At 61.1% G+C, this 56,489-nt stretch carries 56 protein-coding genes (2 of these 56 cut by a window edge); 15 read left to right on the top strand and 41 right to left on the bottom strand.

The annotated features are described in order from the left end of the window. The 5 genes from R6254_RS15820 to R6254_RS15800 form a co-directional block, all read left to right on the top strand. Positions 1 to 715, top strand: partial view of a branched-chain amino acid ABC transporter permease gene (locus R6254_RS15820; RefSeq protein ID WP_318408209.1) — the 3' portion only. It extends 362 nt beyond the left edge of the window; 715 of the gene's 1,077 nt are visible here — the last part of the coding sequence; its start codon lies beyond the left edge, outside the window; the stop codon is at positions 713 to 715. Then, positions 712 to 1,542 (top strand): ABC transporter ATP-binding protein, encoded by an 831-nt coding sequence (locus tag R6254_RS15815; RefSeq protein ID WP_318408208.1) that lies wholly within the window; start codon positions 712 to 714, stop codon positions 1,540 to 1,542. Before R6254_RS15820 ends, R6254_RS15815 begins: the two co-directional genes overlap by 4 nt. Then, positions 1,539 to 2,336, top strand: coding sequence for an ABC transporter ATP-binding protein (locus R6254_RS15810; protein WP_318408207.1), 798 nt, complete (start codon positions 1,539 to 1,541; stop codon positions 2,334 to 2,336). Before R6254_RS15815 ends, R6254_RS15810 begins: the two co-directional genes overlap by 4 nt. Before the next feature lie 4 nt (positions 2,337 to 2,340). After that, on the top strand, positions 2,341 to 4,197 hold the full coding sequence (locus tag R6254_RS15805) for an AMP-dependent synthetase/ligase (protein ID WP_318408206.1): 1,857 nt from the start codon (positions 2,341 to 2,343) through the stop codon (positions 4,195 to 4,197). A gap of 128 nt (positions 4,198 to 4,325) precedes the next feature. After that, entirely contained in the window at positions 4,326 to 5,483 is a 1,158-nt protein-coding gene (locus tag R6254_RS15800) for an ABC transporter substrate-binding protein (protein ID WP_318408204.1), read from the top strand. Positions 5,484 to 5,529: 46 nt separating this feature from the next. Here R6254_RS15800 and R6254_RS15795 read toward each other — a convergent pair whose 3' ends face one another. The 9 genes from R6254_RS15795 to R6254_RS15755 all read right to left on the bottom strand — a co-directional run bounded on the left by R6254_RS15795 (position 5,530) and on the right by R6254_RS15755 (position 14,986). After that, a complete protein-coding gene (locus R6254_RS15795) occupies positions 5,530 to 6,024 on the bottom strand; it encodes a thioesterase family protein (protein WP_318408202.1) in 495 nt (164 codons plus the stop codon). After that, entirely contained in the window at positions 6,021 to 7,181 is a 1,161-nt protein-coding gene (locus tag R6254_RS15790) for an acyl-CoA dehydrogenase family protein (RefSeq protein ID WP_318408200.1), read from the bottom strand. Before R6254_RS15790 ends, R6254_RS15795 begins: the two co-directional genes overlap by 4 nt. A gap of 2 nt (positions 7,182 to 7,183) precedes the next feature. Further along, on the bottom strand, positions 7,184 to 9,148 hold the full coding sequence (locus tag R6254_RS15785) for an acetyl/propionyl/methylcrotonyl-CoA carboxylase subunit alpha (protein ID WP_412103181.1): 1,965 nt from the start codon (positions 9,146 to 9,148) through the stop codon (positions 7,184 to 7,186). Further along, the gene (locus R6254_RS15780) at positions 9,136 to 9,924 is read right to left on the bottom strand and encodes an enoyl-CoA hydratase-related protein (protein WP_318408197.1); all 789 of its coding nucleotides are present in this window, start codon (positions 9,922 to 9,924) and stop codon (positions 9,136 to 9,138) included. Before R6254_RS15780 ends, R6254_RS15785 begins: the two co-directional genes overlap by 13 nt. Before the next feature lie 12 nt (positions 9,925 to 9,936). Next, positions 9,937 to 11,124 carry an acyl-CoA dehydrogenase family protein gene (locus tag R6254_RS15775; RefSeq protein ID WP_318408195.1) on the bottom strand — a complete coding sequence of 396 codons (1,188 nt, stop codon included), beginning with the start codon at positions 11,122 to 11,124 and terminating at the stop codon, positions 9,937 to 9,939. A gap of 109 nt (positions 11,125 to 11,233) precedes the next feature. Continuing rightward, the gene (locus R6254_RS15770) at positions 11,234 to 12,856 is read right to left on the bottom strand and encodes an acyl-CoA carboxylase subunit beta (protein ID WP_318408193.1); all 1,623 of its coding nucleotides are present in this window, start codon (positions 12,854 to 12,856) and stop codon (positions 11,234 to 11,236) included. Beyond that, entirely contained in the window at positions 12,853 to 13,737 is an 885-nt protein-coding gene (locus R6254_RS15765) for an SDR family oxidoreductase (protein ID WP_318408191.1), read from the bottom strand. The genes R6254_RS15770 and R6254_RS15765 overlap by 4 nt, the downstream gene beginning before the upstream one ends. Beyond that, a complete protein-coding gene (locus R6254_RS15760) occupies positions 13,734 to 14,459 on the bottom strand; it encodes a TetR/AcrR family transcriptional regulator (RefSeq protein ID WP_318408190.1) in 726 nt (241 codons plus the stop codon). The genes R6254_RS15765 and R6254_RS15760 overlap by 4 nt, the downstream gene beginning before the upstream one ends. 140 nt (positions 14,460 to 14,599) lie before the next feature. After that, complete coding sequence (locus R6254_RS15755) at positions 14,600 to 14,986, bottom strand: DUF4345 domain-containing protein (RefSeq protein WP_318408188.1); 387 nt, start codon at positions 14,984 to 14,986, stop codon at positions 14,600 to 14,602. A gap of 286 nt (positions 14,987 to 15,272) precedes the next feature. On the opposite strand from R6254_RS15755, the gene R6254_RS15750 reads away from it, so the two are divergent. The 3 genes from R6254_RS15750 to R6254_RS15740 all read left to right on the top strand — a co-directional run bounded on the left by R6254_RS15750 (position 15,273) and on the right by R6254_RS15740 (position 16,824). After that, a complete protein-coding gene (locus tag R6254_RS15750) occupies positions 15,273 to 15,674 on the top strand; it encodes an RcnB family protein (RefSeq protein WP_318408186.1) in 402 nt (133 codons plus the stop codon). A gap of 359 nt (positions 15,675 to 16,033) precedes the next feature. Further along, positions 16,034 to 16,531: a substrate-binding domain-containing protein gene (locus tag R6254_RS15745; RefSeq protein WP_318408185.1), complete on the top strand. Its 498-nt coding sequence runs from the start codon at positions 16,034 to 16,036 to the stop codon at positions 16,529 to 16,531. Between the two features lie 50 nt (positions 16,532 to 16,581). Then, complete coding sequence (locus R6254_RS15740) at positions 16,582 to 16,824, top strand: substrate-binding domain-containing protein (protein WP_318408184.1); 243 nt, start codon at positions 16,582 to 16,584, stop codon at positions 16,822 to 16,824. Positions 16,825 to 16,832: 8 nt separating this feature from the next. Here the strand turns inward: R6254_RS15740 and R6254_RS15735 are convergent, their stop codons facing one another. From R6254_RS15735 to R6254_RS15640, 20 genes are all read right to left on the bottom strand, one after another. Then, on the bottom strand, positions 16,833 to 18,116 hold the full coding sequence (locus R6254_RS15735; protein WP_318408183.1) for an RNA polymerase sigma factor: 1,284 nt from the start codon (positions 18,114 to 18,116) through the stop codon (positions 16,833 to 16,835). 134 nt (positions 18,117 to 18,250) lie between these two features. Continuing rightward, positions 18,251 to 18,643 (bottom strand): VOC family protein, encoded by a 393-nt coding sequence (locus R6254_RS15730; RefSeq protein ID WP_318408182.1) that lies wholly within the window; start codon positions 18,641 to 18,643, stop codon positions 18,251 to 18,253. A gap of 32 nt (positions 18,644 to 18,675) precedes the next feature. Continuing rightward, entirely contained in the window at positions 18,676 to 19,215 is a 540-nt protein-coding gene (locus R6254_RS15725) for an SRPBCC family protein (protein ID WP_318408180.1), read from the bottom strand. Positions 19,216 to 19,225: 10 nt separating this feature from the next. Continuing rightward, positions 19,226 to 19,651, bottom strand: coding sequence for a YciI family protein (locus R6254_RS15720; RefSeq protein ID WP_318408178.1), 426 nt, complete (start codon positions 19,649 to 19,651; stop codon positions 19,226 to 19,228). 116 nt (positions 19,652 to 19,767) lie between these two features. Beyond that, on the bottom strand, positions 19,768 to 20,139 hold the full coding sequence (locus R6254_RS15715) for a YciI family protein (RefSeq protein WP_318408177.1): 372 nt from the start codon (positions 20,137 to 20,139) through the stop codon (positions 19,768 to 19,770). Positions 20,140 to 20,149: 10 nt separating this feature from the next. Beyond that, complete coding sequence (locus R6254_RS15710) at positions 20,150 to 20,989, bottom strand: SDR family oxidoreductase (protein ID WP_318408176.1); 840 nt, start codon at positions 20,987 to 20,989, stop codon at positions 20,150 to 20,152. Between the two features lie 73 nt (positions 20,990 to 21,062). Then, positions 21,063 to 21,839 (bottom strand): enoyl-CoA hydratase, encoded by a 777-nt coding sequence (locus R6254_RS15705; RefSeq protein WP_318408175.1) that lies wholly within the window; start codon positions 21,837 to 21,839, stop codon positions 21,063 to 21,065. Between the two features lie 58 nt (positions 21,840 to 21,897). Continuing rightward, positions 21,898 to 22,491: a 2-hydroxychromene-2-carboxylate isomerase gene (locus tag R6254_RS15700; protein ID WP_318408173.1), complete on the bottom strand. Its 594-nt coding sequence runs from the start codon at positions 22,489 to 22,491 to the stop codon at positions 21,898 to 21,900. Positions 22,492 to 22,515: 24 nt separating this feature from the next. Beyond that, positions 22,516 to 23,238, bottom strand: coding sequence for an SDR family oxidoreductase (locus R6254_RS15695; RefSeq protein ID WP_318408172.1), 723 nt, complete (start codon positions 23,236 to 23,238; stop codon positions 22,516 to 22,518). Positions 23,239 to 23,382: 144 nt separating this feature from the next. Beyond that, positions 23,383 to 24,216: an acyl-CoA thioesterase gene (locus R6254_RS15690; protein WP_318408170.1), complete on the bottom strand. Its 834-nt coding sequence runs from the start codon at positions 24,214 to 24,216 to the stop codon at positions 23,383 to 23,385. 27 nt (positions 24,217 to 24,243) lie between these two features. Next, entirely contained in the window at positions 24,244 to 25,131 is an 888-nt protein-coding gene (locus tag R6254_RS15685) for an alpha/beta hydrolase family protein (RefSeq protein WP_318408168.1), read from the bottom strand. A 179-nt stretch (positions 25,132 to 25,310) separates the two neighbouring features. Next, entirely contained in the window at positions 25,311 to 26,510 is a 1,200-nt protein-coding gene (locus R6254_RS15680; RefSeq protein ID WP_318408166.1) for an acetyl-CoA C-acyltransferase, read from the bottom strand. 20 nt (positions 26,511 to 26,530) lie between these two features. Then, positions 26,531 to 27,040 (bottom strand): DUF4442 domain-containing protein, encoded by a 510-nt coding sequence (locus tag R6254_RS15675; RefSeq protein ID WP_318408164.1) that lies wholly within the window; start codon positions 27,038 to 27,040, stop codon positions 26,531 to 26,533. A gap of 150 nt (positions 27,041 to 27,190) precedes the next feature. Next, positions 27,191 to 29,623 (bottom strand): 3-hydroxyacyl-CoA dehydrogenase/enoyl-CoA hydratase family protein, encoded by a 2,433-nt coding sequence (locus R6254_RS15670; protein ID WP_318408162.1) that lies wholly within the window; start codon positions 29,621 to 29,623, stop codon positions 27,191 to 27,193. A 167-nt stretch (positions 29,624 to 29,790) separates the two neighbouring features. Beyond that, positions 29,791 to 30,225: a DUF2147 domain-containing protein gene (locus R6254_RS15665; protein ID WP_318408161.1), complete on the bottom strand. Its 435-nt coding sequence runs from the start codon at positions 30,223 to 30,225 to the stop codon at positions 29,791 to 29,793. Positions 30,226 to 30,270: 45 nt separating this feature from the next. Further along, a complete protein-coding gene (locus tag R6254_RS15660) occupies positions 30,271 to 32,067 on the bottom strand; it encodes an acyl-CoA dehydrogenase C-terminal domain-containing protein (protein ID WP_318408160.1) in 1,797 nt (598 codons plus the stop codon). Positions 32,068 to 32,091: 24 nt separating this feature from the next. Next, entirely contained in the window at positions 32,092 to 32,862 is a 771-nt protein-coding gene (locus R6254_RS15655; RefSeq protein ID WP_318408159.1) for a TetR/AcrR family transcriptional regulator, read from the bottom strand. 138 nt (positions 32,863 to 33,000) lie between these two features. Further along, a complete protein-coding gene (locus tag R6254_RS15650; protein ID WP_318408157.1) occupies positions 33,001 to 33,849 on the bottom strand; it encodes a fumarylacetoacetate hydrolase family protein in 849 nt (282 codons plus the stop codon). Between the two features lie 41 nt (positions 33,850 to 33,890). Further along, entirely contained in the window at positions 33,891 to 34,637 is a 747-nt protein-coding gene (locus R6254_RS15645) for an SDR family NAD(P)-dependent oxidoreductase (protein WP_318408155.1), read from the bottom strand. Further along, complete coding sequence (locus R6254_RS15640; protein ID WP_318408154.1) at positions 34,634 to 35,377, bottom strand: SDR family oxidoreductase; 744 nt, start codon at positions 35,375 to 35,377, stop codon at positions 34,634 to 34,636. Before R6254_RS15640 ends, R6254_RS15645 begins: the two co-directional genes overlap by 4 nt. A gap of 167 nt (positions 35,378 to 35,544) precedes the next feature. On the opposite strand from R6254_RS15640, the gene R6254_RS15635 reads away from it, so the two are divergent. The 7 genes from R6254_RS15635 (at position 35,545) to R6254_RS15605 (ending at position 43,642) form a co-directional block, all read left to right on the top strand. Continuing rightward, positions 35,545 to 36,285 (top strand): FadR/GntR family transcriptional regulator, encoded by a 741-nt coding sequence (locus R6254_RS15635; protein ID WP_318408153.1) that lies wholly within the window; start codon positions 35,545 to 35,547, stop codon positions 36,283 to 36,285. A gap of 95 nt (positions 36,286 to 36,380) precedes the next feature. Then, positions 36,381 to 37,385 (top strand): sialic acid TRAP transporter substrate-binding protein SiaP, encoded by a 1,005-nt coding sequence (locus R6254_RS15630; RefSeq protein ID WP_318408152.1) that lies wholly within the window; start codon positions 36,381 to 36,383, stop codon positions 37,383 to 37,385. 82 nt (positions 37,386 to 37,467) lie between these two features. Next, positions 37,468 to 38,022: a TRAP transporter small permease gene (locus tag R6254_RS15625; RefSeq protein ID WP_318408150.1), complete on the top strand. Its 555-nt coding sequence runs from the start codon at positions 37,468 to 37,470 to the stop codon at positions 38,020 to 38,022. A gap of 14 nt (positions 38,023 to 38,036) precedes the next feature. Further along, entirely contained in the window at positions 38,037 to 39,431 is a 1,395-nt protein-coding gene (locus tag R6254_RS15620) for a TRAP transporter large permease (protein ID WP_318408149.1), read from the top strand. Positions 39,432 to 39,443: 12 nt separating this feature from the next. Next, entirely contained in the window at positions 39,444 to 40,970 is a 1,527-nt protein-coding gene (locus R6254_RS15615) for a UxaA family hydrolase (protein ID WP_318408148.1), read from the top strand. A gap of 17 nt (positions 40,971 to 40,987) precedes the next feature. Further along, positions 40,988 to 42,145 (top strand): Ldh family oxidoreductase, encoded by a 1,158-nt coding sequence (locus R6254_RS15610; protein ID WP_318408147.1) that lies wholly within the window; start codon positions 40,988 to 40,990, stop codon positions 42,143 to 42,145. Between the two features lie 78 nt (positions 42,146 to 42,223). Beyond that, on the top strand, positions 42,224 to 43,642 hold the full coding sequence (locus R6254_RS15605; RefSeq protein ID WP_318408145.1) for a mannitol dehydrogenase family protein: 1,419 nt from the start codon (positions 42,224 to 42,226) through the stop codon (positions 43,640 to 43,642). 71 nt (positions 43,643 to 43,713) lie between these two features. On the opposite strand, the gene slmA is transcribed toward R6254_RS15605, so the two are convergent. The 12 genes from slmA to R6254_RS15545 all read right to left on the bottom strand — a co-directional run. Further along, positions 43,714 to 44,349 carry a nucleoid occlusion factor SlmA gene (gene slmA / locus R6254_RS15600; protein ID WP_318408143.1) on the bottom strand — a complete coding sequence of 212 codons (636 nt, stop codon included), beginning with the start codon at positions 44,347 to 44,349 and terminating at the stop codon, positions 43,714 to 43,716. A gap of 121 nt (positions 44,350 to 44,470) precedes the next feature. Next, the gene (locus tag R6254_RS15595) at positions 44,471 to 45,865 is read right to left on the bottom strand and encodes a sensor histidine kinase (RefSeq protein WP_318408261.1); all 1,395 of its coding nucleotides are present in this window, start codon (positions 45,863 to 45,865) and stop codon (positions 44,471 to 44,473) included. Positions 45,866 to 45,955: 90 nt separating this feature from the next. Next, positions 45,956 to 46,636, bottom strand: coding sequence for a response regulator transcription factor (locus R6254_RS15590; RefSeq protein ID WP_318408141.1), 681 nt, complete (start codon positions 46,634 to 46,636; stop codon positions 45,956 to 45,958). Between the two features lie 161 nt (positions 46,637 to 46,797). Then, positions 46,798 to 47,715, bottom strand: coding sequence for an acetylglutamate kinase (gene argB / locus R6254_RS15585; RefSeq protein ID WP_318408140.1), 918 nt, complete (start codon positions 47,713 to 47,715; stop codon positions 46,798 to 46,800). Between the two features lie 515 nt (positions 47,716 to 48,230). Then, complete coding sequence (locus R6254_RS15580; protein ID WP_318408139.1) at positions 48,231 to 49,418, bottom strand: UDP-glucose 4-epimerase family protein; 1,188 nt, start codon at positions 49,416 to 49,418, stop codon at positions 48,231 to 48,233. A 476-nt stretch (positions 49,419 to 49,894) separates the two neighbouring features. Next, positions 49,895 to 51,019 carry a glycosyltransferase gene (locus R6254_RS15575; protein ID WP_318408137.1) on the bottom strand — a complete coding sequence of 375 codons (1,125 nt, stop codon included), beginning with the start codon at positions 51,017 to 51,019 and terminating at the stop codon, positions 49,895 to 49,897. A 61-nt stretch (positions 51,020 to 51,080) separates the two neighbouring features. Beyond that, positions 51,081 to 51,893, bottom strand: coding sequence for an NAD-dependent epimerase/dehydratase family protein (locus tag R6254_RS15570; protein ID WP_318408135.1), 813 nt, complete (start codon positions 51,891 to 51,893; stop codon positions 51,081 to 51,083). After that, entirely contained in the window at positions 51,890 to 52,795 is a 906-nt protein-coding gene (locus R6254_RS15565; RefSeq protein ID WP_318408133.1) for a glycosyltransferase family A protein, read from the bottom strand. The genes R6254_RS15570 and R6254_RS15565 overlap by 4 nt, the downstream gene beginning before the upstream one ends. Beyond that, positions 52,792 to 53,676, bottom strand: a complete 885-nt coding sequence (locus R6254_RS15560; protein WP_318408131.1) for an alpha-1,2-fucosyltransferase — start codon at positions 53,674 to 53,676, stop codon at positions 52,792 to 52,794. The genes R6254_RS15565 and R6254_RS15560 overlap by 4 nt, the downstream gene beginning before the upstream one ends. 27 nt (positions 53,677 to 53,703) lie before the next feature. Next, positions 53,704 to 55,008: a glycosyltransferase family 4 protein gene (locus R6254_RS15555; RefSeq protein ID WP_318408130.1), complete on the bottom strand. Its 1,305-nt coding sequence runs from the start codon at positions 55,006 to 55,008 to the stop codon at positions 53,704 to 53,706. 12 nt (positions 55,009 to 55,020) lie between these two features. Continuing rightward, positions 55,021 to 55,956 (bottom strand): NAD-dependent epimerase/dehydratase family protein, encoded by a 936-nt coding sequence (locus R6254_RS15550; RefSeq protein ID WP_318408128.1) that lies wholly within the window; start codon positions 55,954 to 55,956, stop codon positions 55,021 to 55,023. 117 nt (positions 55,957 to 56,073) lie between these two features. Next, positions 56,074 to 56,489, bottom strand: the 3' portion of a protein-coding gene (locus R6254_RS15545) for a glycosyltransferase family 2 protein (protein WP_318408126.1). The gene runs 403 nt beyond the window's last position; only the last 416 of its 819 coding nucleotides appear in the window; the start codon falls outside the window, past its right edge — the gene reads right to left on this strand; its stop codon occupies positions 56,074 to 56,076.

Raw genomic sequence — 56,489 nt, 5'->3', positions numbered from 1 at the left:
AGGCATTTACCTGGGCATCGCCACCCTGTCCTTCGGTTTCATCGTTGAAGAAGTGTTTGCCCGCTGGGAAAAGGTCACGGGTGGCAATGCCGGCATCCACGTCAAGGCGCCCGACATGTTTGGCTGGAAAGTCGACAGCGGCGAAACCTTTTACTTTCTCTGCCTGCTGATTGCGATTGGCGCCACCCTGGCAATCTTGAACCTGCTGCGTTCACCGACCGGCCGCGCCTTTGTGGCCATCCGCGATTCAGAAATCTCCGCACAAAGCATGGGCATCCACCTGGCGCGTTACAAAACCTTGTCCTTCGCCCTGTCGGCCGCGCTGGCCGGCATTGCCGGTGCCTTGTATGCCCACAAGCTGCAGTTCATCTCGCCGGACCAGTTCAACATCCTGCAATCCATCGACCTGCTGCTGATGATTGTGGTCGGCGGCGTGGGTTCGGTGCACGGCGCCTTCCTCGGCGCCATCTTCCTGATCTCCATGCCGCAAGCGATTGCACTGGTCAAAGACTACCTGCCCGCCACCATAGGCCAGGCGCCCGGCCTGCAAGGCGTGGTCTACGGCATGGTGCTGATTGCCTTTGTCTTGTTTGAACCGCTGGGCCTGTATGGCCGCTGGCTGAAGATCCGCACCTATTTGCAGACCTTTCCGTTTTACCGCAAAGGCATGTTCAAGCGTCAAAAATCCTTCCAGAAGTCGGACCGCCTGAAATGACTGAAATTCTTCTTTCCGCAAAAAACCTCAGCGTGCGTTTCGGCGGTGTGCTGGCCGTCAACAATGTTAGCTTCGACGTCAAGCAGGGCGAGGTGTTCACCTTGATAGGCCCCAACGGCGCCGGCAAAACCACGGTCTTCAACCTGATCAGCCGCATCTACACGCCCACCACCGGCGAGATCGCGTACCTGGGCGCCAAGCTGTCCGAGCAGCCGCCGCACAAAATTGCCGCCCTGGGCATTGCCCGCACCTTCCAGAACATCGAGCTGTTCGAACACGCCACGGTGCTGCACAACCTGCTGATAGGCCGGCACACCCACAAACAAACCGGGCTGTGGAGCGAAATCTTCTTCACCCGCAAAACCCGCGAAGCCGAGCTGCAGGCCAGAGAAAAAGCCGAACAAATCATCGACTTCCTGGACCTGCAGCACCACCGCGACTCCCTGGTGGCCGGCCTGCCCTATGGCGTGCGCAAGGTGGTGGAGCTGGCGCGGGCGCTGTGCACCGAACCCAAGCTGCTGCTGCTGGACGAACCCTCGTCCGGGCTCAACGTCGAGGAAACCGATGACATGGCTTTCTGGATTCAGGACATCAAGAACGAACTGGGCATCACCGTGCTGATGGTGGAGCATGACATGAGCCTGGTCTCCAAGGTCTCCGACCGGGTGCTGGCCATGAACCAGGGCGAGGTCCTGGCCATGGGCACACCGCGTGAAGTCCAGAATGACCCGGGGGTGATCGAGGCCTACCTGGGCTCGATTGACGATGTGTCCTCGCTGAGAAGGCCGCACAAAATCATCGATATGCATGCGGAGGCCCAGTCATGAGCAACACGCCGCCCCCGGTGAGCGACCAGCCTGTGCTCAAGCTGCTCAATGTCGAAAGTGCTTATGGCCCGATCAAGGCCATACGCGGGGTCAGCCTGCAGGTGCGCCGCGGTGAAATTGCCACGGTGCTGGGCTCCAACGGCGCCGGCAAAACCACCATCCTCAAAACCATCTCCGGCATCATCGACCCGCGCAAGGGCTCCATCCAGTTCAAGGGCGGCGACATCACGGCGCAAGACCCGGCCTACATCGTCCAGCAAGGCCTGAGCCATGTGCCTGAAGGCCGGGAAGTCTTTCCGCTGCTGAGTGTGCGCGACAACCTGCTGATGGGGGCGTACACACGCAAGGACCGTGACGGCGTGGCCCAGGACATGGAGGCGGTGTTTGGCTACTTTCCCATCCTGCGGGAACGCGCCTTGCAGGATGCCGGCCTGCTGTCCGGTGGCCAGCAGCAGATGTTGTCGATCTCGCGGGCCTTGATGGCTTCGCCGGACCTGATCCTGCTGGATGAACCCAGCCTGGGCCTGAGCCCCAAGCTGACCAAGGAGATCTTCGAGATCGTGGTGCGTATCAACCGGGACCGTGGCACCACCATCTTGCTGGTGGAGCAAAACGCCAACATGGCCCTGAACGCCTCCGACTACGGCTATGTGCTGGAGAACGGCCGCATCGTGATGGAAGACACCTGTGCCCGGCTGCGCGAGAAGGAGGACATCAAGGAGTTCTACCTGGGCATGAAGGAAGACGGTGTGCGCAGTGAGCGCCGCTGGAAGAAAAAGAAAAACTGGAGATAAATCCATGTCCAATCTCTGGAACCTCTCGCACATCCAGCCGAATCACGAACTCGTGATGCCCGGCGACACCATTCCCGCCATGTTCTGGAATGCCGTGGCGCAGCGCCAGGACAAGGTCTGGATGCGGCAGAAAAAATTGGGCCTCTGGCACAGCTGGAGCTGGAACCAGACCGGCGAGGCCGTGCGCGAAATTGCCGGCGGCCTGTTGAGCCTGGGGTTCGCCCAAGGCGAATGTGCGTCCATCCTGTCGAACACCGTGATCGAATGGGTGCTGGCCGACCTGGCTGTGCTCAGCTGCGGCGGCGTGGCCAACGGCATTTACCCGACCGATGCGGCCTCCCAAGTGCATTACCTCTGCGAAGACTCTCGCACCACCCTCCTGTTTGTTGAAGACGATGAACAACTGGACAAGGCATTGGAAGTGCGCAGCCAGTTGCCCAATCTGCGCAAAGTGATCGTGTTCGATATGGAAGGTCTGCGCAAGCTGGACGAGCCCGACGTTATCAGCCTGGATGATTTGCGCGCCCTGGGCCGCAACTACCTGGCACAACACCCCGGGGCCGTGGAAGCCCGCGTGCAGGCCTGCCAGCCCAAAGATCTGGCCATTCTGATCTACACCTCGGGCACCACCGGCAAACCCAAAGGCGCCATGCACAGCCACCAAGGCCTGGTCTTCACGGCGCGCGGCTACAACACCCTGGTGGCGCAAGACGAAAACGATGAACGTATGTGTTTCCTGCCGCTGTGCCACGTGGCGGAACGCATGGGCGGCGAATATTTTGCGATGTACACCGGCGCCAAACTCAACTTTGTGGAAAACCCGGAAACCATCCCGGAAAACGTGCGCGAGATTGCCCCCACGGTGTTCACGGCCGTGCCCCGGGTCTGGGAAAAATTTTATTCGGGGGTGATGATTTCCCTCAAGGAAGCCAGCCGGCTGCAACAAGCCGCCTACGCCTGGGGCATAGGTGTGGGCACCCAGATCGCCAGCCAGGTCATGGCCGGCGAACCGGTCAGTGGCTGGCTCAAGCTGAAGTTCACGCTGGCACGCTGGATCGCGCTGGACAACGCGCGCAAACTGATAGGCATACACCGTGCGCGTTTCTGTGTCACGGGCGCCGCCCCAATCTCGCCTGAACTGGTCAAGTGGTATATGGCGCTGGGTGTGCCCATGCTGGAGGTCTGGGGCATGACGGAAACCTGTGGTGCGGCCACCGGTGTTCCGGCCAGCCGCATCAAGCCCGGCTCCATCGGCCCGGCCGCCGGCTACAACGAGGTCCGGCTGGACCCGGTCACCGGTGAAATCCAGGTGCGCGGCATCAATGTGTTCATGGGTTACCTGAACCAGCCTGAAAAAACCGCAGAAACCATTGATGCCGATGGCTGGCTGCACACCGGCGATGTGGGACTGGTGGACGCCGATGGTTATTACAAAATAACCGACCGGATGAAAGACATCATCATCACGGCCGGCGGCAAAAATGTGACGCCCAGCGAGCTGGAAAACGAGCTGAAGTTTTCCCCCTACATCACCGATGCCGTGGTGATCGGCGACAAACGTCCCTACCTGACCGCCATCGTCATGATCGACCAGGAAAACGTCGAGAAATTTGCGCAAGACCATGACGTGCCGTTCAGCAACTACCTCAGCCTCACACGTTCGACGGAGGTGCAGGAGTTGATCCAGGCAGAGCTGGACCGGGTCAACAAGAAATTTGCGCGGGTCGAGCAGCTCAAGAAGTTTTTCCTGCTCGAAACACAGCTGAGCGCGGAAGACGAAGAACTCACCCCCACGATGAAGCTCAAACGCAAACTGGTTGAAAAAAAATATGCCGGCCAGATCGAGGCGATGTACCGCTGAAGCGATGCTTAAGTAGTTTCCCTTGGGTAGTTACGCCAGCTTGACTTTCGGCGGCTGAAGTCAAGAATGGTCTGTGTTTTTCCGCTTGTGTCAGACGTGTCATGGCCCCTTCATCACAGGAGACTTCAATGAAATTCAAATCCACCCTGGTACTGGCCGTGCTGGCCCTCAGTGCCAGCTACTCCATGGCTCAACAAGGCGTGAGCAAGACGGAAATCACCCTGGGTTCCATCCAGGACTTGTCCGGACCTCTCGCGGGTTTTGGCAAACAGGCGCGGCTGGGCATGATGTTGCGGGTCGACGAGATCAATGAGCAAGGCGGCATCAATGGCCGCAAGCTCAAACTCATAGTGGAAGACTCGGGTTACGACCCCAAAAAAGCCGTTCTGGCCGCACAAAAGCTGGTTAACCAGGACAAGATTTTCATGATGGTGGGCCACATCGGAACAGCGCAAAACCTGGCCGCCATGCCTGTGCAGTTTGAAAAAAACGTCATCAACTTTTTCCCGATCACGGCCGCGCGCGAGATGTATGAGCCTTTTCACAAGCTCAAATATTCCTTTGCCGCCACCTACTTTGACCAGATGCGTAATGCCGTGCCGAAACTGGTCAAGGACAAAGGCGCCAAGAAGATCTGCACCATTTACCAGGACGATGAGTTCGGGCTGGAAGTGCTGCGTGGCGCCGAGGCCGGCCTGAAAACCATAGGCATGGATTTCACCGAAAAAACCTCGTACAAACGCGGGGCCACCGATTTTTCCTCCCAGGTGGCCAAGATGAAAGCCGCCGGTTGCGACCTGGTCGTGCTGGGCACCATCATTCGTGAAACCATAGGTGCCATCGGTGAATCACGCAAGACTGGTTTCAACCCGACCTTCATCGGCTCCAGCGCAGCGTATACCGACCTGATCCACAAGCTGGGCGGCAAGGCCATGGATGGGCTGTATGCCACCATGACGGTGCAAAACCCCTACCTTGACGAAGCCTCACAACCGATCCGTTTCTGGGCCAATAAATACAAGACCAAGTTCAACGACGACCCGACGGTCTTCTCTGTTTATGGCTACCTCATCATCGACACCTTTGCCAAAGCGGCGCAAAAGGCCGGCCCCAACCTGACGACGGACAGCTTCATCAAGGTCATGGACACGATGACCATTCCACCGGACATGTTTGGCAGCGCACCCGCCAGCTTCTCGCCCACCAAGCGGCTGGGCAGCGATGCCGCGCGTCTGTCGCAAATCACCGATGGCAAATGGAAAGTGGTGTCCGCTTACATCGAATAAGCCACCGGCCTACCCTCAGAAAAAAGCCACCCGAGGGTGGCTTTTTTCATGACACGATGTAAGCCCCCGCCCCGGTGGACAAGAGCTTGCCGTCAGCCCCCAGAAACTCCATGCGGGTGGATGCCACGCGCGAACCCAGGCGCATGACTTCGGCACGTAATTCAAAATACTCGCTGATGCCGGGGCGCAGGTAATCAATGCGTAAATCGATGGTGCCGAGTTTGCCGAAACGTTGCAGGCGCTGCTCAGGCGATTCGTCCATGTGGCGCGCGCCAATGGCCGCCATCACGGCCAGGCCGCCCATGGCGTCCAGCCCGGCGCTGATCACACCGCCGTGAATACGGTTGTGCGCATAGTGGCCCACCAAGGTCTGCTTCATATCGATGCGACCAACCACACGCTCCGGCGTGAGGCTGGTGATCTTCAGGCCCAAGACCTGGTTGAAAAGAATTTTCTCTTCAAACATTGTTTTGAGTCCGGCCACAAACGCCGGCTCGAATTCTTTGGCCGCGCTGGCGCTGGAGGGAAGTGTTTTGCTCATAAATTTAATTGTCGTGCCGCCAGCTCTTTCATGATTTCTTCGGCGCCGCCGCCAATCATCATGACCTTGACCTCGCGGTAAATACGCTCACTTTTGGTGCCACGCATAAAACCCATGCCGCCCAGGATTTGCACCGCCTGATCGGCGCAAAACTGCATGGTCTGGGTGGCGTGGTTTTTCAGCATGCAGACATGGGCCACCCAGTCGGGGCCCTGGTCACCGGCATCGGCCCGGTCGGCCACCGCGTCGACCCAGGCCTGGGTGGACGCGATACGCATCTGCATGTCCACCAGTTTGTGGCGGATCACCTGGCGCTCGACCAGCGCCTGCCCAAAGGTCTTGCGCTGGCGCGCCCAGTCCAGTGCCTCGTCGTAACAGGCCTGGGCAAAACCCAGGGCGGCGGCCGACATGGCCAGACGTTCGCCGTTGAAATTGCCCATGATGATCTTGAAGCCGCCGCCTTCTTCGCCCAGCAAATGGCTGACCGGCACCCGCACCCCGTCAAAACGCAGCTGCGCCGTGTCCGAACACCACCAGCCCATTTTTTGCAGCGGGCTGCGGGAAAGGCCCGGGCTCTCGCCGGGCACCAGAATCATGGAGATACCACCCGCACCTTTGCTGCCGGCCTCACCGGTACGCACGGCCACCGTGATGAAGTCGGCGCGCATGCCCGAGGTGATAAACACCTTTTCGCCGTTGATCACGTAGTCGCCGCCCTCGCGCCGTGCCGTCGTACGCAAGGCCGCCACATCGGAGCCGCCACCGGGCTCGGTGATCGCCAGGGCCGCAATTTTTTCGCCACGCAAGACCGGTGGGATCACGGCCTGCTGCAAGGCGGCCGAACCATAAGCCAGCACCGGTGGCAGGCCGATGTTGTGCGAAAACAGGCTGGCCAGCACACCGCCGCTGCCGCCGTAGCGACATAAGGCCAGGGTCATGGCATTACGCATGCGCCAGGGAGCCGGCGTGCCGCCCAGGACCTCGGGATAACCCAGCGCCAGCAAACCCAGTTCGGCCGCCCGGCCGTACAAGGCGCGGGGAAATTCGCCGGCATCGTCCCACTGGCTGACATGGGGCGCAATCTCGTGCTGTGCAAAACGTTTGACGGCCTCGGTGATGTCGGCCAGGGCGTCCAGATCAGCGGTGGGCGAAGGCATGCTCATGGCTCCAGGTTCAGCAACATCTGCCCGGGCGCTATTTGCTGCCCGAGTTCCACCGTGATACTGGCAATGACGGCATCACGTGTGGCACAAATCGCGTGTTCGAGTTTCATCGATTCAATCACCAGCAAGGTGTCGCCGCGTTTGACCGCCTCGCCCGCCACAGCCTGGATGGCAATCACCTTGCCGTTGAAGGGCGCTCTAAGTTCCATCGCCTGGCTGGCCGATGCCGTGCCGGCTGCAGCCGCCAGGCTGGCATCGCCCAGCCACAAGTCCACCAGACCCGACTGCACATGCCAGCGCCCATCGGCCACTTGAACCGCCTGCACCCTCCGGCTGCAACCATCGACGGTGACCCGCAACTCATGGTCGGCCACACGCTGGCAGCCCGCCTGCTGGGTCAACTCCCCCACGGTCACGGCCAGCAAGCCCTGCCCGGTTTCCGTGAGGCTCAAGGCCAAGACTTCTGCGTGGTGCAGCACCCGCAGTGGTTTTGCAAACGGCGGCGGCAAGCTATCCGCAGCACCAAGGCTGGTGGCGAAATGTTGGGCGATGGCCGCCGGCAACAACAGCTGTGCCTGCTGCTCTTTCAGGGCCTGCCGAATCGCCTCACCGTGTTCAGCCAGAAACGGAATCAGCGCCTGGCCCGCACGGAATACGGGATGTGCCAGGCAGGCGGCCAGAAACGCACGGTTGGTCGGCAAGCCCAGGATCTGTGTGCCGGCCAGCGCGGCGATCAAGGCCTTTATGGCCTGCGCCCGGTTGCTGCCATGAACAATCAATTTTCCCAACATCGAGTCGTAAAAAGGCGTGACCTCCAGCCCAGCCTGCAAGGCGTGGTCAAAACGGGCCTCCGAAGGCGCCTGAAAATGCAAGACCCGACCGGTGTGCGGAGAAAAATTCTCATCCTCGGCGCACAGCCGCACCTCGATGGCGTGGCCGCGCAAGACCACTTCATCCTGACGCAGCGGCAAAACCTGGCCCTGCGCCACCCGCAACTGCCACTCCACCAGGTCCAGCCCGGTGAGCGCTTCGGTGACCGGATGCTCCACCTGCAGCCGCGTGTTCATCTCCATCAGGAAAAATTCGCCTGCATCTACCACCTCATCCAGCAAAAACTCCACCGTGCCCGCCCCCACATACCCCGCAGCCTGCGCCAACGCCACGGCACAGGCCCCCATACGTTCGCGCAACTCAGGACTCACGGCCGGGCTGGGCGACTCTTCAATCAGTTTCTGGTGGCGGCGCTGCACCGAACAATCACGCTCGCCCAGGTGAATGCAGTGGCCGTGGGCATCGGCAAACACCTGCACCTCGACATGGCGCGGCGCCAGCAGCGCACGCTCCAGCAGCAGCTCGCCATTGCCGAAGGACGACAACGCTTCGGAGCGGGCGCTCTGCAAAGCGGCCGGCAACTGACTGGCGGCCAACACCAGGCGCATGCCACGCCCGCCGCCGCCCGCCGTGGCCTTGACCATCAGCGGGTAACCCAGTTTGTGGGCTTGCGCCATCAAGCCTTCGTCGGACTGATCTGCCCCCTGGTAACCGGGCAGGCAAGGGACCTTGTTTTTCAAGGCCAGCTGTTTGGCGCTGGCCTTGTTGCCCAACGCACGGATCGCAGCCAGCGGCGGCCCGACCCAGGTCAGCCCGGCATCGAGCACGGCCTGTGCAAAGTCGGCGTTTTCGCTCAGAAAGCCGTAGCCCGGATGCACGGCATCCGCGCCACTGGCTTGGGCCGCGGCCAGCAGCTTGTCGATGCGCAAATACGAGTCCGCCGACAGGTTTCCGCCCAGCGCAACCGCCATGCTGGCTTCCCGGACATGCAAGCTCTGCGCATCAGCGTCGGAATACACCGCCACGGTTTCCATCCCCAGGCGGTGGGCGGTACGGATGATGCGGCGGCTGATCTCGCCACGGTTGGCGATCAACAGGCGGCGTATGGGTTTGCTTATCATGTCGCCCATCCGGGGGATCGCTTGCCGGCAAATGCCGCCAGGCCTTCAGCGGCCTCGCTGCTGCGCAAATTCGCTGCAAATTTCATAGCTGCTTGCGCAGTGAATTCGGCGGCTACAGCCTGATTCAGCATAAAAAGCAGGCTTTTGGTGTGGGCCACGGCGCCGGGCGCGGCCAGTCGCAGCGCACGGAGACGTTGCGCCACGGCCGCGTCCACATCCTCAGCAACCTCGTCCACCAGCCCCACCGCCAGGGCCTGGGTCGCCGAAAGTTTTTGTCCCGACAACATCATTTGCCGCGCCTCCCTGTCGCCCAGACGGCGATGGACAAAAGGCGCGATCTGCGCCGGCACCACGCCCAAGGTCACCTCCGGCGTGGCAAACACAGCCGAAGGTGCGGCCAGCACAAAGTCGCCGCAACACACCAGTCCCAGGCCGCCGCCCATGGCCGGCCCCTGCACCGCCACCAGCAGGATTTGCGGCAACGCGCACAGCGCGTGGAGCAAGCTGCCGAAGCCGGCATTCATGGCAATCAGGGGGTCGGTTTGGTCCGCCGGCAAAGGCTGGCCAATCGACTTGGCAAAACCGCCCAGGCTGCCACCGGCGCAAAAAGAGCCGCCGCTGCCTTGCAGCACTACAAAACGCAAACTCGTGTCGGCAGCCACACGTTCGCAGGCTTGCATCAAAGCATCGACGATTTCTTCCGACAGCGCGTTGCGCGTGGCCGGATCCTGGAGCGTCCAGTGTTCGGTCTCGCCGGCCCGGCTGATCTGCAGCTTGTGACTCATGGCCGTGCGCCCTCAGGCCGCGGGCTTCTTGCCACTTTTGGCAAGGCCCATGGTCTTGGCAATAATGCCCATCATCACTTCATCGGCGCCGCCGCCTATGGAGGCCAGGCGGCCGTCGCGGAACATGCGCGCCACCTTGTTCTCCCAGGTGTAACCCATGCCGCCCCAGAACTGCAGGCAGGTGTCGGGCACGATGCGGTTCAGGCGCCCGGCCTTGAGCTTGGCCATGGAGGCCAGCTCCAGCACGTCCTGGCCTTGCACGTACAGGTCGCCGGCGCGGTAGGTCAGCGCGCGCAGGCTTTCCACCTCGGTCTTGAGTTCGGCCAGCTTGAACTGCACCCACTGCTGGTCGGCCAGCGTGGCACCAAACATCTTGCGCTCCTGCGCCCATTCGACGGTCCAGGCGATGCAGTTGGAAAGCGACTGCAGGGTGCTGGCCGCGCACCAGAGCCGCTCTTCCTGGAACTGCTGCATCTGGTAGATAAAACCCTGGCCCTCGGCGCCTATCAGGTTGCGTTGCGGCACACGCACCTCGTCGAAATAGATCAGGCCAGTGTCGGACGAATTCATGCCGATCTTTTTGATTTTTTTCGCAACCTCGATGCCCTGGGTGAGCTTGCCCTTGCGGCCGTCGCGCATGGGCACCATCACCAGGCTTTTGTTCTTGTGCTGCGGGCCGTCACCGGTGTTGACCAGCATGCACATCCAGTCGGCCTGCAGGCTGTTGGTGATCCACATCTTCTGGCCGGTGATCACATAGTCGTCGCCATCCTTGCGCGCATGGCTGGTGATGGCCGCCACGTCGCTGCCGGCACCGGGTTCACTCACGCCGATGCAGCCCACCATGTCACCGGCAATCGCCGGGGCAAGAAACTCACGTTTGAGTTCCTCGCTGCCAAAACGCGCCAGCGCCGGTGTACACATATCGGTCTGCACACCAATCGCCATCGGCACACCACCGCAGTCGATGTGGCCCAAGGCCTCGGCCATCGCCATGGCGTAGGAATAGTCGAGGCCTGCGCCGCCGTATTCCTCGGGTTTGGTCAGGCCCAGCAGACCCAGCTTGCCCAGCTTCTTGAACACCTCGTGCGCCGGAAAAATTTCGGCCGCCTCCCATTCATCCACATGCGGGTTGATCTCGGCGTCTATGAAACGTTTGAGGGTTTTCTGGATTTCGAGATGTTCATGGGTGTATTGCATTGTTGTCTCCTGGGTTTCTGTATCTGTCATGCCGGACTTGATCCGGCATCCACGCCTGGCGCACCAACATGGGTTGCGGGTCAGGCCCGCAATGACAGGGTTTTTTTTTCTACATTCGCGCTACGCCAAACTGCATGGGCCTGAGCTGCCGCGCGGCAGCATCTGCACACATCGCCAGGCATTGCGCCAGCACGGCCCGGGTATCACGCGGGTCAATGACACCGTCGTCCAGCAACAGGCCCGAGGTGTAAAACGCATCGGCCTGCGCCTCAAAGACGCTGACGATCTTGTCGAACTGCGCCTGCGACTGCGCCGCATCCACCGCCATGCCTTTGCGCAATATCGCCGCCTCGGTGACGATTTGCATGGTGCGGGCCGCCTGCTCGCCGCCCATCACCGCGGTTTTGGCGCTGGGCCAGCTGAACAAAAAATGCGGCGCATAAGCACGCCCACACATGCCGTAGTTGCCGGCGCCAAAGGAGGCGCCGCACTGGATGGTGATTTGCGGCACGGTGGCGTTGGTCACCGCCTGGATCATCTTGGAGCCGTGTTTGATCATGCCGCCCTGCTCGCTGTCCTTGCCCACCATGTAACCCGTGGTGTTTTGCAGGTAGACGATGGGCTGGCCGAGCTGGCAGCAGCGCTGGATGAAATGGGTGGCCTTGTTGGCGCCGGCCACGTCAATCGGCCCGTTGTTGCTGATGATGCCAATCGCCTGGCCGTTGATCGCGGCTTGCACACACAGGGTTGCCGCGCCGTACAAGGGCTTGAACTCCAGCAGGTCCGAATCGTCCACCAGACGGGCGATCACTTCGCGCATATCCACCGGCTGACGCAAGTCCTTGTCCATCAGGCCCAGCAGTTCGGCGGCCTCAAAACGTGGTGGCCGCACCGCCGTTGCTCTCGAATTAATAGCTGTTTGCGCCCACCCCATGCGGGCTACCACCTCTTTTGCCAACCCAATGGCATGGCGATCATCTTCGGCCAGGTGTTCCCCCAGGCCGGAGACCGTGGCATGCATCTCGGCACCGCCCAGTTCTTCTTCGGTGGCGACCTCGCCGGTGGCCGCCATCAACAAGGGCGGACCGGCCAGAAAGGCACGCGAACGGCCACGCACCAGAATCACCACATCGCTGAGTCCTGGCATGTAGGCGCCGCCGGCCGTGCCCGAGCCGTGTTGCACGGTCAGCACCGGAATACCCGCGCTTGAGAGCCGCGCCAGGTTGCGGAACAAAGCGCCGCCATGCACAAAACCTTCGACCCGGTAACGCATCAGGTTGGCGCCGGCACTTTCGACCAGGTGGATAAAAGGCAACTTGTTCTGCAAGGCGATCTCCTGCACGCGCAGGATTTTGTCCAGGCCCATGGGCTGGATGGCGCCGGCGTCTATGCCGGAATCGCTGGCCACCACCATGCAGCGCACACCTTCGACAAAACCAATGCCCGCCACAATGCCGCCACCGGGCACGGAATGCGCCGGGTCTTGGCTGTCCTGCATAAAACCAGCAAGCGAGCAGATCGGCAGATACGGCGTGCCGGGATCGAGCAACAAGGCCACCCGTTCACGCGGCAACAACTGGCCGCGCTTGTCGAACACCGGTTTGGACTTGGCCGAAGCCTGCGCCGCACGCGCCTCCAGCGCCCGCAAGGCCGCGATACGCGCCAGCATGGCCTCGCGCCGCTGCACTGCCACCGTGCCTTGTGCATTCCAGGCCGACTGAAAAACCGTCATGACTGAAACACCTTCGGCGTGCTGGCCAGATGAAAACCATCAAATGGTTTCACCGCATCACGCTGCGCAGCCTGGGCATCGGGCAAACGCATGGGCCAGCCCATGCGCACCTGCGGCCGTGCCCCGTCCACGCGCAAGGTGGTTCCGCTGATGAAGCTGGCTGCCGGGCTCAGCAAAAACACAATCGCCGCCGAGGTCTCGGCCTCGGTGCCGAAACGGCCCAGCGGCACGGTTTTGCGCATCTCGCGCAACATCTCGCCGGCCTCGGGCGGGTAGTGGTCCATGCCGCTGGAGGCGATATAGCCCGGCGCCACCGCATTGACCCGCACCCCGCTGTGCGCCCACTCGGCCGCCGCGGTTTCGGTCAGGCTCACCATGCCGGCCCGGGCCGCGCCGCTGTGGCCCATGCTGGGCATGGAGCCCCAGATATCGGCCACGATGTTGACGATGCTGCCGCCCTGCTGCGCCATGGACTGCAGATAACATTCACGCGCCATCAAAAAACCACCGGTCAGGTTGGTGTTGATGACCGCCTCCCAGCCTTTGGCGCTGATACTTTCCAGTGGCGCGATGTATTGACCACCGGCGTTGTTGACCAGGCCGTCGATACGGCCATGCGCCAGCACGATGGCCGCCACTGTGGTTTGCACCGCTTCTTCCTGGCGAATATCGCAAGGGTGGAAGCTGACCCGGCCGCCGCCGGCCACAATTTCACCCGCCACGTCGTGCAGCTTGGCGAGCTTGCGTCCGATCAGCACCACATGTGCACCCAGCGCGGCCAACTCATGGGCGGTACAACGGCCAATGCCGGAGCCGCCGCCGGTCACCACCATCACCTTGCCGGCCAACAGGCCGGGAATAAACACAGAGCGATAACTCATACACGGGCCTTTCTTCTTGCCTTGACCGGCATATCGCCGATAAACAGCGCCATGGCCGCATCGGTCAACTCGTCCAGCGATGCGCCTTTTTTGGCGTCAAACCATTGCACCGACCAGTTCAGCGCACCAAACATCAGCAGGCGCGCCAGCTTCACCGGGGCCTGCAGCCGCCCCTGGGCGCTCAAAGCCTGGAGCGCGGGCTCCCAGACCGATTCGTAATCGCTTTGCAGCTTGGCCAGCGCCACCCGTTGTTTGACGGTGATGGAGCGCGACTCGTACAACATCACAGGAATAAAATCGCTGCCCGGCCCCAGCAACACGTCAAAATGGTTGCGGATCAACACACGCAGCGAAGCCGCCGCATCGGGCGCCGATGGCGCTGCGGCTTCCAGCGCCGCCGTCTGCCACAAGATCGCCGAACGCATGCCCTCGTCCATCACGGCATACAACAGCGCGCCCTTGCTTTTGAAGTGGTAAAACGGCGAGCCACTGTGCATGCCCACTGCGGCAGCAATGTCGCGTGTGCTGGTTGCGTCAAATCCTTTGCGGTGAAACAGCCTGGCGGCAGCATTGAGCAGTTCAACCCGGCGGTTGCCATCGTCACGTTCATCCATGGTTTTACGCGGCCGGCCGCGTGGCCGCTTTTCGACGGCAGCAGGTTCGGTTTCAGGGGCGGCTAAAGCGCGCACGGAAGAGCGCTTGCGCACAGTGGGTTTGTCCATGGAAACAGACCATAACAAAACCGCTTATTTTTAGCAAGCAAGTGCTTTGTAAAAATAAATCAGCACACTCGCCAGACACCAAGATCTGAGGTTAACGAGCCACCGAAGGCGTAGCTGTTGGAGCAAACCCAAGCCACAGGTCAGCGGATACCTCGATGCGCAACCACGATGATGATGGGCAGCAACAGCTCCGGAATCAGGTAGCCCAGCCAGACGGCGGCGGGCTCTGGCAAGCCGACCTTGCTGATGGACACCAGCCGGCCGACACCGGCCAGAAAAACACCCAGCGCCAGCAGATACACCAGTGTCCCTTGCTGCCGGATCGTGATGGCAGCCCACAGGCTGATCAGACCCGTGGAGAAATACACACCGGCCATGAAGCGATGCACGTTGTCCAGCCGCGGCAAGGTATCGGGTTGACCCAGATACATCTGCAGCGCACCACCAAACATGGCGATGGCGGCGACCAGGAACAGGCAAATCCGGACGACAAGCTGGCTGGCAAGCAGCGGTACTTCTGGTGTCATGGTCGACTCCTTGTAGGCAATCTACATTGATCTGTCCCGCAAAAACGCTCAACACAGGGTCAACGGCTGGTGCCACTGCGAGCGCGCGTTCACGCTCGCCACTATAAGCCTCAAACCTAAAAACGTCACCAGCACCGGGGGGCCCGGTTTTGTGCGCACTCAGGGCCGAGCCGGCATCGGCGCTACACAGATGGCGCCAACTCTTTACACAAAGGCCGGCTGGACTTTGTACAAGAGACACCTGGCAGGCAGACCATGAAGGCTCACCAACCACTGGAGTTACTCCATGACCTCAAAAGCCATTGTTTGCGCCATCACCGTGGCATCCCTGGGATTCGGCTCGCTGTCCTTCGCGCAGGATTTTGACCGCCGCGGCCCGGGCGCCCAGCCCTCGCGCGCCGAGCAGCAAGGTCCCATGCAACAGCGATATGGCCGTGATGCCGGCCCTCGCCATGTGGACCAGCGCGATATGCGCAATGACAGACGCTTCGATACGCGCGGTTCGCAATTCCGCCGTGGCGACCGCATCCCGACGGAATACCGTAACCGCCAGCACGCCATGAACAACTGGCATGCACAACAGCTGAATGCGCCGGCGCGCGGCCAGCAATGGGTGCAGGTGGGGACGGACTACGCACTGATCGCCATCGCCACCGGCGTGATTGCACAACTGGTGCTCAACCGCTAAGGCCGGCGTGAGGGCTGGAGGACCGGAGGACTTCACCCTCCGGTCGCTCTTCTTTTAATAGCTATTTACGCCCATACCATAAGGGCTAGAGCCTCTTTTTCCTTAAGAATTCATCAGAATGCCCTTGGGCGACGGAAAACCCGCCAACAGCAGGCCAGACCCATCCCCTCCTCGCGTAGCGCTGCAACAGTCAACACGCCCAACGGTTATGCAAGACCGCGCATAGCTCGCCAATACGGATAGCGAAGCCCATAGAGAGGCGCCTACGATGCCGGTGTGAAGAAAAAGCGATTGCAAACCGATCCAAGGAGCCTGGGCATGTTTTTTCAAGCTGTTGTTCAACCATGTCGCGCCTCTTGATGGCCACCCTTGTGGGACTGGGCATGAACACCGCCATGGCGCAGACCAGCGTGCCCGTGCACGCCGCAGGCAGCCTGCGTGCACCGCTGACGGAAGTGGCGCGTGTCTTTGAAAACACGCGGCCAGGTACCAAAATCGTGCTGGTGTTTGGCGCCTCCGGCCTGCTGCGCGACCGGATTGCCGGGGGTGAGGCCTCCGAGGTGTTTGCCTCGGCCAACATGGAGCATCCGCGCGCCCTGGCCGGCACCGGCGCCTGGCGCGAGGTGCGGACTTTCGCGCGCAACGCCTTGTGTGCGCTGGCCCCCACGCGCCTGGGCCTCACGCCGGACACCCTGATCAAGACCATGCTCGATCCGCAAATCAAGCTCGGCACCTCCACCCCCCAGGCGGACCCGTCGGGTGACTACGCGTTTGAGATGTTTGCGCGTGTAGGCCGCAGTGCCCAGGCCCCGCCCGGGGCCCAGGCCAGCCTGGAAAGCAAGGCCTTGCAACTCTGACAGGCGGCCCGTATTCGCCCGCGCCACCGGCTGGCCGCAATGTCTACGGCATGCTGGTCGCCACCGGCCAGGCCGATGTGTTTATCACCTATTGCACCAATGCCGTGATTGCGCTGGCCGAGCAGCCCGGCTTGCAGGCCGTGGACCTGCCAGCCGCCATCAACGTCAGCGCCGACTATGGGCTGACCGTGCGCCTGGGCGCCTCGGAAACGGCGCAGGCCTTTGCCGACTACCTGCTCTCGCCCGCCGGTCAGGCGGTGTTGCAGCGCCACGGCTTTCGCCAGCCAAATTAAGCGCCTGTTTAACCCACCATCGCCTGCGCCTGCGCCAGCAGAAAATCCCGCTCGCGCACATTTTTGGCCAGCGAAGCGGCGCGTTCAAACTCTGCACGTGCCTCGTCCTTGCGCCCCAGCTTGGCGAGCAAATCGCCACTTACGCTGGGCAACCACTGGTAGTTTTGCAGCGATTTGTCCTGGCGCAGCGTGTCAATGATCTCCAGCCCGGCGGCCGGCCCAAACGCCATGCTGATGGCCACCGCGCGATTGAGTTCCACCACCGGGGAAGGTGCAATCTGAGTCAGCGCGTCATACAAGGCCGCAATGCCTGGCCAGTCAGTGTCGGCGGCCACGCGTGCACGTGCGTGGCAGGCCGCGATGGCCGCTTGTACCGCGTAAGGGCCCAGCGCCTTGCCCCGTGCACCTTCCAGTGTTTCTGCGCGTCCCAGCGCCGCCAGGCCACGCCGAATCAACAAGTGATCCCAGCGCGTGCGGTCCTGGTCGAGCAAGAGCACCGGCCGGCCCGCCGCATCAACCCGAGCGGCTGTGCGTGACGCCTGCAACTCCATCAGCGCCACCAGGCCCAGCACCTCAGCCTCGTGGGGTGCCAGTTCCGCCAACATGCGGCCCAGGCGCAAAGCCTCGTCGGTCAGCGCCGGACGCATCCAGTCTTCCCCCGCGGTGGCGGTGTAACCTTCGTTGAACACCAGATAAACCACTTCCAGCACCGAGGCCAGGCGTTCGGCGAGCGCGTCGCCGCGCGGCACCTCGAAAGGCACCTTGGCTTCACTCAAAGTGCGTTTGGCACGGACAATGCGTTGCGCAATGGTCGCTTCGGCCACCAGAAAGGCCCGGGCAATTTCATGCGTGCTCAGGCCACCCAGCAACTTCAGGGTCAGCGCCACCCGCGCCTCGGTGGACAAGACCGGGTGGCAGGCGGTGAAGATCAGCCGCAACAAGTCGTCGCCAATGTCATCGGCCCGTGCGGCGTCGAGTCCATCCACAAAGTCGGGCACGACCAGCGCCTCCTGGGCTTCCAGATCGTGGCCTATCTGCTCCAGTTTGGCATCCAGCACCTTGTTGCGGCGCAGCCGGTCCAGCGCGCGGTTTTTGGCGGTGGCCATCAGCCAGGCGCCGGGATTGTCCGGCACACCGGCTGTGGGCCAATGTTCCAGGGCCGCCACCAGGGCGTCCTGCGCCAGTTCTTCGGCCTGCCCGATGTCGCGCACCATGCGTGCGACACCGGCCACAATTTTTGCGGACTCGATGCGCCAGACCACGGCAATCGCCTGATGGGTGGAGGAATGCATGAATCAATATTACCGGCACACCCAGCGTGAAGACATTTCAAGCAAGCCGGGGCCGCGGGTCCGGCTTTGCCGGCCCGCAGGCGCAGCGCCCCCTCGGGGGCAGCGACCCACACGCAGTGGGGGAGCGTGGGGGCTCAAGCCTTCATCCAGAACACCTCCCAGACATGGCCGTCCAGGTCGGTGAAGCCGTGGCTGTACATGAAGCCGTGATCCTGCGGCGCATTGGGCGCGGTGCCACCGGCCGCCAGCGCCTTCTTCACCATCTCATCGACCTCGGTGCGGCTGTCACACGACAGGGCAATCAGCACCTCCGTCGTTTTTGTGGCGTCGGCAATCGGCTTCTTGGTGAAACCCTGGAAGAAGGGCTCCACCAGCAGCATGACGTAGTTGTGGTTCTCGCTCACCACCATGCAGGCGCCCTGCGCGTTGGTGAACTGCGGGTTGAAGGCAAAACCCAGGCTCTTGAAAAAGACTTGGCTCTTTTCCATGTTCTTGATGGGCAGGTTGACGAATATCTGGCGGGACATGGGGTTCTCCTTGGGCAGGTATGACGTGTGGATCAGGCCTTTTCGGCCAGGGTTTTCAGATTGGCCAGACCTGCCTCGAAGTCGGTGCCGATCACTTTATCCATGTCGAAGATCACGCCCATGAACTTCGACAGGAAGGGAGCCGGGCCTTCCATCGCCCAGGTGGCCTGGGTGGCGCTGCCTTGCGGCGCAAGCGTGAAGGTGACCACGTTCTGCGCCTTGAAGGGCGCAGTCATGTCCAGCCGCATCTTCACCTGCGAAGGCGCGGTGACCTCGGTGATCTCGAAGCTGCCGCTGCCGGACTTTTTACCCTCGAAGGCGTAGTGCGCGCCGGGCCCGGCGGCCGGGCCGCGGTAGCTGCCCTTCATTTCCGGGTCCTTCAGGCTATACGGGTTCCAGGTGTTGAAGGCCTGCACATCGTTGATTAACGAAAACAGCTTGTCGGCAGGCGCCTGGATGTTCGCACTGCGCGACACCCGGAAGCTGTCCGGGCGCTGCGAGGCCATCGCGGCGACAATCGCAATGGCCAGCACGATGAGGCCGAGGATGACGAAAAAAGTGGTCTTGATCATGATTTTTCCTTTATTGCTGGCTGGGGGTGTGGATCTGGCGAAAGCGCTCGACCGAGGCGCTGGGGGTGAAGTCATCCAGTTCGTACAGCTGGCGCACCTCGATCACCGCCGGCTGGCCCTCGCCCACCGGGTTGGGAAAACGGCGGGACCACTCCAGCGCCTCGTCGCGTGAGCGCACCTGGATGGTAGTGAAGCCCGCGATCAGCTCCTTGCTTTCGGCAAAAGGGCCGTCGATGACGCTGCGTTTTTGCCCGTCGTAGTGGATGCGCCAGCCCTTGCGGCTGGGCTGCAGCCCGCTCGCGTCCAGCAAGACACCGGCTTTGGACAACTGCTCGTGGTAGTCGGCCATGGCGGCCATCAGCTTTTCGTCAGGTGTCTGCGGGGTGGTCTCGGCCTCGAACTCGGGCGTGGATTTGACGATGATCATGAATCGCATGGCAATACTCCTTCGTGGGTTTGAAGCGCCGAAAAATCTCGGCCTCTCCCTCCACGACGAACCAGCGCCCGCAACATCGACATTTTTTAATCAGGGAAAACCCTAGCCAGACGCAATTAACCCGCGCCCGCCGCTTCCTCGTAACACGGGCCCAGCGAACGCACCTCGATGGTGGCCCACTCCGCCGCCGGGCATTCCCTGGCGATGGCCACGGCTTCCTCGCGGGTGGCGCAGTTGATCAGAAAGAAACCGCCCACCATTTCCTTGGCTTCGGCAAACGGGCCGTCCAGCACCTGGGCTTGCCCGCCACGCACCTGAATGCGGGCCGCGGCGGCCTGGGAACCCAGGGACTCCGAGGCCAGGTATTGCCCGCGCGCTTTCAGTTCATCCCCAAAACGCAACATACGGGCGTACACCGCCTGGCCTTCGGCTTCGCTGCGGCTACGCCTTTGCCCGGTGGGCTCATGAATCAACAACATATACGCCATGGCTGTGGCCTCAATCTACAAAAAAATCAGGGATGAATTTTTTCGTGCCCGGCGTCACGGCATATTTGTCGAGGTCGGTCACACCATGTGCGGCCAGCAACTCGTCGTCGATGTAGAAGTTGCCGGTGTTGAAGTCAGTGCTGGTCAACATCAAATAGGCCGCGTCGGACAGGATTTCCGGCTTGCGGCACAGCTTCAGGTCCACGCCGGGAATCATCTGCAGCGCGGCCGTGGCAATCGCGGTGCGTGGCCACAGGCTGTTGACGGCAATGCCGTAGCCCTTGAACTCGCCCGCGTGACCCAGGGTGCACATGCTCATGCCGTATTTGGCCATGGTGTAGGCCGTGTGCGGCGCAAACCAGTGCGGCTTCATGGACAGCGGCGGCGACATCGTCAACACCTGCGGCTTGCGTCCGGCCTGCGCGGATTTTTTCAGTTCAGGCAGGCAGGCCTGGGTGCACAGGTAGGTGCCGCGCGCATTGATGCCGTTCATCAGGTCGTAACGCTTCATCGGCGTGTGTTCGGTGTCGGTCAGGCTGATGGCGCTGGCGTTGTTGACCAGGATGTCTATGCCGCCAAACGCTTCCACCGCTTTCGCCACCGCGGCCAGCACCGCGTCTTCATCACGAATGTCCACGGCCAGCGGCAAAGCTTGGCCGCCGGCGGCTTTCACCGCCTCGGCGGCGCTGTAAATCGTGCCCGGCAACTTGGGGTTGGGGTCCGTGGTCTTGGCAAGGATGACGATGTTGGCGCCGTCAGCCGCCGCCCGTGTGGCGATGGCCAGGCCGATGCCGCGCGAGGCCCCGGTGATGAACAGGGTTTTGCCCTTGAGACTGCTGGCTGGATTCATGAGGCCTCCGAGTTGCTACTGAATAGATAGCTGCTTGCGCCCATCCACTAAGGGCTGGGTGCCGATTTGATGCTTAAATCTGGGAAAAATCGGGCTTGCGCTTGGCCATAAAGGCGCCGAAAGCCTCGCGTGCCGCCGGCTCCTTGAGCATGCGGCCAAAACTCGCGCCCTCTTCCACCATGCGTTCGGCGACGATGGCGGCCTGGCCTTTTTTCATCAGGCGTTTGGTTTCCATCAAGGCGCTCAGCGGCTTGGCGGCGAGTTTTTGCGCCTGCCTGTGGGCCAGCGCATTGGCTTCCGAGGGCGGCACGATGCGGTTGATCAGCCCCATCTCCAGCGCCACCTCGGCCATGAAAGGCTCACCCAGCAAGAGCGCTTCGGCCGCGCGGGCATAACCCATCAGTTGCGGCGCCAGGAAACTAGACGCGGCTTCGGGGCACAGGCCCAGGTTGACAAAAGGCATGGAAAACGCGGCGTTGTCACCGGCGTAGACCAGGTCGCAATGCAAAAGCATGGTGGTGCCTATGCCGACGGCCGGACCACACACTGCGGCCACCAGCGGTTTGGGGAAGGTGCTGATGCCGCGCAAAAAGCGGAACACCGGCGACTCGCTCGTGGAAGCAGGACCGTTCAAAAAGTCGCCAATGTCGTTGCCTGCGGAAAAAATGCTTTCGTGGCCCTGGATCACCACGGCACGCACAGAGGCGTCGGTGTTGGCGGCTTGCAATGCGTCGGCCATGGCGGCGTACATGGCCGCAGTGATGGAGTTTTTCTTGTCGACCCGGTTCAGGGTGATGGTCATCACGCCGGTTTCGGTGTGGGTCAAAACGTCTTTAAAAGGCTCGCTCATGGGAATTCCTGAAGTGCTGAAAAGAATAGGGGGAGGGGTGGGGCGCAACGCGCGGGGATCAGGCGATGAGGGCTTCGCGCACAAAGTCCAGGCGGTCCTGGCCCCAGTACATTTTCTCGCCGACAAACAGGGTCGGTGCGCCAAAAATGCCGCGCGCGACGGCGGCTTCCGTGTCGGCGCGTAATTGTTCTTTCACGGCCGGGTCGGTGGCCAGCGCCACCAGGTCGGCCGCATGGATGCCGGCCGCCGCCAGCACGCCGGCCAAGGTGGCCGGATCACCCATGTTGGCCGCATGGGTCCACATCGCTTCGAACATGGCTTTCACGTAGGTCTCAAAACGCGGATCGCCACACATCTGCAGGCCGGTGGCAATACGCATCAAGGTGATGGTGTTGATCGGGAAAAACGGGTTGTGCTTGAAAGCCACTTTGTAGCGCCGCGCAAACCGGTTCAGGTCTTCAAACAGGTAGCTGCCCTTGAGCGGCACCGAAATCGGCGCGCGGTTGCCGGTGGCCTGGAAAATGCCGCCCAGCAGCACCGGTTTGTAGCTCAGCCGGGCGCCGGTTTCGGCGCAGAGTTGCGGCAACTGCGTCCAGGCCAGGTAGGCAGCCGGGCTGCCGAAGTCAAAATAGAAATCAAGGGTTTTGACCATGGCTGTCTTTCAGAAAATAGCTTGCTAAAACTTTTCCGACCACGGCCGCAAGTCCATCTCGTGGGTCCAGGCGTCGCGTGGCTGCTGGTGCAACATCCAGTAGGTGTCGGCGATGTGTTCGGGCTTGAGGATGCCGTCCTGCGCCTTCAGCGCATAACGCTCGGGAAAATTGTCGCGGATAAAGGCCGTGTCGATCGCGCCGTCAACCACCACATGTGCCACATGCAGGCCACGCGGCCCCAGCTCGCGCGCCATGCTTTGCGCCAGCGCACGCAAGGCCATCTTGGCCCCCGAAAACGCGGCGAAGTTGGCGCCGCCGCGCATGGACGCGGTCGCCCCGGTAAACACAATCGTGCCGCGCCCGCGCCGCACCATGCGTTTGGCGACTTCGCGACCATTGAGAAAACCGCTCATACAGGCCATCTCCCAGATCTTGAAATATTTGCGTGCGGTTTCTTCGAGGATGCTGCTGGGTGCGTTGGCACCTATGTTGAACACCAGCACCTCGATGGGGGCGATGTTGCTTTCGATGTTCTCGATCAGCGCGATAACTTCCTCCTCCTGGCGCGCATCCGACGCAAAGCCGTGCGCGGTGCCGCCTTCGGCGCGTATCTGCTCCAGCAAAGGCTGCAGCTTGTCGAGGCTGCGGCGCGTGACACAAGCGGTATAACCTTCACGCGCAAAGCGCCGCGCAACCGCACCGCCGGTGGCGTCACCCGCGCCTATGACCAGGGCCACGCCTTTCATGACATCGCCCCTTCTCCGGGCCGCGACGGCACATCAAGTTGGAGCGTGCGGGCCAGCGGCCGCAGCGCAGGGCCGCCCCAAGCAAGGCCAGCCCCCTCGGGGGGCAGCGTCATACGCGAAGCTACAAGCATTGGGGTCACATCATTACTCTTTGTAATAAACAATCTGATTGGTCGTTACCAGCAGGGTACCGCTTTCAGTCCACAACTGCGCAGTCTGGTCAAAAAATCCATGGCGAAAAGCCTGGGCCTGGGCCTGCCCCAGCAGGAACCCTTCCCCGCATTCGGCCAGTTGCCCGCTGTCGGCATGGAAATGCACCGTCATGGACACCGTGCCCACCGGCACCTGCTTGGCGCGGCGCAACCACACGCGGGGGAAAAACACATCGGACAAGGCCGCCAGCGAGGAGAAATCGAGGGGGCGCGGCGGGTGGTCACGCACCCAGAGCCGGCTCAGACTGTCCGTGCCGCTGCCGTCCCAGACACGCGGAATCATTCCTGACAGCGGCCGCATCTCGTAACGCTTGATCCACTCGACGCCGCCACCCGGGAAGACCATTCTTTCGGCGTTCACAGGCGCTGCCACGGCCGGCATGGGCGTGTCGTTGACACCCCAGGTCTGGCGCCGCGCTGCGGTCACGGCGGTAGCTGTCATGACCACGCTGTCCGCGCCGGCTGCATCGGGCTGAGACAGCGACACGGTCCAGTGCTGGGTCGAGCGGTTGGTGCGCACCGGCGTGGCCAGCACGGTGAACGGGCCAGGGCCTAACGCAGCGGCGTAATTGACCGTCAGCGCGATCGGCTCGCCGAGCCGGTCCGGATGTTGCATCACGGCCTGCATCGCGGTGGCGGCGGTGGTGCCGCCAAAAGGCCCGACCATGTTCCAGTAGGCCGGGCTGCTGGCGCCGGCAAAACGGCCGGGCGCGGCGGCGTCCAGCGGTGTGAGTGAAACAGCTGTGTCAAAGGGATGAGGCGTCATGATTCAAGTATGCCGTTGTTGAATGTTTCAGCCAGTCGTCCCGGGGACGCTGGCAACCGGGCGCATGCCGTCGATGATCCGGACCGCGCGCGGCCACAAATCCTGACGAAACTGCTGGCGGAAAAAGCCAAAATGCCCGATACGGTGGGCACCCAGTTCGGCCGGGGTGATGCGTTCAAAACGGCGCGGCGCACCGGTGTAAAGATTGATCAGTTTGTGTGTGCCGCGCCAGGTCATCATTTCATCGTCACTCATGGACAGCGCTAACACCGGAAACCTCACCTGCGCATAACTCAGGCGCGCGGCCTCGCCTTCCGCACCCACGCTGTAGCGCGGGTCCAGGCACCAGGCGCGCCACTGCAGGATCACGCCAGCCGGCAGGTCGCCGACTTTTTTCAGTTTGCGCCCGGGGAAATAAGCACACAGGCGTGTGGCCAGCGGCACCAGAAAAAACCAGAAGTACCAGACCATGCGTTTGAGCTGTGGCGCATTGTCGCGCCAATATCCGCTGCCGGAGGCGATGCTGAGCAGGCCGTCCACCTTGTGCGGGTTGTTCAGCAAACCCGGCAGTTGCGCGCCCAGGCTGTGGCCCAGCAAATACAGCGGTACTTCGGGCAAGGCGGCTTTGGCGGCACCGACCACGGCTTCGTAGTCGCTGGCCCAGTCGAACAGGTCCGCCTTGAAACCGCGCAGGCTGCCATCGGGGGTATCCGGCAGGGAATCGCCGGAGCCGCGGTAATCAAAGGTGGTGACGCGAAAACCCTGGTCCGCGAGCCATTCGGCAAAAGCCGCGTAATAACTCTGCTGAACCCCCATCGCGCCGCCTATGACCACACTGGCGCGGGCTGGCGCCGCAGCGGCGTAGACACGCAGCGCCAGTTGCGCCCTGCCCGAGTCGAGAATCTGCTTTTGCATGTCTTGTCTCCAGAAATTGATGGCTCACCGGTCTTCGCCGGCTTACACCACAACAGCCCCTAAGGCGTAGCGAGCGGGATGAGATGCAAGGCGGACGGAGCGGACCCACCGGAACGTACTTCAGGTACGTGAGGATGGGGAGCACCGGACCAACGCCGCAGATCGCCCGCGCAGCAGCCTTACACCCGCTCGAAGATGCCGGCGGCGCCCTGCCCCATGCCCACACACATGGTGACCATGCCGTACTTCAGCTGGTGGCGCTGCAAGGCATGGATCACGGTGGCGGCGCGAATTGCACCGGTGGCGCCCAGCGGATGGCCCAGCGCAATCGCGCCGCCCATGGGGTTGACCTTGGCAGCGTTCAGGCCCAGGGTGTTGATCACGGCCAGCGACTGGGCGGCAAAGGCTTCGTTCAGTTCATACCAGTCGATGTCGTCCTGCTGCAAACCGGCGTAACGCAAGGCCGCCGGAATGGCTTCGATCGGGCCTATGCCCATGATGTGCGGCGGCACCCCCTTGGCGGCGTAACTGACAAAACGTGCGAGTGGGGTCAAGCCGTGTTCCTTGACCGCCTTTTCGCTGGCCAGGATCAGCGCACCGGCACCGTCCGAAGTTTGCGAGCTATTGCCGGCCGTGACCGAACCACGCGCCGCAAACACGGTTTTGAGTTTGGCCAGGCCTTCGAGCGAGGTGTCCAGGCGCGGGCCTTCGTCCAGGCTGACGGTACGGGTTTTCGCAATCACGTCGCCGCTGTCCAAGTCGGGCGAACGGTCGGTGACTTCGACCGGCGTGATCTCGGCCGTGAACTCACCGGCCTGCTGCGCCTTGAGGGCTTTCTGGTGCGACTCCAGCGCGAACTGGTCTTGTGCCTCGCGCGAAACCTTCCATTGCTGCGCCACCTTCTCGGCCGTCAGGCCCATGCCGTAGGCGATGCCTATGTTTTCGTCATTGGCAAACATGGCCGGTGACAAGGAAGGTGAATTGCCCGACATCGGCACCATGCTCATGCTTTCGGTGCCGGCGGCAATCATCACATCGGCTTCACCGACACGGATGCGGTCAGCCGCCATCTGGATGGCCGACAAACCCGAGGCGCAAAAACGGTTGACGGTGATGCCACCCACGCTGGTCGGCAGGCCGGCCAGCACCGCGCCTATACGCGCGATGTTCAGACCCTGCGGGCCTTCGGGAATCGCGCAGCCGCAGATGATGTCTTCGATGAGCTTGGGGTCCAGCGTGGGCACCTGGGCCAGCGCGGCCTGCAGGGCACGCACCAGCAGGTCGTCGGGACGGGTGTTGCGGAAAAAGCCGCGGTGCGAGCGCCCGATGGGCGTGCGCGTGGCGGCAACGATGTAGGCTTCCTGGACTTGTTTGGCCATGATGTCTTTCCTTTGATGCTTCAGTTTTTCCGGGGCGCGGCTGGAATCCAGGCCCACACAAATTCACATTCGACCGGGTGGATGCCGGCGTCGTCGGTCACCACGACCAACACATTGACTTCACCCTTGTCGCTGGCCAACATGGCGGCACGCTGCGCGTCGCTCAGCGTGGCCACCGCCCGCAAGCCGCCGGTGGCGCGTTTTTTAAACGCCATCTTCAGCTCCTTGGCCAGCGGGATGCAGTCGTCGCGCACATTCATGCCGACCACCATGCCGGTGGCGGTTTCAGCCAGCAGGTTCATGGCCGACGCATGCACGCCACCGATGTGGTTTTGCACCTTCTTCTCGTTCTTGATGCCAACTTCGACCAGGCTGTTGCTCATCTGCAAAAAGTCCAGTCCGGCCGTGCCAGTGAAAGGCACGGCGCGGCGCAGGATCACGCCGCGAAACCAGGGCCGCGCAAAAGCCGGCACTTCGGACAGGCGTTCGAGCTGGCGCTCCAGGCGGTTCGGTGGATGTTGAGTGGTCATATTAAAAATTGAATGAGTACGTGATTGAGAAAGCGTAGCGAGGAGTCGTCAGGCTAGGCGCGGGCGCCCGAGCACAACCGGAACGTACTTCAGGTACGTGAGGATTGGGCTTGGGCTGCAACGACGCATGGCGGCTCCGCAGTAGCTTGATCAATTACGTACCGGTTTGCCGGTGCTCATCATGCCCATGATGCGTTCCTGAGTCTTGGGATGTTCGAGCAAGGAACAGAAGGCCTTGCGCTCCAGGGTCATCAGATATTCTTCCGTCACCAGCGAACCGGCATCCACATCACCACCACAAACCACGTTGGCGATCAGGCTGGCAATATGAAAGTCGTGGGCGCTGATAAAACCACCGTCGCGCATATTCACCAGCTGGCCCTTGATGGTGGCCAGGCCGTTGCGGCCGACCACGGCAAATGGCCGCTTGTGGGGTGCGCGGTAGCCGGCGTTGAACAGGGCGCGGGCTTCGTTCAGTGCCACAAACAGCAGCTCGTCCTTGTTGGGCACAATCACGTCGCTGTCCAGCAGGTAACCGATCTTGCGGCTTTCAATCGCGCTGGTGCCCACCTTGGCCATGGCGGCCGCGGTGAAACCTTCGGTCAGGAAAGGCAGGATATCCTTGTTGGTGGACGTGGCCGCGTTTTCTGCGGCACGGCGGGCGATGTAGGCCAGGCCGCCGGCGCCGGGCACCAGGCCCACACCAACTTCCACCAGGCCGATGTAACTTTCCATGGTCGCCACCCGTTTGGCCGAATACACCGCCATTTCACAGCCGCCACCCAGGGCCAGGCCACGAATCGCCGACACCACGGGCACGGCCGCGTAACGCAGCTTGAGCATGACGTTTTGCAGCTCGGCCTCCACGCCCTCAATCATCTTGGCGCCGCCCATCATGAAGGCGGGCAACATGGCCTGCAGGTCGGCGCCGGCCGAGAACATCTCGTCGTTGGACCAGATCACCAGACCTTTGTAACTTTTCTCGGCCAGGTCCACCGCCAGCGCCAGGCCTTCGGCCACGTCGGGGCTGATGGCATGCATCTTGGTCTTGATGCTGGCGATCACCACGTCGCCCACTTCACCCTTGTGTCCGTCCAGTGTCCACAGGCGAATCGCGTCGTCTTCATGCAAGGTGGTGCCGGCCGTCGCAAACGACGCGGCTTGTGAGCCCAGCACATCCTCGGGGAAGAACTGGCGCTCGTACACCGGCAACTGGCGACGGGGGATGAATTTGTTGGCGGAAGCACTCCACGAGCCTTGCGAAGTATGTACACCGCCAGCGGCGACCACCGAACCTTTGAAGACCCAGTCCGGCAGTGGTGCCTTGCTCAGCGCGCGGCCGGCGTCAATGTCTTCCTTGATCCAGTTGGCCACCTGCAGCCAGCCGGCCTCCTGCCACAACTCGAACGGGCCTTGTTTGGCGCCAAAGCCCCAACGCATGGCGAAGTCGATATCGCGCGCGGTTTCGGCAATGCTCGCCAGGTGCACGGCGGCGTAATGGAACTGGTCGCGCAAAATCGCCCAAAGGAAACGCGGCTCGGCGCCTTCGGCTTCGCGCAGCAGTTTCAGGCGTTCGCCAGCCGGCTTTTTCAGCATGCGGCCGACCACCTCGTTGGCCTTGGCGCCGCCGGCCACGTAGTCCATGCTTTCGGGGTCCAGGCGCAGGATGTCGCGGCCGACTTTTTTGTAGAAACCCGCACCGGTTTTTTGACCCAGGCTTTTGGCTTCCAGCAGCTTGGCCAACACAGGTGGCGTGCCGTAGATGTCCGAGAACGGGTCTTCGACCTTGCCGCTGCCCACAGGACCGAGGTTGTCCTGCAGCGTCTTGATGACATGGGCCATGGTGTCCAGACCCACCACGTCGGCGGTGCGGAAGGTGCCGGAGCTGGCGCGGCCCAGCTTCTTGCCGGTCAGGTCATCCACCACGTCGTAGCTCAAGCCAAAACTTTCGGCTTCCTTGATGGTGGCCAGCATGCCCGCGATACCGACGCGGTTGGCGATGAAGTTGGGCGTGTCATGCGCGCGTATCACGCCCTTGCCCAGGCCACTGGTGACAAAGGCTTCGAGGTCGTCCAGCACCTTGGGTTCGGTGGTGGGTGTGTTGATCAGCTCGACCAGCGTCATGTAACGCGGTGGGTTGAAAAAGTGGATGCCGCAAAAACGCGGCTTGATGGATGCGGGCAAAGCCTCGCTCAAGGTCGTGATCGACAGGCCCGAGGTGTTGCTGGCGACGATGGCGTTTTCAGAGACAAAAGGCGCGATCTTGTGGTACAGCTCGGTCTTCCAGTCCATGCGTTCGGCAATCGCCTCAATGATCAGGTCGCACTCTTTCAGAACATCCATGTGTTCTTCGTAGTTCGCCTGCTGGATCAGCGCCGCGTCTTCCGGCACACCCAGCGGCGCGGGCTTGAGTTTTTTCAGGCCTTCGACGGCCTTGATGACGATGCCGTTTTTCGACCCCTCCTTGGCGGGCAGGTCGAACAGCACCACAGGTACCTTGAGGTTGACCAGATGGGCGGCGATTTGCGCACCCATCACACCGGCGCCGAGCACGGCGACTTTTTTGACTTGAAAGCGGGACATCTTGTTTCGTTCCTTATTCATTGCTTATCTTGTTTCGTGGCGCATCTTGGATGTTCAACTTAGCCCCCAAGCCAGTGACAGCATGGATGCGGCTATGCCGGGCCACAGATGTCGCCCCGGCAAGGGGGGATGCGGCTACACGCAGTGAGCCGCAGGCGGGGTATTCGTCAATTAATGCGCACCCAAGTCTGGGTTCGCCCGAAGGGGCCTATTGAGCCCCGGACTTCAAGTTTTTTACCACCCTCGACGGGTGTCAAACGCAGGGTGTAGTTGCGGCCGTTTTCCGGATCCAGAATCTTGCCGCTCTCCCACACGTCCTTGCCTTCGGCTTTTTTTGCACCGCGGATGATCTCCAACCCCTGGAGGGCTTGGCCCTTGCGGTCATCACTGCATTCCTCGCAAAGCGCATCGGGCTTGACGTCCTTGGCCAGGCGTTTTTCAAGCTTGCCGCTGAGCACGCCGCCGGTGTCCACAATCCGGACCTCGGCCTTGGCCTCCCCGGTCTTGTCGTCCACGCTGCGCCAGAGACCCACCGGGCTCATCTGCGCCATCGCGGACACTGAAACCGCTCCCAAAACAATAGCTATCAGCGCATGGTACATATGGGCTCCAGGTCTAAAAGACTTAAGAAATCTTAAAACTGGCGATCAAGCCAGTGCCGCGTCCGTGTCCATCAACACCTTGCTGCCGCCGCGCGCGGTGCGCATCAAGGTCGCGGTCTCGGGGAAAAGTTTGGCGAAGTAAAAACGCGCCGTCTGCAGCTTGGCCACATAAAACGGGTCGGTGTTGCCGGCAGTGATTTCGCGCAGCGCGGTTTGCGCCATACGCGCCCAGAAATAACCAAACACCAGGTGACCGGCCACACGCAGGTAGTCGACAGCCGCCGCACCCACTTCGTCGGGATTCTGGAAACCCTTGAAGCCCAGCTCGGTGGTGAACTTGGTCATCTGGTCACCCAGGTAGGCCAGCGGGTTGATGAACTCCGCCATTTTTTCGTTCACGCCTTCTTCCGCCACCAGCGTGCCAACCATTTTGCCCAGCTTCTTCAGCGTGGCGCCGTTGTTCCCCAAGACCTTGCGACCCAGCAGGTCCAGCGACTGGATGGTGTTGGTGCCTTCGTAAATCATGTTGATGCGGTTGTCGCGCACAAACTGCTCCATGCCCCATTCCTTGATGAAACCATGGCCGCCAAAGACCTGCATGCAGGCGTTGGTGGCGATGTGGCCGTTGTCGGTCAGAAAGGCTTTCACGATGGGTGTCAGCAGCGACAACATCTCGCCGCTGTCCTTGCGCACCTTCTCGTCGGGGTGGCTGTGCTCCTTGTCGAGCAACATGGCGCAATAAATCGACAGCGCGCGGCCGCCCTCGGCGTAGGCCTTGGCCGTCAACAACATCTTGCGCACGTCGGGGTGCACGATGATGGGGTCGGCCGGTTTGTCCTTGGCTTTCACGCCCGACAGGGAGCGCATCTGGATGCGGTCCTTGGCATAAGCCAGCGCATTCTGGAAAGCCACCTCGGTCAGGCCTAAGGACTGGTTGCCCACGCCCAGGCGTGCGGCGTTCATCATCACAAACATGCCCTGCATGCCCTTGTTGGGCTGGCCCACCAGGGTGCCGACGGCGTTTTCCAGCACCATCTGTGCCGTGGCATTGCCATGGATGCCCATCTTGTGCTCCAGGCCGCCGCAATAAATGCCATTGCGCTCACCCAGGCTGCCGTCCTTGTTGACCAGAAACTTGGGCACGATGAACAAACTCACACCCTTAATGCCGGGAGGCGCATCCGGCAGGCGGGCCAGCACCAGGTGGATGATGTTGTCGGCCATGTCGTGTTCACCGGCGCTGATAAAAATCTTGTTGCCGGTGATGCGATAAGTGCCGTCAGCCTGGGGTTCGGCTTTGGTCCGCATCAGGCCCAGATCGGTGCCGCAATGCGACTCGGTCAGGCACATGGTGCCTGTCCATTCGCCGGTGGTCATCTTGCGCAAATAGGTCTGTTTTTGCTCGTCGGTGCCGTGTGTGTGCAGAGCCGCATGCGCGCCGTGGGTCAGGCCCGGGTACATGGTCCAGGCCTGGTTGGCGCTGTTGAGCATTTCGTAGAAACACTGGTTCACCACCAGTGGCAGCCCCTGGCCGCCATATTCCGGATCGCCGCTCAGCGCGGCCCAGCCGCCTTCGACGTATTGGGCATAAGCTTCCTTGAAACCTTTGGGCGTGGTGACGGCGTGTGTGGTCGTGTCCAGCTTGCAGCCTTCGGTGTCGCCGCTGATGTTCAGCGGAAAAGTCACTTCGGACGCAAACTTGCCGGCTTCTTCGAGCACGGCATTGATGGTCGCCACATCCACGTCTGCGTGTTTGGGCAGCGCCTTGAACTCGTCGGTAACCTTGAGCACTTCGTGCATCACAAATTGCATGTCGCGCAGTGGTGGGGTGTATTGAGGCATGGATCAGTCCTTGAAAAGGGGAAATTAAACGGAAGACGAATGAGAAGAAGACGAGGCCCGGGGCGGCCGGGCCGCGCTTTTTTTCAGCGCGGCGGCAGGGGTGGCTGGCGCCAGGGTGGTGTCGCTGCCATAACGCGCCAAAATGCTCTGGAAGGCACGCAAGGTGCGGTCCATGGAGCCTGGCGTTTTGAGAAAACGGGCTTCGTAATGCAGAGCCAGGATCAGGCCGTGGATTTCAAAGGTGATCTGGCGTTCGTCGGCGTCGGCACGCAAATGGCCGGCCTCCTTGGCCAGCACCACCGCGCGGTTCATGGCGGCCAGCCAGGTCTGCACCGAAGTGGCCAGCGCATCACGCACCGGGCCGGGTCTGTCGTCAAACTCGACAGCGCCGCTGATAAAAATACAGCCTGACTGGAGTTCGACCGCGACCCGTTTCATCCAGTTGCCGAACAGCGCCTGCACACGCGGCAGGCCTGTGGGCTCGGTCAGCGCGGGGTAAAAAACTTCTTCCTCAAAACGCGCAAAATATTCGCGGATCACGGAAATCTGCAGCTCTTCGCGCGAGCCGAAGTGGGCAAACACGCCAGACTTGCTCATGCGCATGACTTCGGCCAGCGCACCTATGCTCAGGCCTTCCAGGCCGATCTGCGTGGCCAGGCCCAGGGCCGCATCCACAATGGCGGCCTTGGTTTGTTGGCCTTTTTGCAGGCCCACATGGCCCATAGAGCCCGCACGGCTGGTGTCACGCGGGCCGGCGGGGCGAAGGGTCTTGAGGGGAGGCTCGGAAACAGACATGGAAAGGCGCCAAATAAAAAAAACGAACGATCGTTCTATTTTGCAGCATTTCCATGCGCCCCACCAAAACCCGAGGACTTCTAGAGGACTTCTTCTAGCTATTTCGGGGGTAAACCCCGAAATAGCTGGCCTGCGGCCTTAAAGCTTGAAGGGCACAACCACCTGGCGCTGCTCGCCCAGGCCTTCGATGCCCAAGGTCATGACATCGCCTTTTTTCAGGAACAGCGGCGGTTTCATGCCCAGGCCCACGCCGGGTGGCGTGCCGGTGGTGATCACATCGCCGGGCAGCAAGGTCATGAACTGGCTGACGTAGCTGACAATTTTCGCCACGCTGAAAATCATGGTTTTGGTGCTGCCCGACTGCACACGTTCGCCATTCAGGTCCAGCCACATGGCCAGTTTTTGCGGATTCGGCAGGTCGTCACGCGTCACCAGCCAGGGGCCCAGCGGGCCGAAGGTGTCGCACCCTTTGCCCTTGTCCCAGGTGCCGCCGCGCTCGATCTGGAACTCGCGTTCGCTGACGTCGTTGATGGTGCAATACCCGGCGACAAAATTCAGCGCATCTTTTTGCGAGACATAACGCGCGCGCGTGCCAATCACCACGCCCAGCTCGACTTCCCAGTCGCTCTTGACCGAGCCTTTGGGCAACATCACCGGGTCGTTCGGGCCCTGGATACAGCTGGTGGCTTTCATGAACACCACCGGCTCGGCGGGAATCGGCAGACCGGCTTCGGCCGCATGGTCGGCGTAGTTCAGGCCGATGGCGATGAACTTGCCAACACCGCCGACCGGGCTGCCCAGACGCGGCTTGCCCCTGACCAGCGGCAGCTTGTCGGTTTTGAGTTTGCGCAGCTTGGCCAGCGCGGCATCACCGAGCTGATCCGGACCGATGTCCGTGATCACGCCGCTCAGGTCGCGCAACTTGCCATCGGCATCAATCAGGCCTGGCTTTTCTTTGCCCGGGTTGCCATAACGAACGAGTTTCATTTTTTTCCTTTGGTTAAATCAAAATCAAATGTCGCAAGCAATCAATAGGTGGAGCGCCCGCCTGACAGGTCAAACACGGCGCCGGTCGAAAAAGAACATTCTTCGGTACACAGCCAGCCCACCATGGCGGCCACTTCTTCGGGTGTGCCGAAACGCCCCATGGGGATTTTCGACAACATGAAGGCGATATGTTCGGGTGTCATCTGCTCAAAAATCGCGGTTTTCACGGCGGCCGGCGTCACACAATTGACCCGCACGCCAGTATCGGCGAGTTCCTTGCCCAGCGATTTGGTCAGCGCGATCACCGCGGCCTTGCTGGCGCTGTAGGCGCTGGCGTTGGGGTTGCCGTCTTTGCCCGCGACCGAGGCGATGTTGACGATACGCCCGTAGTTGTTGGCGCGCAGATGTGGCGCCCATTCCCGGCAGCACAGAAACAGGCCGTTGAGGTTGACATCCATCACCTGGCGCCACTCGTCCACCGGGTAATCCCAGAGTTTGACGTTGGGGCCGGTCACACCGGCACTGTTGACCAGGGCATCGACTCGGGGAGCGATGTTCAGCGTCACCTGCACGGCGGCACGAACTGACTCGTGCTTAGACACATCCACGGCCACCGCCGACGCTGCTGGGCCCAATGCCGTGGCCGCCTTCTTCGCGGCGGCTTCATCACGGTCCCACAAAATAACGCTGCCGCCAGATCCAATCAAGCGCTGCGCAATCGCGTAGCCGAGACCGGTCGCGCCCCCGGTCACCACGGCATGGCGGCCCTTGAAATCAAGCTGGTTCATATGGTCATGCCGCCGTCGATGTTGTAGTGCTGGCCGGTGACAAAAGCGGCTTCATCGCTGGCCAGAAAGGTCACGACCGGTGCTATTTCATGGGCTTGCGCGAGTCGGCCCATGGGCTGGCGCGCCACGAAGTTTTTGCGCGCCTCGACCGGGTCTTCAAACACATTGATGCGGTCCTGCAGCGAGGGCGTGTCCACGGTGCCGGGGCAAATGCAGTTGCAGCGCACGCCTTGCAGCACATAGTCGGCGGCCACACTTTTGGTCAGCCCTATCACCGCCGCCTTGGATGCGCCATACACAAAACGATTGGGCAGGCCCTTGATGCTGACCACGCTGGCCATGTTGATGATGCTGCCCTCGCCTTGCCCTCCCTTGTTCGCCAACATACGCGGCAGCGCGGCCTGGATGGTCCAGAACTGCGAACGCACGTTGAGGTTGAAGGCGAACTCCCACTCCTCATCGGTGGCCTGCAAGACCGTGCCGGCGTGGACAAAACCCGCGCAGTTAAACAGCACATGCAGCGCCGGCATGCTGGCGATCAATTTCTGGATCGCCGCCTTGTCCAGCACGTCCAGCGCCACCGCATGGATGTTGGGCACACCGGCGTAGCCGGCCAGCAGCTTCTCGTTGACATCGGTGGCCCAGACCTGGGCCCCTTCTGCCGCCATGGCCAGCGCGCTGGCTCTGCCTATGCCCTGCCCCGCCGCCGTGATCAATGCGGTTTTACCTTGAAGTCTCATGTGTTTTCCTTCTTTGTTTGCACTGCGTTTTCCGGCTGCCCGGCCTGACGCCGTCGCCCCCACCGGCACAGGGTTTTGCCGGATGTGGGCAACCAACGTTTCGTGGGATTATTAATTGGCCTTACCACTTGTCCAATTCTGGCTAACCCTTAATCCTTCTTTCTTCCGTGCCCCTGCAAACCGTCGAACCCCAACGCCTGTACCGCCAGATCGCGGGGCAGTTGCGTGCCCTCATCACCGCCGGCGAGTTGGCGGTGGACTCGCGGCTGCCGGCCGAACGCGACCTGGCCAAACAACTGGGCGTGAGCCGGCCGTCCGTGCGTGAAGCCCTGATTGCGATGGAGGTCGAAGGCTGGGTGGAAATCCGCACCGGCTCCGGCGTGTATGTGCTGGACCGCAGCAGCCAGGCCAGCCGCAAGCACCAGGGCACACGTCCCGAGTTGTCACCCGATGAATGGGGGCCGCTGGAACTGATACGCGCGCGCCGGGTGATCGAAGGCGAAACCGCCGCCATCGCCGCGACCCAGGCCAAACGCAAACATATCGACGCCATGGCCAGGGCCGTGGACGCCATGCGCAGCGATGCCGACCGCGCCGTTTTGCCGCTGGAAGGCGACCGCGCTTTTCACACCGCCATCGTCGAGGCCACGGACAACGTGGTGCTGATCGAAACCGTGCAGCGTTTCTGGGACTCGCGCCGCGGACCACTGTTCGAACGCCTGGGCGGTTATTTTGAAACCGTGCAGTCCTGGCGCGCGGCCATCACCGAACACGAAGCCATTCTGGACGCCGTGCGCCAACGCGACGGCGCCGCCGCCCGCCTGGCCATGCACGAACACATGGACAACTCGCACACGCGTTTCAGCGTCAGCTGGCGCCAGGCGCAAAAACTCAAGGAGCCGCGTTGAACCGGCTGACACCCGCTCACCCCGAACCGCGGTGTACGACTGGCACGTACAACGCTCTTTTTTGACCGCCAGCAACCACCCCACGAGGAGACATCATGACCACCCAGACCCAGAAGCGATTCGCTCTCAAAACAATAGCTGCCTGCGCCCTGATGGCGAGCACGGTAGGCCTTTCCGGCATTGCAAATGCGCAGACCAAGCTGAAATGGGCACATGTCTACGAAACCTCCGAACCTTTCCATAAATATTCGGTGTGGGCCGGTGAAGAAATCAAAAAACGCACCAACGGCAAATACGACATCCAGGTCTTCCCGGCCTCAACCCTGGGCAAGGAAGCGGACATCAACCAGGGCCTGACCCTGGGCACCGTCGACATCGTCCTGACCGGCGCCAGTTTTGCGGGCAACACCTACAAGCCGCTGGCCGTGACTTATTTCCCCTTCATCTTCCGCGACGCCGAGCACTTGCTGAAATACGCCAAGAGTGATGTCTTCAAGGAACTGGCCAAAGGTTACGACGACAAAAGCGGCAACCACATCACCGCCCTTAACTACTACGGCGCGCGCCATGTGACCTCCAGCGCCGCCAAACCGGTGGCCAAGCCGGAAGACATGAAGGGCCTGAAAATCCGCGTGCCCGATGCACCGGCTTACCTCGCCTTCCCCAAGGCGCTGGGCGCCAACGCCACACCGATCGCGTTTGCCGAGGTCTATCTGGCGCTGCAAAACGGCACCGTCGATGCGCAGGAAAACCCGCTGCCCACCATCGAAGCCAAAAAATTCTTCGAAGTGCAGAAAAACATTTCCCTGACCGGCCACATCATCGACTCGCTGCTGACCGTGACTTCGGGCCAGCTCTGGGCCAAACTCTCGGCGGACGAAAAGAAAATTTTCTCCGACGTGATGCAGGAAGCTGCTGAAAAAACCGGCCGCGAGATCATCGCCTCCGAAGCTCGGTTGACCGAAGAGTTCAAGAAAAAAGGCAACAACGTGATCACGGTGGACAAAGCCGCCTTCCGTGAAGCCGTGCTGAAAAACACCAAGCCGACCGAACACGGCTACCGCCAGCAAGACTACGACCGCATCATCGCGATCAAATAAACCCCACCAGCGATGACCCTTGCCCGTGCTGCCGCTGGCGGCGCGGGCAACTTTTTGAAGAAGCCACCCTGCGGAGCGTTTCATGAGTGACAAAATAATCAGCGACGACGGCGAATTCCACGTCGAAGACGAGGTCGTCGACCTGTCGCAAACCACCGTCGAAGCCTGGCTGGCCTTAGGTCTGTTCTGGCTCCTGGGCCTGACGGTTTTTTACCAATTCCTGACGCGTTACGTGGCCAACGATTCGGCCGCCTGGACCGAAGAAATTGCGCGTTATGAACTGATTGCCGTGGTTTTCATAGGCGCGGCCGTCGGCATCGTCAAGAACAACCACATTCAGGTCGACTTTTTCTACCGCCACATGCCCAAGCAGCTGTGCCGCGTGTTGTCCGGACTCGTGGACTTGCTGCGCACCGGCTTTTTTGCCGCGGCAGTGGTCATGACCATCCAGATGATGCTCAAGATCGGCAACCAGACCCGCATGACGATTGTCGACCTGCCCATGAACATCGTCTACGCCTTGTGCCTGCTCGGCTTCGCCGCCATGCTGTTTCGCTCGGTGCAGGTCAGCATCATTCACTATCGCCGGGGCTACAGCGTGCTGGAACGCCCGGATTCCACCATGGACGAGCGCTGAAGCGGAAAATTGACATGCTAAAAATATTCTTCCTGATTTTTATGGGCGCCGGTATTCCGGTCGCCGTGGCCATGGCCGGTGCCTCGCTGGTCTACATCCTGTTCAGCGGCAACCTGCCGCCTTTTGTGGTGATTCACCGCATGGTCTCCGGCATTGACAGTTTTCCGCTGCTGGCCGTGCCGTTTTTCATTCTGGCCGGCAACCTGATGAACAACGCCGGCATCACCACCCGCATCTACAACTTTGCGCTGGCCCTGGTGGGCTGGCTCAAGGGTGGCCTGGGGCATGTGAACGTGCTGGGTTCGGTGATTTTTGCCGGCATGAGCGGCACCGCCATTGCCGATGCCGCCGGCCTGGGCACGATTGAAATCAAGGCCATGGAAGAACATGGTTATTCAGCTGAATTTGCAGTCGGCGTCACGGCCGCTTCGGCCACTTTGGGGCCCATCATTCCGCCCAGCCTGCCCTTTGTGATCTACGGCATGATGGCCAACGTCTCCATCGGAGCGCTGTTCCTGGCCGGGCTGCTGCCTGGCCTGCTGATGGCGGTGTTGATGATGTTGACCGTGACCTATTTCGCCTACAAAAACAAATGGGGCGGCGACATCAAGTTCTCGGCCAGCCGGCTGGCCAAGGCACTGGCCGAATTAGGCGTGGTGGCCGCCTGGCCGCTGGTGCTGTGGCTGCTGATCACCAAGGCCGGTGCACCGGCGCAAGTCACCGTGATCGCAGGACTGGTCGCGCTGTTTGTGCTCGACAAGATTTTCAAGTTCGAAGCGGTCCTGCCCATCATGACGCCAGTGCTGCTGATAGGCGGCATGACCACCGGCCTGTTCACACCGACCGAAGGTGCGATCGCGGCCTGCGTTTGGGCCATGGTGCTGGGTTTTGCCTGGTACCGCACGCTGAAATTCAAGATGTTTGTCAAGGTCTGCCTGGACACCGTGGAGACCACCTCGACCGTGTTGTTTATCGTGGCCGCCGCTTCCATCTTCGGCTGGATGTTGACCGCCACTGGTGTGACGACCGACATCGCCAAATGGGTGCTGGGTTTCACGCAGGAGGCCTGGGTGTTTTTGCTGCTGGCCAACCTCTTGATGCTGTTTGTTGGCTGCTTTTTGGAGCCAACGGCGGCCATCACCATCCTGGTGCCGATTCTGTTGCCGATCACGCAGCAGTTGGGCATAGACCCGGTGCATTTTGGTCTGGTGATGGTGCTGAATCTGATGATTGGCCTGTTACATCCGCCCATGGGCATGGTGCTGTTTGTACTGGCCCGCGTGGCCAAGCTGTCGGTGGAACGCACCACCATGGCCATCCTGCCCTGGCTGGTGCCCCTGCTGCTCAGCCTGGTCATCATCACCTACTGCCCCAAGCTGGTGTTGTGGCTGCCGAAAATGTTTTATTGAAGAGAACGATTCATGACCCCCTTCATTCGCCTGCATCCCCTGGACGATGTCCTGATCGCCCGCCAGCAACTGCTGGGCGGCGCCACGGTGGAAGGCATTGCCGTCAAGGGCCTGATCCCGGCCGGCCACAAAATCGCCACCCATGCCATCGCCGCCGGGGAACCGGTGCGGCGCTACAACCAGATCATTGGTTTTGCCAGCAAGGCCATCGCCGCCGGTGAGCATGTACACACCCACAACCTGGACATGGGGCCCGACAAGGGCGACTTCGCGCGTGACTACGCTTTTGGCGCCGACGTCAAACCCGAGCCGGCGCGGCTGGAGGCCAGCTTCATGGGCATCAAACGCGCCGACGGCCGCGTCGCCACGCGCAACTACATCGGCATTTTGTCCAGCGTCAATTGTTCGGCCACGGCGGCACGCGCGATCGCCGATCATTTTTCACGGCAAAACCATCCCGCCGCGCTGGAGAAATTCCCCAACGTGGACGGCGTGGTCGCCCTGACCCACGGCACCGGTTGCGGCATGGACACCGAGGGCATGGGCATGCAGATTTTGCAGCGCACCCTGGCCGGTTACGCCACCCACGCCAACTTTGCCGCCGTGCTGGTGGTGGGCCTGGGTTGCGAATCCAACCAGATCAACGCCTGGCTGGCCAACAGCAGCCTGCGCGAGGGCGAGACCCTGCGTGTCTTCAGCATCCAGGACACGGGTGGCACGGCCAAAACCGTGGCCAAAGGCATCGCACTGATCAATGAGATGTTGCCCCAGGCCAATGCGGTGAAACGCGAACCCTGTAGCGCGGCCCACATCACCATCGGCCTGCAATGCGGCGGCTCTGACGGTTATTCCGGCATCAGCGCCAACCCGGCGCTGGGCGCGGCGGTGGACTTGCTGGTGGCCCACGGCGGTTCGGCCATCCTCAGTGAAACGCCGGAAATTTACGGCGCCGAACACCTGCTGACACGCCGCGCGGTGAAACGCGAGGTGGGCGAAAAGCTGATCCAGCGTATCAAGTGGTGGGAGCATTACACCCAGATCAACCAGGGTGAGATGAACAACAACCCCTCGCCGGGCAACAAGGCCGGTGGGCTGACCACCATCCTGGAAAAATCCCTGGGCGCGGTCGCCAAGGGCGGCACCAGCAACCTGCAAGCCGTGTATGAATACGCCGAGCCGGTGACGGCCCATGGCTTTGTCTACATGGACACGCCGGGTTACGACCCGGTCAGCGCGACCGGCCAGGTGGCGGGCGGCGCCAACCTGATCTGTTTCACCACCGGCCGCGGCTCGGCTTATGGCTGCGCACCTTCGCCCTCGCTCAAGCTGTCGACCAACTCGGCGCTGTGGCGCAAGCAGGAAGACGACATGGACATCAACTGCGGCGAGATCATCGACGGCAGCAGCACGGTGGCCGAGATGGGGCAACGTATTTTCGAGCTGGTGCTGGCCACGGCCTCGGGCGAACAAAGCAAAAGCGAAACCCACGGCTACGGGCAAAACGAGTTTGTGCCCTGGCAAGTTGGCGCCGTGATGTAGGCCTAATCCACATATTTATGCAAAAAACACTTCAAGCCCCCGAATTACGTTCGCAAGTAGCTACTGTTTTAATAGCGGCCGGCAGTACCCCCGAAGAGGCTGCGACCGTCGCGGCCAACCTGGTGCAGGCCAACCTGAGCGGCCACGACTCGCACGGCGTGGGCATGTTGCCGCGTTATGTGGAGGCGGTGCTGGAAGGCGGCCTGAAACCCAATAGCAGCGTGCGGGTGGTGCTGGACACGGGCTCCTTGCTCACACTGGATGGCCAGCGCGGTTACGGCCAGGTCGTGGGTGAACAAGCCATGGCCTTGGGCATGGCACGCGCCAAAACCCACGGCAGCTGCATCATGAGCCTGGCCAACGCCCACCACCTGGGCCGCATCGGGCATTTTGCCGAGATGGCCGTGGCCCAGGGCCTGGTGTCCCTGCATTTTGTCAACGTCTTGTCGCGCCCGGTGGTGGCGCCTTTTGGCGGCGCCGATGGCCGTTACGGCACCAACCCCTGCTGCATAGGCATTCCACTCAAAGGACGGCGGGTGCCGCGAGGCGAACGCAGCGAAGGGCCGCCCCAAGCAAGTTCAGCCCCCCCGGGGGGCAGCGCATCACACGAAGTGGAAAGCGTGGGGGCACATTTCATCCTGGACTTTGCCACCAGCCAGGTGGCGCAAGGCAAGATGCGTGTCGCCCACAACGAAGGCCGGCAGGTTGAAGCCGGCCTGCTGATCGACGAACACGGCCTGCCGACCACCAAGCCCGGCGTGGTGGTGGTGCCGCAAAGCAACGGCCTGTTCGGCGCCCTGCTGGCTTTTGGCGGCCACAAGGGTTACGGCATGGCCGTGGCTTGTGAGTTGCTAGGCGGTGCACTGACCGGCAGCGGCACGGCGCACCAGCCGGCCGATCCGGCGATTCGCGCCGTGGTCAACGGCATGTTGACCATCCTGATCGACCCGGCCAAACTCGGCACCCAGGCGAGTTTCGAGCAAGAGGCGCTGGCTTTTGTCGACTGGCTCCAGGTGGCGCCCGCCGCCCCCGGCGTGGATGCCGTGCTGCTCGCCGGCGACCCCGAGCGTGCCACCCGCCTGCAGCGCCAGGAAACCGGCATCGAGGTCGATGCCCAGACCTGGCAAGACATGCGGGCCGCGGGGCGCCAGGTCGGCGTGGATCTGCCGGAATAAGCCTGACCAATCCGCCACTCGCTACCAAATTTATAGCTACTTGCGCCCATCCAGGCGGGGCCAGAGGCCAAAACAAACATGAAATTGAACGAACAGTCCTTGCCGGCCCTGGCCGCACGCGGCATCGCCGTGCCGAGCTACCCACGTTGCAGCGCGGCCGGCGCGGTAGGTGTCGTGCACCTGGGCCTGGGCGCTTTTCACCGCGCCCACCAGGCGCTGGTGTTTGATGCCTTGCTGCAAGGGGGTGATGGCCGCTGGGGCGTGTTGGGCGTGGCCATGCGCAGCACCGAGCTGGCCAACGCCCTGGCCGCGCAGGACGGCCTGTACACGGTGCAGGTCGCCAGCCGAGCCGGTGTGCACTGGCAAGTCAGCGGCGCCTTGTGGCAAAGCTGTGTGGCCGCGCGCGAGCCGGCGCAAGTGGTGCGCGCCCTGGCCGCACCGGCCACCCGCTGGGTCACGCTGACCGTCACCGAGAAAGGGTACGGGCCGGCGCTGGCGGCGCTGCTGGTGCCAGGCCTGGCGGCGCGCCATGCGGCCGGCTTGCCGGGGCTGACCCTCGCCTCTTGCGACAACTTGGTGAACAACGGCCGGCAACTACAAGCGCTGTGTGTCAACGCCGCTCGCGCCGAGAACCCGGCACTGGCCGACTGGATCAACACTTGCTGCGCCTTCCCCAACAGCATGGTGGACCGCATCGTGCCCGCCGCCACGGCCCAACGCCTGGCGGCAGCCGAACAAGCCTTGGGCGTGACCGACCAAGCGGCGTTGGGCACCGAGGCGTTTTGGGAATGGGTGATCGAGCGGCGGTTTGCCGACCCGTCCGACGACGCGGCGCTGGCCGCCGTGGGTGTGACCGTGGTCGACGAGGTGGCGCCGTTTGAAGAAGCCAAGCTGCGGCTGCTGAACGGCAGCCACACGGCCATGGCCTGTATGGGTGCGGTCGCGGGCTGGCCGGTGATCAGCGACTGTATTGCCCAGCCGGCCGTGTACCACTTCATCCACGGCCTGATGACACAGGAAGTCGGCCCGGCATTGCGTCGCCCGAACTGGCCCGGCTACCGCGACGCGCTGCTGGCGCGTTTTGGCAACCCCGAGCTGCAACACAGCGTGCACCAGATCGCCAGCGACAGCTCGCAAAAAATCCCGCAACGCTGGCCGCCGTCGGTGATCGCCGCCCAGCAGCTGGGGCAGCCAGTGGACAGGCTGGCGTTTGCCGCGGCCGCGTGGATGCGTTATCTGCGTGGCAGCAACGAACACGGCACGGCCTATGTCATGAACGACCCCCTGGCCGATGAATTACAAGTGTTGGCGCTGGCCCATGCCGGTGATGCCGCAGCCACCGTGCAGGCGCTGGGCACGCTGAAATCCGTCTGGGGCGAGGTGTTGCCGCAGGACACTGCCTGGCTGGCGCAGGTCAGCCGACGGCTGGCACAGATCGATCAGCTCGGGATGCTGGGCGCTTTGGCGCAACTACAGGTGGAGCTGGAGAAAGCCTGATTTGTGAATAAAATAGGCCTCTAGCCCAGATAGGGTGGGCGCTACCAGCTCACATTTTTATAGCGACTGCTTCAGCCCAGCAGCATGGCCAGACTGGCGTCCAGGTGTTCGGACGGCAGGCGTTTGAAGCCGGAACGCGAAAACCGCTGCAAGCGGCCGACCATGAAGGCCACGATCACCGAGGCCTGGACCTGCGCCTGCACCGTGGGTGTGGCCGCGCCGTCAGCGCTGGCGCCTTCGCGCAGGTTTTGCTTGAGGCTGGCCTCGAGCTTGTCAAAAAACTGGTTCATGCGTTCTTGCAGGCGTTCGTTTTCAAACACCAAGGCATCGCCGGCCATGACCCGGGTCATGCCCGGATTTTTCTCGGCGAACTGCAGCAACATGACCACCAGCTTGCGGGTGCGCACGGTCGGGTCGGTTTCGCGTTCGGCGATCTGGTTGACCAGGGTGAACACGGTTTGTTCGATGAACTCGATCAGCCCTTCAAACATCTGCGCCTTGCTAGCGAAGTGGCGGTACAAGGCGGCTTCGCTGACCTCCAGCCGGGACGCCAGCGCCGAGGTGGTGATGCGCTCGGCCCCGGGCTGCTCCAGCATGGTGGCCAGCGCCTGCAGGATCTGCACGCGGCGTTCGCCCGGTTTGGGGCGCTTGCGCGCTGCGGCTGCAGTGGGGAGCTCAGGGCTCACGTCAGACTCGAACTCAGACATAAGTGGCGTTGTAAGAGATGTTTCAAAAAAGGCTGGGAAGGTTGCGTTGGATTCTCTCACAGCCACCAGGCGCTTCTGACCGGCCAGAGGCCGGGTTGACCCGGGGGCTGGCACCGCGTTGTCAGCTGGACGCGTCCATCACCAGCCGCACCCGCAGGCCGCGCCCGGCGCCCTCCGCCGGAGCCAGGTCAGCCGGTGCCAGCACCAGCTGCGAGCGGTGCAGGCGGGCAATTTCGTCGGCAATCGCCAGGCCCAAGCCATTGCCCTCGCCGGCCGTGCCCGGCACCCGGTAAAAACGCTCCAGCACCCGCGGCAGGGCGTCCGCCGGGATGCCCGGACCGTTGTCCTCGACCTCCAGAAACACCTGATCCTCCATGCACCAGCAACGTATCGTCACGGTGCCGCCGGGCGGCGTGTATTTCACGGCGTTGTCCACCAGGTTGCCCAGCAGTTCGCGCAGCAGCCAGGCGTAGCCGGACACCTGGGCAAACGCAGCGTCCAGCCCCAGGTCTATGCCTTTGGCCGCCGCCGCATCCAGGTGCAGGGCCAACACCGATTCACACAGGTCTTGGATGTCCACCCGCTGCAGCGGCTGGCTGGCCCGGTTGGAGGCATCGACCCGCGACAAGGCCAGCAACTGGTTGGCCAGTTGCGAGGTGCGCCGCGTGGCGCTGCGCAGGGCCAAGATTTTTTCGGCCGAGAGGGTCAGCTGCCCGCCCGCCGCAGGGGCGTCGGCCGCCTGCGCCCAGGCCTCGACCTGGGCTTGCAGCCCGGCCAGCGGGGTGCGCAATTGGTGCGCGGCATCGGCGACAAAACGGCGCTGGCTCTCGGCCTGGTCATTGACCAGCGCAAACAGGCGGTTCAGCGAGGCCACCAGCGGCTGTACCTCGCTCGGCGTGCTCTGCGGGTCGATGGCGCTCAGGTCACGCGGGGAGCGGTGTTCGACCGCGTCCTTGAGCAGCAGCAGCGGTTTGAGGGCGCGGGTGACGGCCCAGTTGATGGCCAGACCGGCCGCCAGCATCAGCAGCAGGTTGGGCAACAACACCTTGAACACCACCGACCGCACCCATTGCTGGCGGGCATCGGAGCCATCGGCCAGTTGCAGGATCAGCTCGCCGGCGGCGGTTTTGACACGCTGCGCGGCGATGCGGTAGGTCACACCTTTTTCCTCCACACTGTGGAACTCCGGCTCGCGGGTGGCCGGCACCACCGCGGTGATCCAGGGCTCGCCCGCCAGGAAAACCCCCGTGGCATCTGAAATGCGAAAACCGGCATGCCCCGCCTTGATGAACTCTTCGAGCGGCGGCGCCAGCAACAGCACCGGGCTGCCGCCGGGCATGTGGCCAGGTGCCACCACCGAGTCGGCCAGCAGCGGAATCAGGCGCAGCAAGCGCTGGTCCTGCTGCAAGGCGGCGTTGCCGGCGGCGCGGTAGTCGACATAAATGCTGATCAGCGCAAACAGGCTCAGCGGCAGAAAAAGCAGCAGCAGCAGGCGGCGCTGCAAGCCCGAGGTCATACCCGCCGGCAGGCGGATGTCTGTGTGGGGGTCAGGGATGGCCGGCACGGTATCGGCGCAGGGCGGCGGGCGCATGGCCTGGGCCTTACCCTAGGCCTTGTCCGTGCCGACCAGCTCCAGCCGGTAGCCAAACCCACGGATGGAGCGCAGCGCGATGCCGTGCGGCTCCAGCTTGCCGCGCAGGCGCGAGATGTAAACCTCGATCGCGTTCGGCGTGATTTCCTTGTCCCAGCCAGTGAGCGCAGCCAGCAGTTTCTCCTTGCTGGCGGGCTTGGGCGCGTGGATCAGCAAATACGCCATCACCGTCCATTCGCGCGGTCCCAGCTCGATCAGCTGGCCATGGGCGCTGACCCGGTGGTTCGCGGAATCCAGCTCCAGCGCGCCAAAACTCAGGATCGCGCTGGTGGCCGCCTGCGAACGCCGCAGCAAGGCGCGCAGGCGCGCCAGCAGTTCGGGCAGTTCGAAGGGTTTGACCATGTAGTCGTCGGCGCCTATATCCAGGCCCTGCACCCGGTCCTGCAAGGCATCACGCGCGGTCAGAATCAGCACCGGCATGGCCAGCCCGCGGCTGCGCAGGCGCCGCGTGAGTTCCAGGCCATCGATCCTGGGCAGACCAATGTCGATGATGGCGGCATCAAAACTCTCGTTCAGCAACACTTCTTCGGCGCGTTCGGCATTGCCGACCCAGTCCACCGCATAACCGGCATCGGTGAGCCCCAGCTTGATGCCGCTGGCCAGCATCACGTCGTCTTCAACCAGGAGGAGTCGCATAGGGCCTCAAAACGTGTGAAAACGCGCTCAGGAAGCGTTGCGAGCGGTTGTCAGGCTAGGCGCATGGCGCACAGCAACCGGAATGTGCTTCACGCACATGAGGATTGCGAGCACCACGCAACGACGCATGGCAGACGCACAGTAGCTTCATGAATGCGTTTTCAGTGGGAGCGAATCATGGTCCCGTAGGCCTGGTCGGTCAGGATTTCCAGCAACATCGCGTGCGGCACCCGGCCGTCAATGATGTGAACCGCATTGACGCCGCTTTTGGCCGCATCCAGCGCTCCGGCAATTTTGGGCAACATACCGCCAGAAATCGTGCCGTCGGCAAACAACTCGTCGATTTCGCGCGCTGTCAGATCGGTCAGCAGATTGCCGGCCTTGTCGAGCACGCCAGGCGTGTTGGTCAGCAACACCAGTTTTTCGGCCTTCAGCACCGTGGCCAGCTTGCCGGCGACCACATCGGCGTTGATGTTGTAACTCTCGTTCTGCTCGCCAAAGCCGATCGGGCTGATGACCGGAATAAACGCATCGTCCTGCAAGGCCTTGACCACGCTGGGGTCGATGCTGACGATATCGCCGACATAACCAATGTCGTGCTGCTTCGCCGGGTCGTCCTTGTCCACCATATTGAGCTTTTGCGCACGGATCAGGCCGCCGTCACGCCCCGTCAGACCCACCGCCTTGCCACCGGCCTGGTTGATCAGGCCCACGATGTCCTGCTGCACCTGGCCAGCCAGCACCCACTCGACCACTTCCATGGTTTCTTCGTCCGTCACACGCATGCCCTGGACGAATTCACCCTTTTTGCCGAGGCGGTTCAAGGCCGTCTCGATCTGCGGCCCACCACCATGCACCACCACCGGGTTCATGCCCACCAGCTTGAGCAGCACCACGTCCTCGGCAAAATCCGCCTGCAAGGCCGGGTCGGTCATGGCATTGCCACCGTATTTGATGACCAGGGTCTTGCCGTGGAACTTGCGAATGTACGGCAACGCCTGCGCCAGGATTTCGGCCTTGTCGCGGGGGCCTACGTGGGAGAGGTCGGGGTCGGGGTCGATTAGCGGAGTATTGATCATGGCCAAAGGTCAAAATGGAAAGAATGCACTAATTGTGCAACATCGCGGCGCAGGCCCCCCGCCCAATCAACGCAAGGTGGTCAGGCAGGTCGGGTCAAACTTGCCAGGGTCGTAGCCAAAGGCACCGCAACGCGGAACGCCATCATCGGGATATGGAAAAAAACAGGGCGACGTCCCAGCGTCTCGCCGCCGTTCAGATTGCAGTCCTTGGTCTAGCTTGCGGGAAGGGCCAGGCTGTGCGCACAGGCCATGGGAATATCGACCACATTGCTCGGCCCAAGAGCAGTCACAGAATTAGCATAGGAGCCAAGGCGCCCAACGCAGTCTGCGGTAGATCCGCGGCGGTGCCAGCAAGCGGACGAAAACCCGAAAACATAGGCTGGACCTGCAAATTGTGTTCTTCCAAGCGCAAAGACAAGAGGAATTTGACCACGCAGTATGAGCATGAGCAACGAAGCTATCTTTCTTGCTGCCTCAGTCACAGCGACTTGGACCAATCCGCCTTCTGGCACGGCCTATTTCTCTTGCATTTTTTGCGTAGTTTTCCTCAATGCTGTATCGACGGAAACAGGGGGGGTCCAAGCAAGTAAACGCTGCGTCTTGCTCATATCAACCTGCAGCGTATCGCAGAGCCGGTTAACGATGCGCTCTGAGCCCGAGATGCGCCCGGCTACCCGAAGCATGAATACCGGCACAGCTAACAGCCTGGCAGGTTTTCCCAACGTCGCCGCGATTCGCTGCAACAGTTCCTTCACAGTCAGATCCTCGCCATCACTCACCAGAAAAATCTGATTGGCCGCCTCAGGATGAACCAAGCATGTCATGAGGAGATCAACAAGATTATCGATTGCGACCAAGCTTCTGTGATTTTTCAGCGCCCCAAATGGCATGGGAATACCCATGCGCAACCAGTGCACCATCGCCTGGAAGTTGGCCTTTACGCCAGGCCCATAGACAAGCACCGGGCGGACAATGACCACCTCCATACCAGTCTGGCCGGCCAGCTCAATCAACGCCTTCTCTGCCTCAAGCTTTGAAACACCATAAGGATCCGTCGGTTGCGCCACATCGTCCGCAGTAAAAGGCTGACCTACCGCCGTCTTCTCTCCATTCACCTTAATCGAGCTGATAAAAACAAAACGACGCACACCGGCGCTAGCCGCCTGACGTGCCAGATTGAGAGTGAGGGCCACGTTAACCCGCCGGAATTCCGCCAAAGGATCTGCAACCGTGTCGTTCATCACGTGGACACGCGCAGCAAGATGCACCACACTGTCAACGCCTGAGAGGATAGTCGCCCATGGTGTGTACTCATCGATGGAGCCCATCGCCAGCTGCTCCACGGCAGTTGGCCAGTCGAGCGGGGCATTCTCCCGAACCACGCCTAATACAGTACAGCCACTCAATGGCAGAGCGTCACACAAGGCCCTGCCGATAAAGCCATTGGCCCCCGTGACAAGCACTCGCCGGCCCGTCAAGGCAAGTTCTGGAACCGTATCGGGGGAGGCGTTAGGGCTGGTGCCGCCCGAGTCAGCGACAGCTTTGCTTCTGAACACTCCACTCCATTTTCGCCAGTTAATCACGACTAGCTCCGGAAAAATCCGAGGCACACGGCTAGACGTCAAAACCACAAGCAAGGCTATGCAAGCCAGAAGGGAAAATGAAAGCAACAATGTCTGCAGTACGCCTTGCGAATCAATCACAGGACTCACCTCCCGATAGATTCCGCCGCCGAACCGGCAGCACAAAAACAACAGAAGAAACAAGACTGTGGCCCGAAATCAAGGGGGTTCTATTTCTGACATTCATCTCTGATTCTTTTTACTACGACAGTAACTTGGGAGCGCCACCCGGCACGTACTCAAGTACCATCCGACTAGCGCATAACATGGAATGAAAACCTTACGATAGCAGTGACTCTTTCCTCGGCGCAAGTCATCCACCCTGCGAACCTTCCTAGCCTCCGCGGCTTGAAATATCAGCAACCGGGAAAGTAACGAAACCTACGCCCAGGCAGAATGTGGCGGTAGACTGCCTCACACCGCTGCACTCCTAGCGTCATGTCTTAGGCTCAACAACCTCAATTTTGGCGAATTTCAGTGTGCATCAGCAATGCCGACAAATCACATTCGCCAATTTGACGCCAAACACTTTGAACCGAGTGATGAGGGGCGCGAGCTTATCGCGGTAAAGCACCCAGCATCGCCTGGTAAAAATCTGCGAAGGCACTCACTACTCGCTCCTCAGAGTATTTTTCAGCGACTCTGGTGCGCGCAGCCTCGCCCATCGTTAGTCGAACCTCCCTGCTTAAGGCCAGCAAGGCCATCGCGTCGGCGATTTCAGGAATCACAGCGGGTCGATGGAGAATACCGGTGACGCCCTCTTCGACCGCGTCGGTCACCCCGTATATGCGCGACGCGATGGCAGGCAGCCCGACCGCGGCGGCCTCAATGATGACTGAGCCAAAACCCTCCCGGTAGCTTGGCAGGCAAAGTATGTCAGCGGCCCTCATGTACCGCTCAGGTTCGCCAGTAAACCCGACCATATGGACCCTTCCGGAAACGGCCTCGGCCAACCTGGCTACTTCCCGACCCAGCCCCTCCTCATCCGGGCCTACCACCATTAAATGAACGTGTTCATTCACGGTTGCAACGCTGGTGAAAGCCTGCGCCAGATCCAGCAAGCCCTTGTCGCGCGTCAAGCGGCCGACAAAAAGAAACACAACGTCATTTTCCGGTATTTGCAAGCATCTGCGCAGATCGAGACGCGCACGCTGATCGGCGCTAAAGCGTTTCATGTCTACGCCCGCTGCTGAACCGTCAGCCAAAACACCTATCCGTGCGGGTGCCACGACTTTCTGCTCGACCAGAAAGCTGCGCTGGGAATAGCTGTCGGCGAAAACCCTGGTTGCACAGAGGGCCATCAGACCGTCCAGCGTCTTCAACAACGCCTTCCGGATTCCGCGCTGGGTGGCCCACACCTGGCCCGTGAACGTATGGAAGCGAAAGGGTATGCCCGCAGCCTTCGCCGCCATCATCGCCAGCAGGCCGGCTTTAGGCATGATGGAGTGCACGGCGTCAAACCGCTGCACACGAAAAAACCGCCAGAGGCGAAAGAATGTCGCAACGTCCTGTCCGAGCGCGATTTTTCGTTCAATATCCAAAGGCACAAAACGGATGCCCGACAACTCGGGAATCAGGTCACCGGCAACCCCATTGGCCAAAATCGTCACATCGTAATCGCGGCTGAGTCTCTTGACCTGCGGGCTCAAAAACACATTGACGGCGAACGGCACGGTAGCCACGATGCAAACCTTACGACGACGAATAGCATTTTCAGGGGACTGTGTTGCGGAGACCATGGAATTAAAAAGGATCCCGCTCAAAGCTGCTGGCCAAATAGTCCTCAATTTGGATGAACTTGTAACCAAACAGTGCTTTCAATCGCGACATGTCGGCCCTGGAGTACTCTGCCTCCCGAACACTGTTGGGCTGAATGACCAGTTCAGGGTGGCGCGCCCGGATCAAATCCACCAGCGTAGAAACTTTCGTTGCAACTCCCGTACCCACGTTCAACGTGGTGTGCGGAACATTGAATTTCAGGAGTTGATGGACGATCGCCGCGACGTCGGCTACATGAATGAAATCCCTTTGAGCGATGCCCGCATTGTTCAAGGTAAAGGGGCTGCCATTTTTCAAGGCTTTTCGAATATGGCTCAGGATGGAAAAGTGATCCGTCCCACCGTACATGTTAAAAACCCGCAATATTTCATACTGGATGAGGTTCGCCTCGCAGAACTCCGAAATGATCTTTTCATTGAGCAGCTTGCTGATCCCGTTGATGCTGGCGGGATGGCAGGCGCTTGACTCTTGGGAACGAATACTGTCACCGTAAACGGCGCAACTGCTCATGAATATCAAGCGGGGAATTTCATGGGCCTTCATTGCCTCGAGCAACCTAGCCGTCGTGACGACGTTGGAATCGAGCAATTTCGTCGGCGAACGCGCCATTGAACTCTGAAGATCGCTCGCGGCATGTATCACGACATCAACTCCGCGAGACAACAACTGATCAATGTTGCCCCAATCGCCGCGGTTGATCGCAATAACATCACCATCGGCCCGCGCCAGGAATTCCCGGCCGAAGTTTCCGCTGGCACCCGTGAGCGCGATCCTCATTTTCTTTCCAATGCAGCGTACTCGGCAGCAGCCGAGGAATGGTCCGTGCGAATGTTACGCCACATGTCCGTCCATCTCGATGCGGTCTGCGCATCGACGGGACCCAGCGTGTTGCGCGCAGGCTTGACACGAAGCCCGATGTTAAGAAAGTCCCCGGCAATCCTCAAGGGCTGCAAGATACTGAGCAGCACAGCGTCCAAGAACTTGCGCCGGGCAAGTGCATTTTTGCCGATCGCGCGCCAGAAGACAAGGCGCCTCATGAACATTTTTCTGAACGAGCGGCCGTCTTCCCGATACGCGAGCAACACCTCGCGCAGCCCCGCGAAGCGGCTCGTGTCGAATGTGCTGTACAACAGAAGTTGATCCTCGGCACCATCCGCTGCGGACACATAGCGGTGTGCTGCGAACCAGCTCTTTCTCCCCATCCAGCTCGGATGAGGAAAGTAAAAACCCTTCCAAGGGTGGCGGCCGATGGTCTCGTGACTTTGTGACACCTCGATCACCCCCGTAAGACTTCCGTCGTCACGAAATACTACGACCGACGATGCAAGCAGGTCGACGTCGGGGTGTGCCTCAAGAAACTCGACCTGAGCCGCCAGCCGGTGAGGAAATGCAATATCGTCCTGATCCATACGGCAGAAATACTTGCCTTGGGCCATCTCCACAGCCTCATTCAGCCGCACGGAAAGCCCTTTATTCATCCCATCCGACAGCGCAAGAATCCGGGGATCCAGAAAGCTTTTGGCGATTCGCGTACTCTCGTCTCGCGAACCGTCGTCTATCAGGATCAATTCCCAATTTTCGTAGGTTTGAGCACGTATGGAGTTGACCGCATCGGCCAGCGTTGCGCCGCCGTTGTAAATCGACAACCCGATCGTGACCAGGGGGGAGTCGGGGTTCAATGAGCCCCCTCTGGGTCGACGCAGATCCACAGTGACGGATTCAAAGAGGAAACGTTGTGCAATTTCGAGGAGAACCAGTTGGCCGGATAAAAAATCTTTTTCCCAGGCGCCCAGCCCAGCCACGCAGCCCACCAGCTGAATGAACTGTTGGCCATCACGTGATGCTTGCACAGGCTCATAAGACGCATGTCTTCATAGGAGGAAAGGCCAGAGTTATGGTCAACAAAGGTCACATCACCCGGAAATCTGAGATTTTCCCTTGCCCATGGAAGGTCGTCGGAAAAGACGAAAAAGTGGGGGGCATTGATCTCCCGGGAGATGCGGGCCAGCGCCAACTCGTAATAGGCAAGACCGACAAATCCGTGAACGCTGCTGGCCACCGGATTTGACACGTAGTCGCCCCGCCGGACATGAACTGACACCGAATTTTCCTGCGCAATACTTCGGGCGAGCTGAAGGTTCTCCCCTTGGAGGGGTAAGCTCGGCCTGAGTTCCGCCCGAATCTGGTCCGCAAATTCCTCAAAATATTTGTAGGACTGCCAATACCCCTCTAGGTAGACAGGCGCGTGGCATTCCAGAACTGCAGGATCAAAATCGAAGCCTTTTTCACGGAAGTAACTTTTTCCATGCATGCCCAGCTTGTGACGAATCATTCGAGGAATTTTGTAAGACGATCCCGCCAACGTTCCAACCTCGGCGGACGATGCGATGCTGGCAACGATATTAAAGGGCTCCAATGCATATCCGCTGTGAATCACGTAGCGGTCAAACGCCGACGTATCCAGCTTAAGCTCGCACTCATTGGCCAGCGCCAGTGATCGGCCAGCCGCATATTGAAACATCTGGTTTCCGAGGCCTCCGAGGAGCTTTGTGATGATCATATTCGCCTAGTACAACTCAGAAATAGTTCAGGCCGAAGGCCCGGCAACAGCCGTAGGTTCTTGCTGTGCGGCAGTTTGGCCCAAGAGCACCTGTTCATACCGCTCGGCTATTTTCTCCCAATTGAATTTCTCGCTCCAGTTTTTCCGCCCGGCGCGGCCCAACGCCTCAAGGCGTTCCGGCGCCCGCATCAGCGCGGTCATCGCGACGGCCAACTCTTCTTCCTTCACCTGCGTATAGCCTTTCCCGTCGACCGTGGAAGGGCATATGACGCCTGCCCCCGTCCACTGCGCGATTTCAGAGGCATTCCCAACTTCCACGGACAGAAAGGGGGTACCGGCTGCTGCGGTTTCGAATAAAACCAGAGGTGAGTACTCGATCTTCGACGCGAAGACAAACAGGTCTGCCGCCATGAACAGTTGCGTCAAATCCTTCCGCGGGAAATCAGTCAGCAAGACGACTTTTTGGGCCTGAGATCGATTGATCTTCCCGACCGTCTTGAGAAGGTCTTTGTCGCCTGGCCAGATCTTTCTGAACGTCTTCTTGAGCAAGTAAGGCAATCCCTGCACCTTGAGCAGGTGGACGATTTTTCTGTAAATACCCGAAACCCCGTGTACGGGGGCCTTGACCTGGTTGCCGTTCAGGATGAGGGTCGCGTGCTCATTCTTCCTCAGCTTGAGCAGGGAAAACGCTCGCGCCAGTTCAAGATGCCCTTTCAAGCCGGTGAAGGTGCCAACGGTGAAAAAGACAAAGGATTGCTGCGGTATGCCGTGTGCGGAACGAAACGCGCTGTTGGGCTCGACATCGAATCCACTTCGGCTCGCGCCGACCGGAATTACCGAAAAGTTCTTCAGCCCGCAACTGCGTGCAAAATTGATGTCCCGGTATTCGGTGGAATGAAACACCAGATGATCGAGTTGCCTGAGGATGGCCGGGAGTTGCTCAAAATACCCCGCGTAGGACGGCTCGTAAAAGCCCGAGTAACCGCATGGAATGAAAATTTTCCGGGATTCAATCCGATCAAGGATTGGCCAGAGCGCATCAAACGTCCATTGCTGCGCTGCCATGACCATCACCGCGTCAAACCCCCCGTCAATGACGTACTGCTGGTACCGCGATACCTCACCGGTCATGCCAGATACGCCATTGCCGGATACGTCAAAGCCTTCGATCCTCACGCCATTAAGCGACTGGAAATCGCGATCCTGCAACTGCGATGTGGCCACCGTGACCTGATGTCCCCTGAGCGTCAGCTGCTCGGCCAACTCACGCATGACCTCTTGCACACCACCGACGCTGGGCGCATAGAACTGGCAACAAAAAAGTAAGCGCATGGGCTGTAAGCGTCAGGGACACCTGGAATTGCTGCAATACCAGTCCCAAGTTCGCGCAATACCCTCGGCAAAGTCTATCTTTGGTTGCCACCCGGAAAGAGCTCGGAGTTTTTCCACGTCCAAAACATTGGCGGCCACGTCAAATGACCGCGGTTCGACATGCGTGATTCTGGGTTGGACGCCTGAAGCATGGGCAACGCGAGATATCTCTGTCAGTACCTCAAGATTGGACCTCCCCACCGAACTGCCGATGTTGTACGACTCGCCCGGCACACCCTTGTCGAGAGCGCTGACCAATGCGTGCGCGACATCCTCAACGTAAATATAGTCCCTGATGGTCCCCTGCTGCCCGAAGACTCGAATCTCCTGGCCCGAGATCATCGAAGCCATCGCCGTCGCAATGAAGCCTTGGCCCACGTAGGGCATTTGCCTCTCGCCAAACGGGTTGGACGGTCTCACGCAGAGGACCGGCAACTGCCGCATGCGATGATAGACCTGCGCGTACTTTTCCAACGCCAGCTTGGTGATCCCATAAGGAGAAATCGGGTTGGTGGGATGTGTTTCCGGAACAGGCAATTGCAAGGCCTCCCCATAGACCGTGCCGCCCGATGAGACAAAAACCATCTTCCGCAAATTCAGGCCGCTGGCCACATCAAACAACGCGACGGAGCCGGGAAGGTTGTCAACAATATCCTGAATGGGATTCTCGAAACTCGTTTTCGGCACGCTTGAATAAGCGAGGTCCACCAACTCATCTACCCCCTCCAGCGCGCCGGCAATGAAAGGCCGGTCCCTGATGTCACCCTGAAGGTAAGCCACACCTGGCGGCAACGTGGTGGCGTCCCGGTCGCGTCGACCGACCACTAATACGTCACGACCGGTACCGCGCAAGGCGGATACCAGATGAGAGCCGAGAAACCCCGCTCCGCCAATAACACAGCACCTCATGCGCGACTACGCCGGAGGCGTTGAACAAAGTACACGAGTGAGCCAGCCATGGTGATAAAAGGAACTTCCGGAATTAATGTTAATGCCAATGTACTCAGCGCCTGCGCGCAAAGCGCGCTAGGAGGAACTACTACCCGTATGCCGCCCTCTGCGCAGAACTGAGTTGAGAATTTCATTCCCAACTTCCAATGCCCGAGTCAATGTATACAGCATCCAGCCTAGATTCTCCCTCCGTATCTGGCGACACTCCTGAATCGTGAGTGAAACGTTGCCGGAAAAGCCACCACGGTAGTGAGTGGCGGTGATCAATTCAGAGGTACTGAAACGATGGCGCCGAAGAAACAAGCGGAGAAACAGGTCATAGTCTGCAGCGATTTTAAACTGCTCCCTGAACCTGTACTTTTTTTGCAGATCGCTACGCACAAATGTAGACAGATGCGGTACGGTATTGAAAAAAAACAGTCTCCAGGCGGAAAGTTCTAACAGGCCCAGCGGCTCCCCAGTCTCCGAGACCGCGCCGCTGCGGCAACTGA

The sequence above is a fragment of the Polaromonas potterensis genome (assembly GCF_033446725.1).
Taxonomy (GTDB): domain Bacteria; phylum Pseudomonadota; class Gammaproteobacteria; order Burkholderiales; family Burkholderiaceae_C; genus Polaromonas.
This window is presented reverse-complemented; position numbering and strand designations above follow the sequence as displayed.

What these genes read in the sequence shown, in the direction of transcription:
- R6254_RS15605 (WP_318408145.1), top strand. Translation starts at nt 42,224, where the DNA reads ATGAAATTGAACGAACAGTCCTTGCCGGCCCTGGCCGCACGCGGCATC.
- R6254_RS15760 (WP_318408190.1), bottom strand. Translation starts at nt 14,459, where the DNA reads ATGGACAAACCCACTGTGCGCAAGCGCTCTTCCGTGCGCGCTTTAGCC.
- R6254_RS15720 (WP_318408178.1), bottom strand. Translation starts at nt 19,651, where the DNA reads ATGCGATTCATGATCATCGTCAAATCCACGCCCGAGTTCGAGGCCGAG.
- R6254_RS15610 (WP_318408147.1), top strand. Translation starts at nt 40,988, where the DNA reads ATGCAAAAAACACTTCAAGCCCCCGAATTACGTTCGCAAGTAGCTACT.
- R6254_RS15645 (WP_318408155.1), bottom strand. Translation starts at nt 34,637, where the DNA reads ATGAACCAGCTTGATTTCAAGGGCCGCCATGCCGTGGTGACCGGGGGC.
- R6254_RS15815 (WP_318408208.1), top strand. Translation starts at nt 712, where the DNA reads ATGACTGAAATTCTTCTTTCCGCAAAAAACCTCAGCGTGCGTTTCGGC.
- R6254_RS15700 (WP_318408173.1), bottom strand. Translation starts at nt 22,491, where the DNA reads ATGGTCAAAACCCTTGATTTCTATTTTGACTTCGGCAGCCCGGCTGCC.
- R6254_RS15695 (WP_318408172.1), bottom strand. Translation starts at nt 23,238, where the DNA reads ATGAAAGGCGTGGCCCTGGTCATAGGCGCGGGTGACGCCACCGGCGGT.
- R6254_RS15755 (WP_318408188.1), bottom strand. Translation starts at nt 14,986, where the DNA reads ATGACACCAGAAGTACCGCTGCTTGCCAGCCAGCTTGTCGTCCGGATT.
- R6254_RS15665 (WP_318408161.1), bottom strand. Translation starts at nt 30,225, where the DNA reads ATGTACCATGCGCTGATAGCTATTGTTTTGGGAGCGGTTTCAGTGTCC.
- R6254_RS15735 (WP_318408183.1), bottom strand. Translation starts at nt 18,116, where the DNA reads ATGCATTCCTCCACCCATCAGGCGATTGCCGTGGTCTGGCGCATCGAG.
- R6254_RS15555 (WP_318408130.1), bottom strand. Translation starts at nt 55,008, where the DNA reads ATGCGCTTACTTTTTTGTTGCCAGTTCTATGCGCCCAGCGTCGGTGGT.
- R6254_RS15705 (WP_318408175.1), bottom strand. Translation starts at nt 21,839, where the DNA reads ATGAGCGAGCCTTTTAAAGACGTTTTGACCCACACCGAAACCGGCGTG.
- slmA (WP_318408143.1), bottom strand. Translation starts at nt 44,349, where the DNA reads ATGTCTGAGTTCGAGTCTGACGTGAGCCCTGAGCTCCCCACTGCAGCC.
- R6254_RS15805 (WP_318408206.1), top strand. Translation starts at nt 2,341, where the DNA reads ATGTCCAATCTCTGGAACCTCTCGCACATCCAGCCGAATCACGAACTC.
- R6254_RS15595 (WP_318408261.1), bottom strand. Translation starts at nt 45,865, where the DNA reads ATGACCTCGGGCTTGCAGCGCCGCCTGCTGCTGCTGCTTTTTCTGCCG.
- R6254_RS15630 (WP_318408152.1), top strand. Translation starts at nt 36,381, where the DNA reads ATGACCACCCAGACCCAGAAGCGATTCGCTCTCAAAACAATAGCTGCC.
- argB (WP_318408140.1), bottom strand. Translation starts at nt 47,715, where the DNA reads ATGATCAATACTCCGCTAATCGACCCCGACCCCGACCTCTCCCACGTA.
- R6254_RS15640 (WP_318408154.1), bottom strand. Translation starts at nt 35,377, where the DNA reads ATGAGACTTCAAGGTAAAACCGCATTGATCACGGCGGCGGGGCAGGGC.
- R6254_RS15775 (WP_318408195.1), bottom strand. Translation starts at nt 11,124, where the DNA reads ATGCAATACACCCATGAACATCTCGAAATCCAGAAAACCCTCAAACGT.
- R6254_RS15765 (WP_318408191.1), bottom strand. Translation starts at nt 13,737, where the DNA reads ATGAGTTATCGCTCTGTGTTTATTCCCGGCCTGTTGGCCGGCAAGGTG.
- R6254_RS15650 (WP_318408157.1), bottom strand. Translation starts at nt 33,849, where the DNA reads ATGAAACTCGTTCGTTATGGCAACCCGGGCAAAGAAAAGCCAGGCCTG.
- R6254_RS15790 (WP_318408200.1), bottom strand. Translation starts at nt 7,181, where the DNA reads ATGCCTTCGCCCACCGCTGATCTGGACGCCCTGGCCGACATCACCGAG.
- R6254_RS15655 (WP_318408159.1), bottom strand. Translation starts at nt 32,862, where the DNA reads ATGTCTGTTTCCGAGCCTCCCCTCAAGACCCTTCGCCCCGCCGGCCCG.
- R6254_RS15810 (WP_318408207.1), top strand. Translation starts at nt 1,539, where the DNA reads ATGAGCAACACGCCGCCCCCGGTGAGCGACCAGCCTGTGCTCAAGCTG.
- R6254_RS15725 (WP_318408180.1), bottom strand. Translation starts at nt 19,215, where the DNA reads ATGATCAAGACCACTTTTTTCGTCATCCTCGGCCTCATCGTGCTGGCC.
- R6254_RS15745 (WP_318408185.1), top strand. Translation starts at nt 16,034, where the DNA reads ATGGCCACCCTTGTGGGACTGGGCATGAACACCGCCATGGCGCAGACC.
- R6254_RS15770 (WP_318408193.1), bottom strand. Translation starts at nt 12,856, where the DNA reads ATGACGGTTTTTCAGTCGGCCTGGAATGCACAAGGCACGGTGGCAGTG.
- R6254_RS15685 (WP_318408168.1), bottom strand. Translation starts at nt 25,131, where the DNA reads ATGCAAAAGCAGATTCTCGACTCGGGCAGGGCGCAACTGGCGCTGCGT.
- R6254_RS15590 (WP_318408141.1), bottom strand. Translation starts at nt 46,636, where the DNA reads ATGCGACTCCTCCTGGTTGAAGACGACGTGATGCTGGCCAGCGGCATC.
- R6254_RS15740 (WP_318408184.1), top strand. Translation starts at nt 16,582, where the DNA reads ATGCTGGTCGCCACCGGCCAGGCCGATGTGTTTATCACCTATTGCACC.
- R6254_RS15780 (WP_318408197.1), bottom strand. Translation starts at nt 9,924, where the DNA reads ATGAGTCACAAGCTGCAGATCAGCCGGGCCGGCGAGACCGAACACTGG.
- R6254_RS15675 (WP_318408164.1), bottom strand. Translation starts at nt 27,040, where the DNA reads ATGACCACTCAACATCCACCGAACCGCCTGGAGCGCCAGCTCGAACGC.
- R6254_RS15620 (WP_318408149.1), top strand. Translation starts at nt 38,037, where the DNA reads ATGCTAAAAATATTCTTCCTGATTTTTATGGGCGCCGGTATTCCGGTC.
- R6254_RS15615 (WP_318408148.1), top strand. Translation starts at nt 39,444, where the DNA reads ATGACCCCCTTCATTCGCCTGCATCCCCTGGACGATGTCCTGATCGCC.
- R6254_RS15750 (WP_318408186.1), top strand. Translation starts at nt 15,273, where the DNA reads ATGACCTCAAAAGCCATTGTTTGCGCCATCACCGTGGCATCCCTGGGA.
- R6254_RS15670 (WP_318408162.1), bottom strand. Translation starts at nt 29,623, where the DNA reads ATGTCCCGCTTTCAAGTCAAAAAAGTCGCCGTGCTCGGCGCCGGTGTG.
- R6254_RS15800 (WP_318408204.1), top strand. Translation starts at nt 4,326, where the DNA reads ATGAAATTCAAATCCACCCTGGTACTGGCCGTGCTGGCCCTCAGTGCC.
- R6254_RS15785 (WP_412103181.1), bottom strand. Translation starts at nt 9,148, where the DNA reads ATGGGCGACATGATAAGCAAACCCATACGCCGCCTGTTGATCGCCAAC.
- R6254_RS15570 (WP_318408135.1), bottom strand. Translation starts at nt 51,893, where the DNA reads ATGAGGATCGCGCTCACGGGTGCCAGCGGAAACTTCGGCCGGGAATTC.
- R6254_RS15710 (WP_318408176.1), bottom strand. Translation starts at nt 20,989, where the DNA reads ATGAATCCAGCCAGCAGTCTCAAGGGCAAAACCCTGTTCATCACCGGG.
- R6254_RS15715 (WP_318408177.1), bottom strand. Translation starts at nt 20,139, where the DNA reads ATGGCGTATATGTTGTTGATTCATGAGCCCACCGGGCAAAGGCGTAGC.
- R6254_RS15625 (WP_318408150.1), top strand. Translation starts at nt 37,468, where the DNA reads ATGAGTGACAAAATAATCAGCGACGACGGCGAATTCCACGTCGAAGAC.
- R6254_RS15690 (WP_318408170.1), bottom strand. Translation starts at nt 24,216, where the DNA reads ATGACGCCTCATCCCTTTGACACAGCTGTTTCACTCACACCGCTGGAC.
- R6254_RS15730 (WP_318408182.1), bottom strand. Translation starts at nt 18,643, where the DNA reads ATGTCCCGCCAGATATTCGTCAACCTGCCCATCAAGAACATGGAAAAG.
- R6254_RS15680 (WP_318408166.1), bottom strand. Translation starts at nt 26,510, where the DNA reads ATGGCCAAACAAGTCCAGGAAGCCTACATCGTTGCCGCCACGCGCACG.
- R6254_RS15660 (WP_318408160.1), bottom strand. Translation starts at nt 32,067, where the DNA reads ATGCCTCAATACACCCCACCACTGCGCGACATGCAATTTGTGATGCAC.
- R6254_RS15560 (WP_318408131.1), bottom strand. Translation starts at nt 53,676, where the DNA reads ATGATCATCACAAAGCTCCTCGGAGGCCTCGGAAACCAGATGTTTCAA.
- R6254_RS15795 (WP_318408202.1), bottom strand. Translation starts at nt 6,024, where the DNA reads ATGAGCAAAACACTTCCCTCCAGCGCCAGCGCGGCCAAAGAATTCGAG.
- R6254_RS15550 (WP_318408128.1), bottom strand. Translation starts at nt 55,956, where the DNA reads ATGAGGTGCTGTGTTATTGGCGGAGCGGGGTTTCTCGGCTCTCATCTG.